General features: G+C 67.0%; 58 protein-coding genes (2 of these 58 running past the window's edge). 32 read left to right on the forward strand and 26 right to left on the reverse strand.

Translation table 11 applies throughout. The features are described from left to right. From whiA to BKA23_RS07340, 6 genes are all read left to right on the forward strand, one after another. Window positions 1–458 carry the final stretch of a DNA-binding protein WhiA gene (gene whiA, locus BKA23_RS07315; protein ID WP_145226834.1) on the forward strand. The gene continues 523 nt to the left of window position 1, outside the view, so 458 of the gene's 981 nt are visible here — the last part of the coding sequence; the start codon falls outside the window, past its left edge; it ends in the stop codon at window positions 456–458. A 190-nt stretch (window positions 459–648) separates the two neighbouring features. Beyond that, window positions 649–1,644, forward strand: coding sequence for a type I glyceraldehyde-3-phosphate dehydrogenase (gap, locus tag BKA23_RS07320; RefSeq protein WP_145226836.1), 996 nt, complete (start codon window positions 649–651; stop codon window positions 1,642–1,644). A 6-nt stretch (window positions 1,645–1,650) separates the two neighbouring features. Next, a complete protein-coding gene (locus tag BKA23_RS07325) occupies window positions 1,651–2,850 on the forward strand; it encodes a phosphoglycerate kinase (protein WP_145226838.1) in 1,200 nt (399 codons plus the stop codon). Beyond that, a complete protein-coding gene (gene tpiA / locus BKA23_RS07330) occupies window positions 2,850–3,671 on the forward strand; it encodes a triose-phosphate isomerase (protein WP_145226840.1) in 822 nt (273 codons plus the stop codon). The genes BKA23_RS07325 and tpiA overlap by 1 nt, the downstream gene beginning before the upstream one ends. Window positions 3,672–3,770: 99 nt before the next feature. Next, on the forward strand, window positions 3,771–4,013 hold the full coding sequence (gene secG, locus BKA23_RS07335; protein ID WP_145226842.1) for a preprotein translocase subunit SecG: 243 nt from the start codon (window positions 3,771–3,773) through the stop codon (window positions 4,011–4,013). 34 nt (window positions 4,014–4,047) lie between these two features. Continuing rightward, window positions 4,048–4,398 (forward strand): RNA polymerase-binding protein RbpA, encoded by a 351-nt coding sequence (locus tag BKA23_RS07340; protein ID WP_145226844.1) that lies wholly within the window; start codon window positions 4,048–4,050, stop codon window positions 4,396–4,398. Here BKA23_RS07340 and BKA23_RS17780 read toward each other — a convergent pair. The 4 genes from BKA23_RS17780 to BKA23_RS18120 are packed head-to-tail and all read right to left on the reverse strand — an operon-like array spanning window position 4,388 to window position 5,723. Further along, window positions 4,388–4,768 (reverse strand): aldo/keto reductase, encoded by a 381-nt coding sequence (locus BKA23_RS17780; RefSeq protein ID WP_246104507.1) that lies wholly within the window; start codon window positions 4,766–4,768, stop codon window positions 4,388–4,390. The genes BKA23_RS07340 and BKA23_RS17780 overlap by 11 nt on opposite strands. Before the next feature lie 45 nt (window positions 4,769–4,813). Further along, a complete protein-coding gene (locus BKA23_RS07350) occupies window positions 4,814–5,245 on the reverse strand; it encodes a cupin domain-containing protein (protein WP_145226846.1) in 432 nt (143 codons plus the stop codon). Beyond that, complete coding sequence (locus BKA23_RS07355; RefSeq protein ID WP_145226848.1) at window positions 5,242–5,592, reverse strand: carboxymuconolactone decarboxylase family protein; 351 nt, start codon at window positions 5,590–5,592, stop codon at window positions 5,242–5,244. The genes BKA23_RS07350 and BKA23_RS07355 overlap by 4 nt, the downstream gene beginning before the upstream one ends. After that, entirely contained in the window at window positions 5,589–5,723 is a 135-nt protein-coding gene (locus BKA23_RS18120; protein ID WP_281287539.1) for a hypothetical protein, read from the reverse strand. The genes BKA23_RS07355 and BKA23_RS18120 overlap by 4 nt, the downstream gene beginning before the upstream one ends. 292 nt (window positions 5,724–6,015) lie before the next feature. Here BKA23_RS18120 and BKA23_RS07360 point away from each other — a divergent pair, with 292 nt between their 5' ends. Continuing rightward, window positions 6,016–6,930, forward strand: coding sequence for a helix-turn-helix transcriptional regulator (locus tag BKA23_RS07360; protein WP_145226850.1), 915 nt, complete (start codon window positions 6,016–6,018; stop codon window positions 6,928–6,930). Here the strand turns inward: BKA23_RS07360 and BKA23_RS07365 are convergent. Then, window positions 6,905–7,393 (reverse strand): MarR family winged helix-turn-helix transcriptional regulator, encoded by a 489-nt coding sequence (locus BKA23_RS07365; RefSeq protein WP_145226852.1) that lies wholly within the window; start codon window positions 7,391–7,393, stop codon window positions 6,905–6,907. The genes BKA23_RS07360 and BKA23_RS07365 overlap by 26 nt on opposite strands. A gap of 101 nt (window positions 7,394–7,494) precedes the next feature. Here BKA23_RS07365 and BKA23_RS07370 point away from each other — a divergent pair, with 101 nt between their 5' ends. Then, window positions 7,495–7,713 (forward strand): hypothetical protein, encoded by a 219-nt coding sequence (locus BKA23_RS07370; protein WP_145226854.1) that lies wholly within the window; start codon window positions 7,495–7,497, stop codon window positions 7,711–7,713. Window positions 7,714–7,758: 45 nt separating this feature from the next. Here the strand turns inward: BKA23_RS07370 and pgl are convergent, their stop codons facing one another. From pgl to tkt, 6 genes are all read right to left on the reverse strand, one after another. Continuing rightward, window positions 7,759–8,475 carry a 6-phosphogluconolactonase gene (gene pgl, locus BKA23_RS07375; RefSeq protein WP_145226856.1) on the reverse strand — a complete coding sequence of 239 codons (717 nt, stop codon included), beginning with the start codon at window positions 8,473–8,475 and terminating at the stop codon, window positions 7,759–7,761. Further along, window positions 8,472–9,773, reverse strand: a complete 1,302-nt coding sequence (locus BKA23_RS07380) for a glucose-6-phosphate dehydrogenase assembly protein OpcA (RefSeq protein ID WP_145226858.1) — start codon at window positions 9,771–9,773, stop codon at window positions 8,472–8,474. The genes pgl and BKA23_RS07380 overlap by 4 nt, the downstream gene beginning before the upstream one ends. After that, window positions 9,770–11,314 (reverse strand): glucose-6-phosphate dehydrogenase, encoded by a 1,545-nt coding sequence (gene zwf, locus BKA23_RS07385; RefSeq protein ID WP_145226860.1) that lies wholly within the window; start codon window positions 11,312–11,314, stop codon window positions 9,770–9,772. The genes BKA23_RS07380 and zwf overlap by 4 nt, the downstream gene beginning before the upstream one ends. Then, the gene (locus BKA23_RS07390; RefSeq protein ID WP_145226862.1) at window positions 11,311–12,933 is read right to left on the reverse strand and encodes a glucose-6-phosphate isomerase; all 1,623 of its coding nucleotides are present in this window, start codon (window positions 12,931–12,933) and stop codon (window positions 11,311–11,313) included. The genes zwf and BKA23_RS07390 overlap by 4 nt, the downstream gene beginning before the upstream one ends. Next, window positions 12,930–14,045 (reverse strand): transaldolase, encoded by a 1,116-nt coding sequence (gene tal / locus BKA23_RS07395; RefSeq protein ID WP_145226864.1) that lies wholly within the window; start codon window positions 14,043–14,045, stop codon window positions 12,930–12,932. The genes BKA23_RS07390 and tal overlap by 4 nt, the downstream gene beginning before the upstream one ends. 87 nt (window positions 14,046–14,132) lie before the next feature. Then, window positions 14,133–16,295, reverse strand: coding sequence for a transketolase (tkt, locus tag BKA23_RS07400; protein ID WP_145226866.1), 2,163 nt, complete (start codon window positions 16,293–16,295; stop codon window positions 14,133–14,135). Window positions 16,296–16,455: 160 nt separating this feature from the next. Here tkt and BKA23_RS07405 point away from each other — a divergent pair, with 160 nt between their 5' ends. Then, window positions 16,456–17,421, forward strand: a complete 966-nt coding sequence (locus BKA23_RS07405; protein WP_145226868.1) for a heme o synthase — start codon at window positions 16,456–16,458, stop codon at window positions 17,419–17,421. 748 nt (window positions 17,422–18,169) lie between these two features. Here BKA23_RS07405 and BKA23_RS07410 read toward each other — a convergent pair. Genes BKA23_RS07410 through BKA23_RS07420 form a run of 3 tightly spaced genes read right to left on the reverse strand, consistent with a single transcriptional unit; the run spans window position 18,170 to window position 20,483 of the window. Next, window positions 18,170–19,093, reverse strand: a complete 924-nt coding sequence (locus BKA23_RS07410) for a COX15/CtaA family protein (RefSeq protein ID WP_145226870.1) — start codon at window positions 19,091–19,093, stop codon at window positions 18,170–18,172. Beyond that, entirely contained in the window at window positions 19,093–19,833 is a 741-nt protein-coding gene (locus tag BKA23_RS07415) for an ABC transporter permease (RefSeq protein WP_145226872.1), read from the reverse strand. Before BKA23_RS07415 ends, BKA23_RS07410 begins: the two co-directional genes overlap by 1 nt. Then, window positions 19,830–20,483, reverse strand: coding sequence for an ABC transporter ATP-binding protein (locus tag BKA23_RS07420; RefSeq protein ID WP_145228321.1), 654 nt, complete (start codon window positions 20,481–20,483; stop codon window positions 19,830–19,832). The genes BKA23_RS07415 and BKA23_RS07420 overlap by 4 nt, the downstream gene beginning before the upstream one ends. 186 nt (window positions 20,484–20,669) lie before the next feature. Between BKA23_RS07420 and BKA23_RS07425 the strand changes: the two genes are divergently transcribed. The 12 genes from BKA23_RS07425 to BKA23_RS07480 all read left to right on the forward strand — a co-directional run bounded on the left by BKA23_RS07425 (window position 20,670) and on the right by BKA23_RS07480 (window position 33,169). Beyond that, on the forward strand, window positions 20,670–21,887 hold the full coding sequence (locus BKA23_RS07425; RefSeq protein ID WP_145226874.1) for a glycoside hydrolase family 3 N-terminal domain-containing protein: 1,218 nt from the start codon (window positions 20,670–20,672) through the stop codon (window positions 21,885–21,887). A gap of 112 nt (window positions 21,888–21,999) precedes the next feature. Then, window positions 22,000–22,698, forward strand: coding sequence for a helix-turn-helix transcriptional regulator (locus BKA23_RS07430; protein WP_145226876.1), 699 nt, complete (start codon window positions 22,000–22,002; stop codon window positions 22,696–22,698). Beyond that, window positions 22,695–24,113 (forward strand): Fe-S cluster assembly protein SufB, encoded by a 1,419-nt coding sequence (sufB, locus tag BKA23_RS07435; protein WP_145226878.1) that lies wholly within the window; start codon window positions 22,695–22,697, stop codon window positions 24,111–24,113. Before BKA23_RS07430 ends, sufB begins: the two co-directional genes overlap by 4 nt. Then, window positions 24,113–25,303 (forward strand): Fe-S cluster assembly protein SufD, encoded by a 1,191-nt coding sequence (gene sufD, locus BKA23_RS07440; protein ID WP_145226880.1) that lies wholly within the window; start codon window positions 24,113–24,115, stop codon window positions 25,301–25,303. Before sufB ends, sufD begins: the two co-directional genes overlap by 1 nt. Continuing rightward, complete coding sequence (locus BKA23_RS07445) at window positions 25,300–25,638, forward strand: non-heme iron oxygenase ferredoxin subunit (protein WP_145226882.1); 339 nt, start codon at window positions 25,300–25,302, stop codon at window positions 25,636–25,638. Before sufD ends, BKA23_RS07445 begins: the two co-directional genes overlap by 4 nt. Before the next feature lie 17 nt (window positions 25,639–25,655). Then, window positions 25,656–26,420: a Fe-S cluster assembly ATPase SufC gene (gene sufC, locus BKA23_RS07450; RefSeq protein WP_145226884.1), complete on the forward strand. Its 765-nt coding sequence runs from the start codon at window positions 25,656–25,658 to the stop codon at window positions 26,418–26,420. A gap of 43 nt (window positions 26,421–26,463) precedes the next feature. Further along, on the forward strand, window positions 26,464–27,759 hold the full coding sequence (locus BKA23_RS07455) for an aminotransferase class V-fold PLP-dependent enzyme (RefSeq protein ID WP_145226886.1): 1,296 nt from the start codon (window positions 26,464–26,466) through the stop codon (window positions 27,757–27,759). Beyond that, entirely contained in the window at window positions 27,759–28,220 is a 462-nt protein-coding gene (gene sufU / locus BKA23_RS07460; protein ID WP_145226888.1) for a Fe-S cluster assembly sulfur transfer protein SufU, read from the forward strand. Before BKA23_RS07455 ends, sufU begins: the two co-directional genes overlap by 1 nt. Before the next feature lie 332 nt (window positions 28,221–28,552). Then, the gene (locus BKA23_RS17785) at window positions 28,553–28,852 is read left to right on the forward strand and encodes a metal-sulfur cluster assembly factor (RefSeq protein ID WP_281287557.1); all 300 of its coding nucleotides are present in this window, start codon (window positions 28,553–28,555) and stop codon (window positions 28,850–28,852) included. Between the two features lie 52 nt (window positions 28,853–28,904). Further along, window positions 28,905–30,503 (forward strand): ABC-F family ATP-binding cassette domain-containing protein, encoded by a 1,599-nt coding sequence (locus BKA23_RS07470; protein ID WP_145226890.1) that lies wholly within the window; start codon window positions 28,905–28,907, stop codon window positions 30,501–30,503. Window positions 30,504–30,527: 24 nt separating this feature from the next. Continuing rightward, window positions 30,528–32,408 (forward strand): ABC transporter ATP-binding protein, encoded by a 1,881-nt coding sequence (locus BKA23_RS07475; RefSeq protein WP_145226892.1) that lies wholly within the window; start codon window positions 30,528–30,530, stop codon window positions 32,406–32,408. A gap of 5 nt (window positions 32,409–32,413) precedes the next feature. Further along, complete coding sequence (locus BKA23_RS07480; protein WP_145226894.1) at window positions 32,414–33,169, forward strand: enoyl-CoA hydratase family protein; 756 nt, start codon at window positions 32,414–32,416, stop codon at window positions 33,167–33,169. A gap of 80 nt (window positions 33,170–33,249) precedes the next feature. Here BKA23_RS07480 and BKA23_RS07485 read toward each other — a convergent pair whose 3' ends face one another. Beyond that, window positions 33,250–34,050 (reverse strand): SURF1 family cytochrome oxidase biogenesis protein, encoded by an 801-nt coding sequence (locus BKA23_RS07485; RefSeq protein ID WP_145226896.1) that lies wholly within the window; start codon window positions 34,048–34,050, stop codon window positions 33,250–33,252. Between the two features lie 33 nt (window positions 34,051–34,083). On the opposite strand from BKA23_RS07485, the gene moaA reads away from it, so the two are divergent. After that, window positions 34,084–35,100 carry a GTP 3',8-cyclase MoaA gene (gene moaA / locus BKA23_RS07490; RefSeq protein WP_145226898.1) on the forward strand — a complete coding sequence of 339 codons (1,017 nt, stop codon included), beginning with the start codon at window positions 34,084–34,086 and terminating at the stop codon, window positions 35,098–35,100. 59 nt (window positions 35,101–35,159) lie between these two features. On the opposite strand, the gene BKA23_RS07495 is transcribed toward moaA, so the two are convergent. After that, window positions 35,160–35,375: a hypothetical protein gene (locus BKA23_RS07495; protein WP_145226900.1), complete on the reverse strand. Its 216-nt coding sequence runs from the start codon at window positions 35,373–35,375 to the stop codon at window positions 35,160–35,162. Next, window positions 35,372–35,698: a DUF3099 domain-containing protein gene (locus BKA23_RS07500; protein WP_145226901.1), complete on the reverse strand. Its 327-nt coding sequence runs from the start codon at window positions 35,696–35,698 to the stop codon at window positions 35,372–35,374. The genes BKA23_RS07495 and BKA23_RS07500 overlap by 4 nt, the downstream gene beginning before the upstream one ends. 208 nt (window positions 35,699–35,906) lie before the next feature. Between BKA23_RS07500 and fabG the strand changes: the two genes are divergently transcribed. From fabG to BKA23_RS07515, 3 genes are all read left to right on the forward strand, one after another. Continuing rightward, a complete protein-coding gene (fabG, locus tag BKA23_RS07505; RefSeq protein ID WP_145226903.1) occupies window positions 35,907–36,620 on the forward strand; it encodes a 3-oxoacyl-ACP reductase FabG in 714 nt (237 codons plus the stop codon). Between the two features lie 69 nt (window positions 36,621–36,689). Then, window positions 36,690–37,457, forward strand: a complete 768-nt coding sequence (gene fabI / locus BKA23_RS07510; RefSeq protein WP_145226905.1) for an enoyl-ACP reductase FabI — start codon at window positions 36,690–36,692, stop codon at window positions 37,455–37,457. A gap of 60 nt (window positions 37,458–37,517) precedes the next feature. Beyond that, window positions 37,518–39,710 (forward strand): tetratricopeptide repeat protein, encoded by a 2,193-nt coding sequence (locus BKA23_RS07515; RefSeq protein ID WP_145226907.1) that lies wholly within the window; start codon window positions 37,518–37,520, stop codon window positions 39,708–39,710. Window positions 39,711–40,231: 521 nt separating this feature from the next. On the opposite strand, the gene cphA is transcribed toward BKA23_RS07515, so the two are convergent. From cphA to glgC, 4 genes are read right to left on the reverse strand one after another with little or no spacing between them, the layout of a single operon-like run. Next, a complete protein-coding gene (cphA, locus tag BKA23_RS07520; RefSeq protein WP_145226909.1) occupies window positions 40,232–43,093 on the reverse strand; it encodes a cyanophycin synthetase in 2,862 nt (953 codons plus the stop codon). Window positions 43,094–43,144: 51 nt separating this feature from the next. Beyond that, window positions 43,145–44,026, reverse strand: coding sequence for a cyanophycinase (locus BKA23_RS07525; RefSeq protein WP_145226911.1), 882 nt, complete (start codon window positions 44,024–44,026; stop codon window positions 43,145–43,147). Then, window positions 44,019–45,275, reverse strand: coding sequence for a phosphoserine phosphatase SerB (gene serB / locus BKA23_RS07530; protein ID WP_246104508.1), 1,257 nt, complete (start codon window positions 45,273–45,275; stop codon window positions 44,019–44,021). Before serB ends, BKA23_RS07525 begins: the two co-directional genes overlap by 8 nt. Continuing rightward, window positions 45,272–46,525, reverse strand: coding sequence for a glucose-1-phosphate adenylyltransferase (gene glgC, locus BKA23_RS07535; protein ID WP_145226913.1), 1,254 nt, complete (start codon window positions 46,523–46,525; stop codon window positions 45,272–45,274). The genes serB and glgC overlap by 4 nt, the downstream gene beginning before the upstream one ends. A gap of 42 nt (window positions 46,526–46,567) precedes the next feature. Between glgC and glgA the strand changes: the two genes are divergently transcribed. Next, window positions 46,568–47,767: a glycogen synthase gene (gene glgA, locus BKA23_RS07540; protein WP_145226915.1), complete on the forward strand. Its 1,200-nt coding sequence runs from the start codon at window positions 46,568–46,570 to the stop codon at window positions 47,765–47,767. 6 nt (window positions 47,768–47,773) lie between these two features. On the opposite strand, the gene BKA23_RS07545 is transcribed toward glgA, so the two are convergent. Continuing rightward, a complete protein-coding gene (locus BKA23_RS07545) occupies window positions 47,774–48,541 on the reverse strand; it encodes a hypothetical protein (RefSeq protein WP_145226917.1) in 768 nt (255 codons plus the stop codon). A gap of 25 nt (window positions 48,542–48,566) precedes the next feature. Between BKA23_RS07545 and BKA23_RS07550 the strand changes: the two genes are divergently transcribed. Genes BKA23_RS07550 through BKA23_RS07575 form a run of 6 tightly spaced genes read left to right on the forward strand, consistent with a single transcriptional unit; the run spans window position 48,567 to window position 53,624 of the window. Continuing rightward, window positions 48,567–49,379, forward strand: a complete 813-nt coding sequence (locus BKA23_RS07550) for an ABC transporter ATP-binding protein (RefSeq protein WP_145226919.1) — start codon at window positions 48,567–48,569, stop codon at window positions 49,377–49,379. Window positions 49,380–49,406: 27 nt separating this feature from the next. Next, entirely contained in the window at window positions 49,407–50,228 is an 822-nt protein-coding gene (locus BKA23_RS07555; protein ID WP_145226921.1) for a sulfite exporter TauE/SafE family protein, read from the forward strand. Continuing rightward, window positions 50,225–50,956, forward strand: coding sequence for a sulfite exporter TauE/SafE family protein (locus BKA23_RS07560; protein WP_170226414.1), 732 nt, complete (start codon window positions 50,225–50,227; stop codon window positions 50,954–50,956). Before BKA23_RS07555 ends, BKA23_RS07560 begins: the two co-directional genes overlap by 4 nt. Before the next feature lie 38 nt (window positions 50,957–50,994). Then, window positions 50,995–51,756, forward strand: coding sequence for a restriction endonuclease (locus tag BKA23_RS07565; protein WP_170226415.1), 762 nt, complete (start codon window positions 50,995–50,997; stop codon window positions 51,754–51,756). A gap of 50 nt (window positions 51,757–51,806) precedes the next feature. Then, complete coding sequence (locus BKA23_RS07570) at window positions 51,807–52,655, forward strand: TrmH family RNA methyltransferase (protein WP_145226927.1); 849 nt, start codon at window positions 51,807–51,809, stop codon at window positions 52,653–52,655. A 48-nt stretch (window positions 52,656–52,703) separates the two neighbouring features. Further along, window positions 52,704–53,624: a hypothetical protein gene (locus BKA23_RS07575; protein WP_145226929.1), complete on the forward strand. Its 921-nt coding sequence runs from the start codon at window positions 52,704–52,706 to the stop codon at window positions 53,622–53,624. Window positions 53,625–53,697: 73 nt separating this feature from the next. On the opposite strand, the gene BKA23_RS07580 is transcribed toward BKA23_RS07575, so the two are convergent. The 4 genes in view from BKA23_RS07580 to BKA23_RS07595 are tightly spaced (at most 48 nt apart) and all read right to left on the reverse strand, a layout consistent with a single transcriptional unit that may run on beyond the window. Continuing rightward, the gene (locus BKA23_RS07580; RefSeq protein WP_145226931.1) at window positions 53,698–54,246 is read right to left on the reverse strand and encodes a YbhB/YbcL family Raf kinase inhibitor-like protein; all 549 of its coding nucleotides are present in this window, start codon (window positions 54,244–54,246) and stop codon (window positions 53,698–53,700) included. Between the two features lie 33 nt (window positions 54,247–54,279). Continuing rightward, window positions 54,280–54,663 (reverse strand): DUF3037 domain-containing protein, encoded by a 384-nt coding sequence (locus BKA23_RS07585; protein ID WP_145226933.1) that lies wholly within the window; start codon window positions 54,661–54,663, stop codon window positions 54,280–54,282. Continuing rightward, on the reverse strand, window positions 54,660–55,418 hold the full coding sequence (locus tag BKA23_RS07590; protein WP_145226935.1) for a HipA family kinase: 759 nt from the start codon (window positions 55,416–55,418) through the stop codon (window positions 54,660–54,662). The genes BKA23_RS07585 and BKA23_RS07590 overlap by 4 nt, the downstream gene beginning before the upstream one ends. 48 nt (window positions 55,419–55,466) lie before the next feature. After that, window positions 55,467–55,979, reverse strand: partial view of an LLM class flavin-dependent oxidoreductase gene (locus tag BKA23_RS07595; protein ID WP_211841621.1) — the end only. It continues 519 nt past the right edge of the window; 513 of the gene's 1,032 nt are visible here — the last part of the coding sequence; its start codon lies off the right edge, out of view; its stop codon occupies window positions 55,467–55,469.

Genomic DNA, 55,979 nt, shown 5'->3' on the forward strand with positions numbered 1-55,979 from the left:
CACGCGACGTCCGCGGGGTCGACCGGGTCGTCATACGTGACGGAGATGCCATCGGTGCCATGTTGACCCGTCTCGGCGCCACCGACGTCTTCCTGGCGTGGGAGGAGCGCCGGATCCGTCGCGAAGTACGCGCTACCGCCAACCGACTGGCCAACTTCGACGACGCGAATCTGCGGCGGTCCGTGCAGGCGGCCGTCGCGGCCGGTGCGCGTGTCGAGCGCGCCATGGAGATCCTCGGAGACGACGTCCCCGACCACCTGGCCCAGGCAGGCCGGCTGCGGCTGGACTTCAAGGAGGCCAGCCTCGAGGAGCTCGGCCAGAAGGCCGAGCCGCAGATGACCAAGGACGCCGTCGCGGGTCGCATCCGCCGGTTGCTGGCGATGGCCGACAAGAAGGCCGCCGAGCTCGGCATTCCCGGCACCGACGCCAACCTCACCCCGGAGATGCTCGACAGCTGAGCCATGGCGAAGGCCACCCGACATACGTCCGTATGACGGGCGTCACGTCCACTCCGTGGTCGGCTCGGCCGGCTGGTGCCGGTTACTGCTCAGTCATCCCATAAGGTCGGGGCGTCGAACGATCCGGCGCGTGTCGCGCCGTTCCCACGTGTCAGACACCCATCCGAGCAGGAAAGAGATGAGTCCACAGATGACCGTCCGTGTTGGAATCAATGGCTTTGGTCGCATCGGCCGCAACTTCTTCCGGGCCGTCGTGGCTTCCGGAGCCGACATCGAGATCGTCGGTGTCAACGACCTGACCGACAACAAGTCCTTGGCGTTGCTGCTGAAGTACGACTCGATCCTGGGCCGCTTCGACGGCGACGTCACCGCGACGGACACCGAGATCACCGCCGGCGGCAAGACCTTCAAAGCCTTCGCGGAGCGAGACCCCGCAAACCTGCCCTGGGGCGAACTCGGCGCGGACATCGTCGTGGAGTCCACCGGCATCTTCACCGATGCCGAGAAGGCCAAGGTGCACATCGCCGGTGGGGCGAAGAAGGTCATCATCTCGGCGCCGGCCAAGAACGAGGACATCACGATCGTGATGGGTGTCAACGACGGTCAGTACGATCCGGCGGCACACCACATCATCTCCAACGCGTCCTGCACCACCAACTGTCTCGGCCCGATGGCTAAGGCGCTGAACGACGAGTTCGGCATCGTCAAGGGCCTGATGACGACGATCCACGCCTACACCCAGGACCAGAACCTGCAGGACGGTCCGCACAAGGACCCCCGTCGTGCACGTGCCGCGGCACTCAACATCGTGCCGACCTCGACCGGTGCCGCCAAGGCGATCGGCCTGGTGCTGCCGGAGTTGAAGGGCAAGCTCGACGGCTACGCCCTGCGCGTGCCGACGCCCACCGGCTCGGCCACCGATCTGACCTTCGAGGCCGGTCGCGAGACCACTGTCGAAGAGGTCAACGCCGCGGTCGAAAAGGCCGCCGACGGCAAGTTCCTGCGCTACACCAGCGACCCGATCGTGTCCTCCGACATCGTCACCGACCCGGCGTCGTGCATCTTCGACTCCGGACTGACCAAGGTCATCGGCAACCAGGTCAAGGTTGTCGGCTGGTACGACAACGAGTGGGGTTACTCCAACCGCCTGGTCGACCTGGTCGGTCTCGTCGGCAAGGATCTCTGACCCCAGATGCGCACGATCTCCGATCTGGGCAACCTGCGCGGCAAGACCGTCCTGGTGCGCAGCGACCTGAACGTCCCGCTGGACTCGAGCGGCGCTATCACCGATGACGGCCGGGTCCGCGCATCCGTGCCGACGATCCGCTCACTGTCGCAGGCGGGCGCGCGCGTGGTCGTGTGCGCCCACCTGGGCCGGCCGAAGGGCGCTCCCGAGGAGAAGTACTCGCTGCGTCCAGTCGCCGACCGGTTGTCCGAACTGCTCGATTTTCCAGTGCTGTTCGCCACCGACACCGTCGGTGAGTCTGCCAATGGCACCGTCGACCGGCTCAATGACGGCGACGTGGCGTTGTTGGAGAACCTGCGGTTCAACCCGGGCGAGACCAGCAAGGACGACGCCGAGCGTGGTGCCTTCGCGGATCAGCTGTCACACCTGGCCGACGTCTTCGTCAGCGACGGCTTCGGTGTGGTCCACCGCAAGCAGGCCAGTGTCTACGACATCGCCGAGCGGCTGCCGCAGGCGGCCGGCGGCCTCGTCGAGACCGAGGTGGCCGTGCTGGAGCGACTGACCCGGCCCCGGCGGCCGTATGCCGTGGCTCTGGGCGGTGCGAAGGTCAGCGACAAACTCGGCGTGATCGAGAACCTGCTCAAGCAGGCCGACATGCTGCTCATCGGTGGCGGAATGGTGTTCACCTTCCTCGCGGCACAGGGCTATGAGGTTGGCACCAGCCTGCTCGAGGCCGACCAGGTTGCCCGGGTCCGCGGCTATCTCGTCGAGGCCGAGAACCGCGGCGTCGACATCGTTCTGCCGGTCGACATCGTTGCCGCAACGGCCTTCTCGGCCGATGCCGAGCACGAGGTCGTGCCGGCCGGCGCCATACCTGCCGACCGGATGGGCCTCGACATCGGTCCGGAGTCAGCGCAGTTGTTCGCGCGCAAGATCCGATCCGCCAAGACGGTCTTCTGGAACGGCCCGATGGGTGCCTTCGAGATGGCTCCGTATGCCGACGGCACCCGCGAGGTCGCGCAGGCTCTCGTCGATGCCACGGCCGCCGGGGCCACGACTGTCGTGGGCGGTGGCGACTCTGCAGCAGCAGTGCGCCAACTGGGCTTCGCCGACGACGCCTTCACCCACATCTCCACCGGCGGCGGCGCCAGTCTGGAGTTCCTCGAAGGCAAGACGCTGCCCGGTCTCAGCGTGCTGGACGACTGATGGCCGCAACGAAAGACGCCGCGCCCGCCGGTCGCGTGCCCCTGATCGCCGGCAACTGGAAGATGAACCTGGACCACCAGCAGGCGACGGTGCTGGTGCAGAAACTCGACTGGACGCTGCGCGACAAGAAGCACGACCACGCCGCCACCGAGGTCGCGGTGCTGCCCCCGTTCACCGACATACGGTCGGTCCAGACCCTCATCGACGGTGACCGGCTGCGGCTGAAGTTCGGTGCTCAGGATCTCTCCGAACACGACGCCGGCGCCTACACCGGTGAGGTGTCCGGTGCCTTTCTGGCCAAACTGGGCTGCACGTATGTCGTCGTGGGTCACAGCGAGCGGCGCGAGCACCACGCCGAGACCGACGAGGTCGTCGGCGCCAAGGTCACGGCGGCATACCGCCACGGACTCACCCCCATCCTGTGTGTCGGGGAGTCGCTGGAGGTGCGTCAGGCGGGCGAGCACGTGCCGTATGTCGTGGCTCAGTTGACCGCCGCTCTTCGGGGCCTGCCCGCCGAGCACGCTGCATCGATCGTGGTTGCATACGAGCCGGTGTGGGCCATCGGCACCGGTGAGGTCGCGACACCGGACGACGCGCAGGAGGTGTGCTCCGCGCTGCGCGACGCGCTGGCCGAGCTCTACTCCGGTGACCTGGCCGACGGAGTCCGCCTGCTGTACGGCGGGTCGGTGAAGTCCGGCAACGTCGCATCCATCATGGCCAAGGACGACGTCGACGGCGCACTGGTCGGCGGCGCATCCCTCGACCCGGCCGAGTTCGCCGCGATCTGCCGCTTCAAGGCGCACCAGGGTGTCGTGGCCTGAGCCTGGCACCAGTGACAGCGTGTAATCTTGTCCGAGGTCGCGACCCGGTTCAGGGCTCAGCGCCGTCATACATTTCGCCAACCGAAGGTGAGTCCCCGCGTGGATGCCCTGCGCATCGCTTTACAAGCTGTCGTCGTCGTCAGCGGTCTGTTCCTCGTGCTGTTGATCCTGTTGCACAAGGGCAAGGGCGGCGGCCTCTCGGACATGTTCGGTGGCGGCGTGAGCAGCAACCTGGGTGGGTCCTCCATCGCAGAGCGCAACCTCAATCGCCTGACGATCATCGCCAGCCTCATCTGGGTCGCTGCCGTCGTCGGACTCGGACTCATCGCCCGGTTCTCCTGACCGTCGCGTGACAACCATTCACTAAGGAGCAGAAGTGGCCGGTGGCAATGCAATCCGTGGCAGCCGCGTCGGTGCGGGACCGATGGGCGAAGCCGAACGTGGCGAGTCCGCGCCGCGTGTGGTCGTGTCGTACTGGTGCTCCAACGGGCACCACACCCGTCCGAGCTTCGCGCAGGAGCACGGCCTCGCCGTGCCCGAGACGTGGGACTGTCCGCGATGCGGCCTGCCCGCCGGCCAGGACCAGGACAACCCGCCGGCACCGCCGCGCGTCGAGCCCTACAAGACGCACCTGGCCTACGTGAAGGAACGTCGCAGCGACGAAGAAGGCGCCGTGATCCTCGACGAGGCACTGGACACCCTGCGTCAGCGGGGCCTCATTCGCTGACCGCCATACGGCACTTGCACAAAGCCCGGGACACCTGGTCGTCCCGGGCTTCGTGCATCTCTCGACGCATCGGCTCAGACGTCTGGTCTCGTCCGACAGTCCCGAAGGCGTGGTTCCATTTGCCGGTGTAGACGGGGAAGACGCTGGCCTGGCCGAAGTCCTTGATCTCCGCGGCCAGCTTCGTCGACACGAACAGGTCCTCGCGGGCGACACCGGAGGTGTGTACGCCCTCGCCGACGCCGCGCTCGTTGCCGTAGGCCTGCGCGGTGTCGATGTTGCGGTAGCCGATCTCGATCGCTGCTGTGACGGCGTCAGCTGCCTTCTCGTCGTCGATGAACCAGGTGCCCAGCCCCCAGCTTGGGGAGCTCAACGCCGCCGGTCAGGGTGTAGGTCTCGTTCAGGATGCTCATGATGGTCACCTTCCGTCGGTGGTGGGCAGCTGGCCGTACACCTCGTCGGTGACCGGCTCGAGCCATTCGTTGCTGACGCCCTCGCCGGAGGTGATGAAGGCCAGGTGGGAGAACCAGGAGTCGGCCTTCGCGCCGTGCCAGTGTTTGGTGCCGGCCGGGACGCGGATCGCGGTGCCCGGGACCATGCTGACCGGTTCTTCGCCGTCGGCCTGGTACCAGCCGGACCCGGCGGTGCAGATCAGGACCTGATCGCCTCCGCCGTCGGTGCCGTGGTGGATGTGCCAGTTGTTGCGGCACGCGGGCTCGAAGGTGATGTTGTTGACTGGGATGCTCCCGTAGACGACCGGGGCGTTGTAGCTCTGCCCGATGAAGTACTGTGCGAAGGCGTCGTTGGGCTTCCCGGTCGGGAAGATCTGCTCGAATGCGTTGTCACTCATGCTGTTTCCTTGGTATCGAAGATGTTCTTGGCGACGGTCATAGCGGACATGCCGTTGGGCCACCCGGTGTAGAACGCCAGGTGCAGGATTGCTTCTTTGAGCTCGTCCTCGGTGGCCCCGTTGGTGCGGGCGTAGTCAAGGTGAAAGGTCAGTTGTTCGGTCTTGCCGGTCGCGACGAGTGCGGCGACGGTGATCAGGCCGCGGTCCCGTTTGGACAGCCCCTTGCGTTCCCATACCTGGTCGAACAGCACCTTGTCGGTGTAGTGGACCAGCCCGGGGGCGAAATCGCCGAACGCTCGCTGCCCTCCGGTCCAACCGGTCGCTTGTGGTGTGTCGTGGTCGGTCATGGTGTGTGGTCTCCTTCTGTTGGTGAAGTGGCGTGGGCGGGGTCGGTTCGCTCGGTGGCGGCCATCTCCTCGGTGGGGGCGAAATGGGCAAGCTCGTCGGTGCTCCACGCAAGTGGCCTCTGATCGTTCATGCGGTCTCCTGCACGCCACCCAGGAGCGGCCCAGAAGACGAGGCGACCGCACCACCCATCGCCCACACCGCGATGGCCCGGCCACGTGTCCTGGCTTCGGACCCAGGCGCGGCCGTCGGCGGTCGCGGCAGGGACCGAGGCGATTGAGGCCTCCGGCGTAACCAGGGTGCTGGGGGCGGTAGGACTCGTCACGTCATCCAGTACATAAGGGTCTCGTCGCCGCAAACAGGTCGCGTTATCGGGGGTACCGGCACAACCTGGCTCCCAGGGACGACACGCCTACGGTGGAGGGGTGGACAACCGAGCAGAGATCCGGGACTTCCTGTCAACCCGGCGCGCGAAGATCACTCCTGACCAGGTGGGTCTACCCAGCAGCGGACGCCGCCGCGTGCCTGGACTACGCCGCGAAGAAGTCGCCGTGCTGGCCGGGGTGAGTCCCGAGTGGTACACCCGCCTCGAAAAGGGCCACATCACCGGAGTGTCCGACGAGGTCCTGCACGCCGTCGCCGCTGCGCTACGGCTGAATGACATCGAACGAGAGCACCTATTCAACCTCGCCCGCGCCGCCAAACCCGCCCGCACCCCTGGTCAGCGTCGCAAACCCCACGTGTCGGCCAGCATGCAACGAGTCCTGGACTCCATGACCGGCGCCGCCGCATTCGTGCGCACCGGCCGCCTCGATATCGTCGCCGCGAACACGCTCGGAGCCGCGCTGTACTCTCCGGTGCTGAGCAACCCGCACCATCGCGGCAACATCGCCCGATTCAACTTCCTCGATCCCCGCGCCGTCGACTACTACCCCGACTACGGCGGCGCCCTCTCGGTGGCCGTTGCGCTGCTACGAACCGAAGCCGGCCGCAACCCTCACGACCCCGCTCTCACCGAACTCATCGGCCAACTCGCCACCCAAAGCGAGGCATTCCGCACCCGCTGGGGAACCCATGACGTCCGCGCACACAAAGGCGGCATCAAAACGTTCAACCACCCCGAAGTCGGATACCTCGAACTCGCCTACGACTCCATGGAACTCATCGCCGCACCCGGCCTAATCCTGACCGCCTACACGGCCGAACCCGCTACCCCCTCAGCAGACAACCTCAACCTCCTCGCCAGCTGGGCCGCCACCGACCATCCCGCCGTGCACAGCCCCACGACCAAGACCCGAACTCGATCGGTGTATCTCACGGCACCGGATCGGCGCCGCTGAGCATGGCCAGTTGCGCGTCGGTCACCTCGGGCGCCGCGGCGCTGGCCGTGATCAGCAGATTCAGCAGGTCTCGCTGAGTTTCGACATCGGTCAGCTTCAGGCCGAGGCGTTCCATCATCACCAGCGGCACGGCGCGTGCGCGTTCGCGCAGCGCCAGTCCCTGGTCGGTCAGCTCGATGACGAGAGTCCGTTCGTCTGCGTCGTCGCGTCGTCGGGTGACATGCCCGAAAGACTCCAGTCTGCGCACCAACGGTGACAGCGTCGCCGGCTCCAGTGCCAGGGCGGTGCTGAGTTCCTTGAGCGACTGCCGTCGGCGTTCCCACATCGCGAGCATGACGAGGTACTGCGGATGCGTGAGGCCGAGCGGTTCGAGCACCGGGCGGTGGGCGCCGATGACGGCTCGGGAGGCTCGCGACAGCGCGAAGCACACCTGCTGCTCGAGGGCGAGCGGATCGTCGGTCATCTTGTCTCCGGGAGCGTGTCTGGGAAGGACGACTGGCAGATACTACCGGGATCCGCATATTATTAGTGCACTAAACATTAGTGTATGAAGGAGTTGCGACGATGGTTGAACGGATCCGGCCGGTGAAGACGCCCATCCCGAAGGACACCACGGGTCTGTCGTGGTGGTACCGCCTGACCTGGCGTTTGGAATACCTCGGGGTGTCGGTCACCGGGCCCGGCGAACAGCCGCTGGCACGCGACCCGCGAGAACGGCTGCGCCGGGAGCGGACCCAGCGGGTTGCCGACAACCTGGCGGCTGCCGGGCGTCGGGAACCCTGAGGCCGGAGACGACCGCCGGCCCCGCGGCAGAGTGAACGAGCAGGCTCAGAGGTGTGCTGCGGCGGTCGAGTCCAGCCACCAGATGGTCTGCTCGCGACCGCGGACACCGCTGGCGGGCACGTCCCATCGATCGGCATCGGGCGCCAGCGCAGAAGCCACCGCGTCTGCCTTTTCGGCGCCCGCCACCATCAACCAGACCTGGCGGCTGCGGCACAGGCACTCGTACGTCAGCGAGACCCGGGTCGGCGGCGGCTTGGGGGAGTCGTGCACCGCAACCGCGATCGCGTCCTCGATCCGCTGCGCCGGGTGATGCGGAAACAGCGATGCGACGTGACCATCCGGTCCCACGCCCAGCATCACGACGTCGAAGACCCCGTCACCCGCCTTGTCGCCTCGAATGGCCGACGAGTATGCCGCAGCACTCGCCTCGGCATCAGCCACCAGATCGGGGCCGGCCACCCGGTGCACGTTGGCTGCGGGCAGCGGCAGCGCGGACAGCGCCGCTTGGTCGGCCTCGGTGTCATTGCGCTCCGGGTCTCCGGCCGGCAGGAATCGCTCGTCGCCCCACCACAGATGCAGCGCAGTCCAGTCGATGCCCGATGCCTGCGGCAGAGCTTGCAGCGAGAGACCGCCCATCGACCCGCCGGTCAGCACGATGTGCGCAACACCGCGAGCCTGTTGAGCGGCGACGATCTCGGCGATCAGCCGCTCGGAAATCGCCCGGCCCAGTTCGTCCTTGGTGTCGCGCCTCTCGATCGTCATGACGCCGTCCCGCCGGCCGCAGCGGTCCTCTTGGCCGTCGCTGTGCGGGGCGTGGCCTTCGTGGCTGCGGTCCGCGTTGCGGTGGCCTTCTTCGTCGCCTTCTTGGCGGTCGTCTTCTTGGCGGTCGCCTTCTTCGCGGTCGCCTTCTTCGCGGTCGCCTTCTTCGCCGTCGCCTTCCCGGCCGCCGAACTGCTCGAACCACCCGACCCAGCGTCACGCGCCGCCTGTTTGTCGGCTTCGGATTCACCCGGTGCGCCCGCCGGCGGCGACATCTTCTCCAGCGTCCGCGCACTGACTCCGCGTTGCGCAGCCTTGGCCGCGGCACGCTTGGCTCTGCTCGGCGACGGTGCGCTGCCGTTCGCGACGGCCTCGGTGGCCGTCTTGCCGGAGTTGATCACCAGCGGCATACCGCGCACGAGCGCCTCGCGGTAGACCTCGTCCTTGTCCAACCGGCGCAACTCCTCGCTGAGTGACTCCGCTGTGCCGGGACGCGTGAGATCGAGCCGGCGGGTCGGCTGGCCGGGTTGGGTGAGCGTGGCGGACCCACCGGTGCGCACCAGGTCGATTGGACCGGAGGCGCGCTCCATGCGCACGCTGACCAAACCGACACCCGGCTTGGCCTTGGTGCGGCGCACCGGGCACTTCAGCCGGACCGCGAGCCAACCGGCGAGCAGGTCGGTGCTTGCCGAATCCGTGGCACCCGTCACGGTGACCGCGGTCACCGACTCGTAGGGCGGTTGGTCGAGCGCTGTCGCCAGCAAGGCACGCCATCGGGTGGTGCGTGCCCATGCCATGTCGGAGTCGCCGTTGGCGTACTCCTCGCGACGCTTGCGCAGCTCCTTGCGCGGGTCCTTCGACAGCGAGGCATCGGTGATCCGGCGGGTCGCGATCTTGCCGATGGCCGAACCGGCGACGTCATTCGCGTGCACCGGCCACCAGGCCACCACAGGGGAGTCCGCAGCCAGCAGCGGGGTCACGACACTCGCGCCGTGCGCGGCCAACTCGCCATACAGCCGCAGCACGACGATCTCGGCGACACCGGCGTCCCCGCCGATGCGCACCTGTGCGTCCATCCGGGTCGCGCCGCGGGCGTTGCTGCGTACGAGCGCGATGATCCGGCTGGGGTGCTGACGGCTGGCCTGGGTGGCGGCCTTCAATGCCTCCTCGGCGCCGGCCTCGTCGGTCACGATGATGAGAGTCATCACCCGGCCGAGGGTCATGGCGCCGACGTCATTGCGCATCCGCACCAGCGCCTTGCTGACGTCCTTGGTGGTCGTGTCGGGCAGGTCGATGATCATGGCATCCTCCACTGTCGCCCGTCGCGTTCCATCATCTTGTCTGCGCTCGACGGACCCCATGTGCCGGCCTCGTAGGCCTCGGGCCGCCCCTTGCGGGCCCAGAAGCGCTCGACCGGGTCGAGGATCTGCCAGGACAGCTCGACCTCTTCGTGCCGCGGGAACAACGGCGGGTCACCGAGCAGCACGTCCAGGATCAGCCGCTCGTAGGCCTCGGGGCTGGACTCGGTGAACGCAGCGCCATACCCGAAGTCCATCGTGACGTCGCGCACCTCCATGGAGTTCGCGCCGGGCACCTTGGAACCGAACCTGATCGTGGTGCCCTCGTCCGGCTGCACACGTATGACGATGGCGTTCTGGCCGAGCTCCTCGGTCGCGGTGTCCGCGAACGGCAGATGCGGCGCGCGTTTGAAGATGACCGCGATCTCGGTGAGCCGCTTGCCCAGGCGTTTGCCGGTGCGCAGATAAAACGGCACCCCCGCCCAGCGGCGGGTGTGGAACTCGAGCTTCATCGCGGCATACGTCTCGGTGGTGGAGGCCGGGTCGATGCCGTCCTCCTGTAGGTAGCCGATGACCTTCTCGCTGCCCTGCCAACCAGCGGAGTACTGGCCCCGGGCGGTGGCCGCAGCCAGGTCGTCGGGCAGTGCGACGGCCGCCAGGACCTTCTCCTTCTCGGTGCGAAGCGCGTTCGCCGCAAACGAGTTCGGCTGCTCCATCGCAGTCAGCGCGGCCAGCTGCAGCAGATGGTTCTGTATGACGTCGCGCGCCGCGCCGATGCCGTCGTAATAACCGGCACGGCCGGCGATACCGATGTCCTCGGCCATCGTGATCTGCACGTGATCGACGTAGTGCGAGTTCCACACCGGCTCGAACAGCTGGTTGGCGAAGCGCAACGCCAAGAGATTCTGGACAGTCTCCTTGCCCAGGTAGTGGTCGATGCGGAAGACCGAATCCGATGGGAACACCCGCTCCACCGTGTGGTTGAGGGCGCGTGCGCTGGCCAGGTCGTGACCGAAGGGCTTTTCGATGACAACGCGCCGCCACGAGTCGTCGGTCGGCTCGGACAAACCGCAGCGCTCGAGCTGGTTGCACACGGTCGAGAAGGCACTCGGCGGCACGGACAGATAGAACGCGACGTTGCCGCCGGCCCCCCGCTCCTCGTTGAGTTCGTGCACCTGACGGGTCAGCTCGTCGAAGGCGGCGTCGTCGTCGAAGGTGCCGGTCACGAAACGCAGGCCGTCGGCCAGGTGGCGCCACACCTCCTCACGGAAGGGAGTGCGGGCGCCGGCCCGGACCGCGTCATACACGATCTTGGAGAAGTCCTGGTCGTCCCAGTCGCGCCGGGCGAAACCCACGAGGCAGAAACCCGGCGGCAACAGGCCGCGGTTGCTCAGGTCGTAGATCGCGGGCAGCAACTTCTTGCGGGCCAGGTCTCCGGTGACACCGAACATCACCATGCAGCACGGACCCGCGATGCGGGGAAGCCGACGGTCGTCGGCCTCCCGCAGCGGGTTGTGACCGCGGGCTACACGCGCAGGACTCATGAAGCAGTGACCTGGGCGATCGCCTGCTGGATCTGAGCCAGACCGGCGTCGTGGTCGGTCAGGTGCAGCTGCAGCACCGGTCGACCGTGGTCGGCGAGCACCGAGGCGTCACCGGCCGACTGGGAGGCGATGAATTCGCCCAGGGTGAACTCGCGGCCCGGTATGGCGAGATCCTCGATCGGCGTGGTCGTGATCTGCAGGTAGATACCGTCCGCCGGACCACCCTTGTGGTACTGACCGGTCGAGTGCAGGAAGCGCGGACCGAAACCGAAGGTCACCGGGCGGTTGAGCTTGGTCGCCAGGGGCACGCGGACATCCGCCAGGGACTGGTCGGCGATGCGATCGACATACGCCATGACCGCGAGATAGCCGTGCTCGGGCAGCTGACCGAGCAGCGCCGAGATCGCGGCCGACACGGTGTCGGCACTGCCCAGGAAGTCCGGACCCATCGAGCGCACCTCGACGGCACCGTCGGTGAAGGCCGGTGCGGATGCCGAACCGGTGCCCTTGCCCAGCAGCTCGCGGGCGGCAGCCTTGGCGGACTCGACGTCCGGCTGGTCGAACGGGTTGATGCCGATCAGCCGGCCGGCAGCCGCGACGGCGACCTCCCACAGGAGCATCGCGGCGCCCAGCGAACCGCTGACCTGGACCGCCGTGTCACCGGGGTGGGCCGACTCGTCGTCGCCCGAGACCAGGTAGACCCAGAGTTCGTCCGCCAACAGCGGCCCGGTCGGAGCATCGCCCACCACGACCGGCAGCAGACCCTTGCCGTCCTTGCCGGTGCTCTCGGCGATGAGCTGCTCGGCCCAGTCGCCGAAGCCGACGTTGGCGGTGCCGGCGCTGATCAGCAGGATCTTGTCACGCAGCGGAGAGGTGCCACCGAGCGCGGCGCCGAGGCGCAGTGCCGGGTTGTCGACATCATCGGTGGCGAACAGGTCGCTGACGGCTTCGGCTTCGTCCAGCAGCCGGCCGATGTCCGCACCGGCCAGACCGCTGGGCACCAGGCCGAAGGCGGTCAGGGCGGAGTAGCGGCCGCCGACCCCGGCGTCGGCATTGATGACGGTGTAGCCGGTCTCGCGGGCGTCCTTGTCGAGCGGGCTGCCGGGGTCGGTCACGACCACGATGCGCTCGGTCGGGTCGATGCCCGCCTCGCGGAACGCCTGCTCGAACACCCTGCGCTGGGAGTCGGTTTCGACGGTCGAGCCGGACTTCGACGACACCACGACGACCGTGCGGTCGAGGCGATCGGCCACAGCGGCGCGCACCATGTCCGGCTGGGAGGAGTCGAGCACGGTGATCGGCACACCGTCGGTGGCGCAGATGACCTCGGGGGCAAGAGACGAGCCACCCATGCCGCACAACACGACGCGGTCGAGACCGGCGTCGGTGAACTGTGCGCGCAACTGGGTGATCTCTGCGACGAGTGGTCGCGAGGTCTCGGCGAGGCCGACCCAGTCGAGCCGTTTGGCGGCCTCGGACTCCGCTTCCTTGCCCCACAGGGTGGCGTCCTTGGCGAACAGGCGGCTGGCGAAGTTCTCCTTCACCAGCACCGGAACTGCCGATTCGATGGCGTCGGCGGCATCGCCGACAGCGACGATGCTCACGTCGGAGGTGGTCACTTGGCAGCACCTGCCTTGTCGAGCTCCGACTTCACCGAGTCCAGCAGCTCGTCCCAGGACTTGTCGAACTTCTCGACACCCTCACGTTCGAGGACGGCCACGACGTCGGCGTAGGAGATGCCCTGGCCTTCGAGAGTGTCGAGCACCGCGGCAGCCTCGTCATACCTGCCGGTCACCTGGTCGCCGTTGGGCTCGCCGTGGTCGGCCAGCGCTTCGAGCGTCTTGGGCGGCATCGTGTTGACGGTGTCGGACACCGCGAGGTCGACGACATACAACGTGTCGGGGTAGGCCGGGTCCTTCACGCCGGTGGAGGCCCACAACGGACGCTGCCGGTGGGCACCGTCCGCAGCGAGGGTCTGCCAGCGCGGGGTGGCGAAGACCTCTTCGAAGGCCTGGTAGGCCAGCCGCGCGTTGGCGACGCCGGCCTTGCCCTTGAGGGCCTTGGCGTCCTCGGAGCCGATGGCGTCCAGGCGCTTGTCGATCTCGGTGTCGACCCGCGACACGAAGAACGACGCCACCGAGCGGATCGAGGAGAGGTCCTTGCCGTTCTCGCGGGCCTGCTCGAGCCCGGCGAGGAAGGCGTTCATGACGCCGCGGTAGCGCTCCAGCGAGAAGATCAGCGTGACATTGACGCTGATCCCGTCGGCGAGGGCGGCGGTGATCGCGGGCAGGCCCTCGACGGTCGCCGGGATCTTGATCATGGCGTTGGGCTGGTCGACCTTGGCCCACAGTTTGCGGGCCATGGCGATGGTGCCGTCGGTGTCCTTGGCCAGGCGGGGGTCGACCTCGATCGACACGCGACCGTCCTGGCCGTCCGTGGCGTCGTACACCGGGCGCAGCACCTTTGCGGCGTTGTGCACGTCCTGCGTGGTGATCTCGAAGACAGCGTCGTCGACCGGCGTGCCGGCCGCGGCGAGCTGTGCCACCTGCTCGTTGTATGCCGATCCGTCGGACAGCGCGCCCGCGAAGATCGTCGGGTTGGTGGTCACACCGACGACGTTGCGGTCGTCGATGAGCTTTTGCAGATCACCGGATCCGATCAGCGTGCGGCTCAGGTCGTCCAACCAGATCGAGACGCCTATGTCGCTGAGTGCCTGAGTATTCGTTGTCATCTCACATGCCTCCTGAAAAACGTCGAGAGAGAGTTCCGCAGGTGCGCCGGGCCCACCGGCGCACCTGATGGTGCTGGGCGATCGTGCTCAGCCGGCTGCGACTGCGGCGATCGAGTCCTGTGCGGCGGTGACGACGGCCTCGACGGTGAAGCCGAACTTCTCCAGCAGCAGTTTGCCGTCGGCGCTGGCGCCGAAGTGGTCGATGCCGATGGCACGGCCCGCGTCGCCGACGATGTCGTGCCACCCGAAGGGTGTCGCGGCCTCGACGCTGACCCGGGCGCGCACCGAGGGCGGCAGCACCTCGTTGCGGTAATCCTCGGGCTGCTGCTCGAACCACTCACGGCACGGCATGGACACCACACGAGCAGCAACGCCGGACTCGGCCAGGGTCTTCCGCGCCTGAACGGCCAGGTCGACCTCGGACCCGGTCGCGATGAGGATCACGTCCGGCGTGCCATCGGTGTCGGCCAGCACGTAGGCGCCCTTGGCGACGCCGTCCGCAGAGGCGTATTCAGTGCGATCGAGGGTCGGCAGCGCCTGACGGGACAGCACCAGCGCGGCGGGACGGTCGAAGTGCTGCAGGATCGTGCGCCACGCGACCGCTGTCTCGTTGGCATCGCCCGGCCGGATGACGTCCAGGCCCGGCATCGCGCGCAAGGTGGCCAGGTGTTCGATCGGCTGGTGCGTCGGGCCGTCCTCGCCCAGACCCACCGAGTCGTGTGTCCACACGAAGGTCACCGGCAGCTTCTGTATGGCGGCGAGGCGCACGGCCGGGCGCATGTAGTCGGAGAAGACCAGGAAGGTTCCGCCATACACGCGGGTCAGGCCGGACAGCGCGATGCCGTTGAGTGCCATACCCATGGCGTTCTCGCGGATGCCGAAGTGCAGCACGCGGCCGTATGGCGAGCCGCTCCACGCTGTGGTCTGCCAGTTGTCCGGCACGAAGCTGGGCTGGCCTTCCATGGTCGTGTTGTTGGACTCGGCCAGGTCCGCCGAGCCGCCCCAGAGTTCCGGCATGACCGGACCGAGTGCGGTGAGGATCTTGCCGGAGGCGGCACGGGAGGCGATGCCCTTGGCGTCGGCCTCGAACGTCGGGAAGGCGTCCTCGAATCCGTCGGGCAGACCGTTGCCCAGCAGACGCTCAAGGAGTGTGTGGCCCTCCGGATTGGCGGACTTCCAGGAGTCGAAGGACGTCTGCCACTGTGCGTGCGCCTCGCGGCCGCGGTCGGCGACCTTGCGGGTGTGGGCGATCACGTCGTCCTCGACCTCGAAGGTCTTGTCGGGGTCGAAGCCGAGCAACTTCTTGGTGGCAGCGACCTCCTCGTCGCCGAGTGCGGAGCCGTGCGCCTTGCCGGTGCCCTGCTTGGTGGGTGCCGGCCACGCCAGCACGGTCTTCAGCGCGATCAGCGACGGCTTGTCGGTGACCTGCTTGGCTTCTTCGATGGCGGCCAGCAGCGCGTCGACGTCTTCGACATACGTGCCCTCGTCGCCCTTCGGGCTGGACCCGCGGCGCCAGTCGACCTCCTGCACGTGCCAGCCGTAGGCGCGGTAGCGGGCTGCGACGTCCTCGGTGAACGAGACGTTGGTGTCGTCCTCGATCGAGATCTGGTTCTGGTCGTAGAAGGCGATGAGGTTGCCGAGCTCCTGGTGACCGGCGAGCGAGCCGGCCTCGGCGGAGACGCCCTCCATCAGGTCACCGTCCGAGGCGATGACCCACACGCGGTGGTCGAAGGGGCTGGTGCCGGGGGCGGCGTCGGGGTCGAGCATGCCGCGCGTGCGGCGAGCAGCCATCGCCATACCGACGGACGAGGCGATGCCCGAGCCGAGCGGGCCGGTCGTGATGTCGACACCCTTGGTGTGGTGGACCTCGGGGTGACCCGGCGTGAGCGAACCCCAGGTGCGCAGCGCCTTGAGGTCGTCGAGTTCGAGGCCGTAGCCGCTGAAGTAGAGCTGGATGTACTGCGTCAGGCTCGAGTGGCCGCAGGAGAGGACGAAGCGGTCGCGGCCGATCCACTCAGGGTCGCTCGGGTCGATGCGCATCACCTGCTGATAGAGCAGGTAGGCAAGTGGCGCGAGGCTCATCGCTGTGCCGGGGTGGCCGTTGCCGACTTTCTGCACGGCGTCGGCGGCGAGCACCCGGACGGTGTCCACGGCACGCACGTCGATGTCCGACCATCCGGCGGCGTCTGCGACCGGGGTGGATAACGAGGCGTCCCGGTTGCCCAGGTGGTTTGCGGGGTTCTGGCTCACGACTGAGTGCTCCTAGAAAAAGTGGAGATCTTGAACTTCCGCAAACGAGCCTAGACCCGGGGACCTTTCATCGGTCACACAGTCTCGGCGGGCTAGACTGGACGCATTCGGGTTGCGAGCCATCCTGCCGCGACCGACGCGAAACCCCTTGAAGGACACTGTGACTGCGATCGAGCCGCGCCCGGCCGACGGCCGCGCTTCGACCGACCAACCGCAGATGACGCAACGGCCGCGTGGGCAGGTGATCCGCGACTACGTCTCGTTGACCAAGCCGCGCATCATCGAGTTGCTGCTGGTGACGACCTTTCCGGTGATGTTTCTCGCAGACCGGGGGATCCCGTCGGTCTGGCTCATCTTGGCCACGCTTGTCGGCGGCTCGTTGTCGGCCGGCTCGGCCAATGCGCTGAACTGCTATCTCGACCGCGACATCGACCGGTTGATGCATCGCACCGAGGGCCGCCCGATGGCGACGGGTGTGATCTCGCCGCGGGCCGGCCTGACCTTCGGACTCGTGCTGTGCGCCGTGTCGGCCCTGTGGCTCGGCCTGCTGGTCAACTGGCTGTCGGCCGCCCTGTCGCTCGCTGCCGTCGTCCTGTATGTCGGTTTCTACACGATCCTGCTCAAACGTCGTACCTCGCAGAACATCGTCTGGGGCGGAGTCGCGGGCTGTATGCCGGCGCTCATCGGCTGGTCGGCGGTGACCAACTCGCTGAGTTGGTCGGCGCTGGTGCTGTTTCTCATCGTGTTCTTCTGGACTCCGCCGCACTACTGGCCGTTGTCGATGCGGTTTCGCGACGACTACGCCGCTGCCGGGGTGCCGATGCTGCCCGTGGTGGCCGAGGACGTCGCGGTCGGCCGGCAGATCGTGATCTACAGCTGGGTCACGGTCGCCACGACCTTGGTGCTCGTTCCCGTGGCGGACATGGGCGTGATCTACACCGTCGTTGCTCTTGGCGCGGGTGGCTTGTTCCTGGTCGAGGCACACCGACTGCTGCAGCGCGCGAAGGCAGGTGCGCCATACAGCGTGCTGAAGCCGATGCGGCTGTTCCACTACTCCATCAGCTATCTGACGCTGGTCTTCATCGCCGTCGCGATCGATCCGCTGCTGCACATCACCCTGCACTGAGCAGGAGTTCGGGCGGAACTGAAGCAGCTGAATCAAGGCAGTGGTTCTCGCTGAGGTGAGGGGCCGCGACACTGATCGGCGTGGCCTCTTGGGCCAATATTCGACGCTGTGGCGGCAACTGGCGTCCTGTCGTCGAAGATGACTCGGGTGGTCCCTCGGAGATTCGACGGTATGGCGGCTAAGAGATCGCGCGGGTAGGTGTTCGGCGTGGCGTTGCCGTGGGGCGGGCACGGTGTCTGTTACCAGTGTGATTTGTGAGAAAAACGCTGATCATCAGGATGCACCGTGCCCGCCATCGCCCTCCGTACGTCGCCGAATCGGCGACGTACGGGTGCCCGGACTGCCCCGGCACAGCGAGTGCATGGTCGAGATGACGATTACTTCCCAGTATCGCGACCGCGACCGGAAGTAATCGTCTTTCCAACCACCCCAGCGTTGCTAGCGTGGCGTATGTGGCGGGTGGGACTCACCGCGCGTGTCTGTTACCAGTGGGATCTCCGCGTCCGCACCGAACGACGCACCCAGGTCATCAACGCGTTCATCGCCTCATCAACGCGTTCATCGCCCTGGCCAAGACAATCACCATCACCCGACTCCTCATCCGCACCGCCTGGACCACCCACCGCTGGAACCCAGACCCACACACCGGCCATGACCTACCCGCGCAATCTCTAAAGGCGAGGCGCCCCGGCGTCGAATATCGCAGGAGGCGGGGTCGGGCCTTGCTGGAGACCGGCGCGGACTCTGTTCAGTCGCGTCGACGCAGGCTGAGGACCCCCCAGGTGACCGCAACGACGAGCAACGTGGCGCCGAGCATGTGGAACTCCACCAGGGTCGCCGGCACGCCGAGGAAGTACTGGGTGTACCCGAGAGCGCCCTGCAAGATCGTGATGATGAGCACCAGGGTCCAGGCGCGCTTGGGCAGCGGTTCGGACGCGACGAGCACACAGCACAGCAGCATTGCCACGACCAGTCCGCAGAACAGCATCACCGAGTCCGCGTGCAGCCACGCGATCGTGCGCACGGCGATGTGCAGTCGTGCAGGCTCCTTGGCGTCGCCGGAATGCGGGCCGGCGCCGGTGGTCATGGTTCCGAGCACCAGCACCACTGCACAGGCAGCACTGGTCGCCAGAGCGAGCCAGCGGACCTCGTGGCGGATGATCGGTGTGGCCCGTCCATCGCCCTCGTAGGACCGCCATACCAACCAGGCGGATGCAGACACGAGCACCATCGAGGCCAGGAAGTGGGTGGCCACGATCACGGGGTTGAGCTTCATCAGCACCGAGATGCCGCCGACCACAGCCTGTACCGCGATACCCACGAGGATGAGCACGACGGGCTGCCACAGATGCTTTCGGCCGCTGCCGCGTCGCATATCCAGGATGATGCCCACGAGCAGTGCGACGGCGACGATACTCACGACACTGGTGAGCATGCGATTGCTGAATTCGACGTACTTGTGCCACGTCTGAGCCTGGTGTGCCACGGGCGTCAGTGACCCGCTGACGCACTCTGGCCAGTCGGGGCACCCGAGACCGCTGCCGCTGAGTCGCACCAGTCCGCCCGTGAGCACGATGCCGATCTCGACGATCAGGTTAAGCCAGAACAGCCGCCGCAACCAACGGGACCCGGCGTCGTCGAGCGGGGCGGATTCCGGCACCGGCAAACGCATCAGTCGCTCCACTTGAAGAACCGTGCGGTCAGCGCAGTCGCCAGACCACCCCAGACCACAAGCACCAGCAAGGGCACGGCCAAGCGCACATCGTGTCCGTTCAGCGCGTCGCGAAGCCCGTTCCCGAGGGCACCGGACGGCAGCAGACGTATGGCGGTGCCCAGCGTCGTCGGCATCCGGTCGGTCGGATAGATCAGTCCGCCGCCGGCAGCAAGAAGAATCCAAATGAGGTTGGCGACGGCGAGCACCGCCTCTGCCCGCAGGACCCCGGCGATCAGCAGAGCGATCGACACCCAGGTCCAGGTGCCGACGACCATCAGGATCGCGGCCACCACGACACCGCTGAGATGCGGATGCCAGCCCAGGCACACGCCGAGAACCGACAGCAAGACCGTCTGGAGCAGCACGACGACGAAGACGGCGATCGCCTTGCCTGCCAGTAGGCCGGTGCGACCCAGCGGGGTCACACCGAACAACCGCAGAACGCCATAACGTCGGTCGAAGCCGGTCGCGATGGCCTGACCGGTGAATGCGGTGGAGACGATCGCGAGAGCCAGGACGCCCGGCACCACCAGGTCGATACGCCGACCGTGCCCGAGATTCGGTGTCTTGGTGATCGCGAGACCGATGAGCACCAACGCCGGGATGATGAGGGAGACGAGCAGTTGTTCTCCGTTGGACAACAGGGTTCGCGTCTCAAAGGCCGCTTGTGCCCGTGCCCTCGATGCCGTCGTGCTCATCGTGCGGTGTCCTTGCTGCGGCGGGTGAGGTCGAAGTATGTCTGTTCGAGGCCGACGGTGCCGCTCACGGTCGCGACGTCGCCCTGTGCCACGACCGAGCCGCCGGCGACGATGATGACCTGGTCGGCGAGGCGCTCGGCCTCTTCGAACGAGTGGGTCGTCACCACGATCGTCGTGCCGCGGTCGCGGTGTTCTCGCACGAGATCCCAGACGTCGAGCCGAGCATGCGGATCGAGGCCGGCGCTCGGCTCGTCGAGGAATGCGACCTTCGGGCGGCCTACGAGTGCGGCAGCCAAGGCGACGCGCTGTCGCTGACCACCGGACAGGCGCCGCAGGTTGGTTCGCTGGAAGTCACCGATACCGAGCGCGTCGACGAGGGCCGGAAGAGCGTCCGGCTCGTCATACAGCGCGGCCAGATGCTTCAGCAGACGTAGTGGCCTGACAGAACCGGGCAGGCCGCCGTCCTGCAGCATCACGCCGACTCGGGCACGATGCTCCGCCGAGGCGTGCCACGGGTCGGTGTCCAGCACCCGGATGGTTCCGGAGTCGGGGCGACGCAGGCCCTCGGCCATCTCCATGATGCTGGTCTTGCCGGCGCCGTTGGGCCCGAGAACACAGGTGATTGCTGCGGCCGGAGCCGCCCAACTCATCCGGTCAAGTGCCTGTTTGCTGCCGTAATGGTGGGTGACCTGATCAACCACCACAGTTTCGGCTTCAGTCACAGGGATCGATTCTAGGTGGCTTGAAAGTACTGCGGTTTCGCAGGGTCGGGACCTGAGTGCTCGGCAGTAAACTTATGTGAATTCTCTGTCATCGCGGGTGTAGGGGTGGGATCGATGGGATTTCGACGAGGCCGTCTGGTCACAGCTGGTGTGGTGTCGACCGTCATGGCAGCGGGGGCGGTCGGCATTTCGGCACCGGCGCATGCAGCGCTGTCGGCTCACCAGGCTGCGCATCACCAGAGTGCGCATCACGAGTTCGCCAGCCGCCAGTTCGCAAGTGCGTGCAGCGTCGACACCTTGATGAGCCGTATGACGCTGCAGCAGCGCGTGGGTCAGTTGTTCATGGTCGGAACACCGGCGACCGGTGCCTCGAGTGCGCTGCTCGCCGACATCGGCAGCTATCACATCGGCAATGCGTTCCTGTCCGGTCGCAGCTACGACGGCAAAGCGGCGCCATCGGCCACGACTGCTGCCATCCGTGGCCGGATGACGAGTGCCGCGACGTATGCCGTACGGCCCTTCGTCGGCACCGACCAGGAGGGTGGCGAAGTCCAGGTGCTGCAAGGCCCGGGCTTTTCCGCGATGCCCACGGCTCTGGCGCAGGGGCGGTGGGACTGGCAGACCGAGCAGGCCAACGCCGCCGCGTGGGGTGCGCAACTGAAGTCCGTGGGGGTGAATGTCGACCTTGCTCCGGTGGGGGACACCGTCGGAAGTGCCGCCGGTGCTGCCGCCAACCCGCCGATCGGACAGTTCCAGCGCGAATACTCCTACAACACGTCGGTGGTGACCTCGGATGTCGGATCGGTGATCCGCGGCATGCGTCTCGCGGGCGTCGACACCGCGACGAAGCACTTCCCGGGGCTGGGGTACGTGCACCAGAACACCGACACCTCCTCCTGGGTGCACGACACCGTGACCACCAAGACGGGTTCGATGATCCAGCCCTACAAGGAGGCCATCTCGCAGGGCGGCGCGTTCATCATGGTGTCCTCGGCGATCTACAACCACATCGACGCGTCCCAGCCGGCGGTGTTCTCCGCATCCACCATCGGCTGGTTGCGCAACACGCTCGGCTTCACCGGCCTGGTCATCAGTGACGACCTCGGCGATGCAGTGGCCATGTCGCCGTACTCCTACGGCACGCGTGCCGTGAACTTCTTCAATGCATACGGCGACGTCCTGCTCACGGTCGATCCGGCGTCGGTGCCCGCGATGGTGAGCGCTGTCGTGTCGCTCGCGCAGAACAATCATGAGTTCGCGAACAAGATCTGGACGGCGTCCGAGCGGGTTCTGATCGCCAAGCAGCAACTGGGTCTCTTGCCGGCCTGCTGACGGTTGTCGATGTGACTGGTCCCGAGGCGAGAGGGTGGGGCTCCGGGCTGGATGCCGGAGGTTAGGTTTGCCTGTCTGGAGACGTGATTGGTAATTACGTCACACTTGTGTTGTGAATATCGGACCTGCATCCACGGACGTGCGTACGCGCGACCGGGTGCTGCGCACGATTTCCGAACGTGGGCCGGTCACCGCAGCTGCTCTCGCGGAGACCCTCGGCCTCACCTCCGCCGCTGTGCGCCGACACCTTGAAGGACTGGCGGCCGAGGGCTTCGTGGAAGATCGAGAGCTTCCCCGTGTCGGTGGGCGCAAGCGTGGCCGCCCGGCACGAGCGTTCGTGGTCAGTGACAAGGGCCATGCGAGTCTGCGCAGCGACTACGCGTCCCTGGCCGCGTCCTTGTTGAAATTCCTCGACGAGACCGGCGGCGAGGAGGCGGTGACGCAATTCGCTCGCGAGCGTGCCGAGGCGCTCGCCACACGTGTCCGTCCGCGGGTCGATGCGGCAGGTCCCGACATCGGTGACCGCACGGCCGCCCTTGCGAAGGCGCTCACCGACGAAGGATTTGCTGCGACCACCCGGCCGGTCGGTGACGGAACACCGTTGGCCGGCGTGCAGTTGTGCCAAGGGCACTGCCCCGTGCAACACGTTGCGGCCGACTTCCCGCAGTTCTGCGATCAGGAGGCGAAGGCCTTCTCTTCGACCCTCGGCGTACACGTGCAGCGGCTCGCGTCATTGGCCCGCGGCGATCATGTGTGCACCACTTTCGTACCAACCGCCCCATCCCATGCGACTGAAAGGCATTCGCGATGAGCACCATCGAAGAGCTCAACCCGGGACTGAAGGACATCGGTCGTTATGAGTACGGCTGGGCCGACAGCGACGTCGCCGGCGCCAGTGCGAAGCGCGGTCTGTCGCCCGAGGTCGTCGCCGACATCTCCGGCCGCAAGTCGGAGCCGGACTGGATGCTGCAGCGCCGGCTGAAGGCCCTGCAGCTGTTCGACAAGAAGCCCATGCCGTCGTGGGGTTCGGACCTCACCGGCATCGACTTCCAGAACATCAAGTACTTCGTGAAGTCCACCGAGAAGCAAGCCACGTCGTGGGAGGAACTGCCCGAGGACATCAAGGCGACCTACGACAAGCTCGGCATCCCGGAGGCGGAGAAGCAGCGGCTGGTCGCCGGTGTGGCGGCGCAGTACGAATCCGAGGTCGTCTACCACCAGATCCGCGAGGACCTGGAGGAAAAGGGCGTCATCTTCGTCGACACCGACTCGGGTCTGCGCGAGCACGAGGACCTGTTCCGCGAGTACTTCGGCTCGGTGATCCCCTCCGGCGACAACAAGTTCGCCGCGCTCAACACCGCCGTGTGGTCGGGCGGTTCGTTCATCTACGTGCCCAAGGGCGTCCACGTCGACATCCCGCTGCAGGCGTATTTCCGCATCAACACCGAGAACATGGGCCAGTTCGAGCGGACCCTGATCATCGCGGACGAGGACTCCTACGTGCACTACGTGGAGGGCTGCACCGCGCCGATCTACAAGTCGGACTCGCTGCACTCGGCCGTGGTCGAGATCGTGGTCAAGAAGGGCGCCCGCGTGCGCTACACGACGATCCAGAACTGGTCGAACAACGTCTACAACCTGGTGACCAAGCGCGCGACCTGCGAGGCCGGCGCCACCATGGAGTGGATCGACGGCAACATCGGCTCGAAGGTGACGATGAAGTACCCCGCGGTCTTCCTGCTCGGTGAGCACGCACGCGGTGAGACCCTCTCGATCGCTTTCGCCGGCGAAGGACAGCACCAGGACGCCGGCTCCAAGATGGTGCACGCCGCGCCCAACACCAGCTCGACCATCGTGTCGAAGTCGGTGGCACGCGGCGGTGGACGCACGTCATACCGCGGGCTCGTGCAGATCCTCGAAGGTGCTCACGGCTCGAAGTCCAGCGTCGTGTGCGACGCGCTGCTGGTCGACCAGATCAGCCGCTCCGACACCTACCCGTATGTCGACGTCCGCGAGGACGACGTGCAGATGGGCCACGAGGCCACCGTCTCCAAGGTCAGCGAGGACCAGATGTTCTATCTGATGTCCCGCGGCATGACCGAGGAAGAAGCCATGGCGATGATCGTCCGCGGCTTCGTCGAGCCGATCGCTCGCGAGTTGCCGATGGAGTACGCCCTCGAACTCAACCGCCTCATCGAACTGCAGATGGAAGGAGCCGTCGGCTGATGTCGTTGCTGACGCCCGAAGCACGAACCCACACCGACCCGGCCGCCCAGGCCAGTGGTCAGCCCATCCCGGACCAGTCGCGCGCCGAACGCCGTACGTCCTTCGAAGTCGCCGACTTCGCGGTGCCGCACGGTCGTGAGGAGGAATGGCGGTTCACCCCCGTCGACCGGCTCACGAACCTGCTGTCCGACGCAGCCACCGACGAGGGCGCGGTCGAGATCACGACGACCGGCACCGAGGGTGTCGAGCTCGGCTCGTTGGCCGCCGGTCAGGCTCCCCGGGGCACCGTGCTGGTCCCCGCTGACCGCGCCGCGGTCGTCGCCTCTGCCAACAGTGGTGAAGCACTGCACGTCCGGATCCCGGCCGAAGCGCAGCTGACCGAACCCGTCCGCGTCCACGTGCACGGTCGTGGCGCCGGTCGGCGCAGCAACGCCCACCATGTCGTCGAGGCTCAGCGTCACAGCAAGTCCGTTGTCGTGCTGGAGCACACGGGTGCTTCTGACCACACCGGCAACCTCGAAGTCGTCGTCGGCGACGGAGCCGACCTGACCGTGGTCACCGTTCAGCAGTGGGACGACAGCGCGATCCACCTCGCGCAGCACGACGCGCTGGTCGGTCGGGATGCGGCATACCGCCACATCGCGGTCACCCTCGGCGGTGGCATCGTCCGCATCAACACCAACGTCCGGTATGCCGGGCCTGGTGGTGACGCGACGCTGCTCGGTGTCTACTTCGCCGATGCGGGCCAGCACCTCGAGCACCGCTCGTTCGTCGACCACAACGCCCCGCGGTGCACCTCGTTGGTGACGTACAAGGGTGCCCTGCAAGGGGATTCGGCCCACACCGTCTGGGTGGGGGATGTGCTGATCCGCGCCGAGGCCGAAGGCATCGAGACCTACGAGCTGAACCGCAACCTGGTGTTGACCGACGGCGCGCGTGCCGACTCGGTGCCGAACCTGGAGATCGAGACCGGCGACATCGCCGGTGCCGGGCATGCCTCCTCGACCGGTCGCTTCGATGACGAGCAGTTGTTCTACCTGCAGTCGCGGGGCATCCCCGAGGGCGAGGCACGGCGTCTGGTGGTGCGCGGATTCTTCGCCGACATCGTCGGCAAGATCGGTGTGCCGGAGGTCGTCGACCCGCTGATGACGGCGATCGAGGCGGAACTCGCCGCCGGGGCGCACTCGTGACCGGTTCTGCCGAAGTCAGCGACTTCGTCAGGGTCTGCGCTCTGCAGGAACTGCCGACTGTCGGTGCCGCTCGCGCCGAGATCGACGGCGTCCCCGTGGCCATCGTGCGGGTCGAGGACGGCTCCGTGCATGCGGTGAGCGACACCTGCTCGCACGCGAACGTCTCGTTGTCCGAAGGCGATGTCGAGGGCTGCACCATCGAGTGCTGGCTGCACGGGTCGCGTTTCGACCTGATCACCGGCGCGCCGACCGGTCTGCCGGCCACGCGCCCCATTGCTGTGTATCCCGTGAAGATCGACGGCGACGACGTCTACGTCTCCGTCGCAAGAGTTTGAGAGAAGAGCGAAAAGATATGTCAACGTTGGAGATTCGCGACCTGCACGTCACGGTCGACACCGAGCAGGGCACCAAGGAGATCCTCAAGGGCGTCAACCTGACGGTGAAGTCGGGCGAGACGCACGCGATCATGGGCCCCAATGGTTCGGGCAAGTCGACGCTGGCCTACAGCATCGCCGGCCACCCGAAGTACACCATCACCCAGGGAACCGTTACCCTCGACGGCGAGGACGTGCTGTCGATGAGTGTCGACGAGCGCGCGCGGGCGGGCATCTTCCTGGCGATGCAGTACCCGGTCGAGGTTCCTGGCGTGACCGTCGCCAACTTCCTGCGCACCGCCAAGACCGCGATCGACGGCGAAGCGCCGAAGCTGCGCACCTGGATCAAGGACGTCAAGGGCGCCATGAATCAGCTGCGCATGGACCCCGAGTTCGCCGAGCGCAATGTCAACGAGGGCTTCTCCGGTGGTGAGAAGAAGCGCCACGAGATCCTGCAGATGGAGCTGCTGCAGCCGAAGGTCGCGATCCTGGACGAGACCGACTCCGGCCTCGATGTTGACGCGCTGCGCATCGTCTCCGAGGGCGTGAACCGCGCCAAGGACGCCACCGACCTGGGTGTCCTGCTGATCACGCACTACACGCGGATCCTGCGCTACATCAAGCCCGACTTCGTGCACGTCTTCGTCGACGGCAAGGTCGCCGAAGAAGGCGGCCCGGAGCTCGCCGACCGGCTCGAGGCCGAGGGGTACGACCGGTTCGTGACCGCCGGCGCGAATTCCTGAGCTGGGGAACGACATTCGGGCCACTCGGAAGGAGTGTGTGCTGATGACTGATTTCGACATACAGGCATTGCGAGCGGACTTCCCGATCTTGTCCCGGACCGTCCGTGACGGCCGACCGCTGACCTATCTGGACTCCGGGGCGACCTCGCAGAAACCGCGCCAGGTGCTGGATGCCGAGCGCGAGTTCTACGAGCGGCACAACGCTGCCGTGCACCGTGGTGCCCACCAGTTGGCCGAAGAGGCGACCGACGAGTTCGAGTCTGCTCGTGCGACGGTCGCTGCTTTCGTCGGCGCAACCGCTGACGAGATCGTGTTCACCCGCAACGCGACGGAGGCGATCAACCTCGTCGCGTATGCGTGCAGCAACGCGAGTGTGCCCGGTGATCTCGGTATCCCCGGTGCCGACCCGGCCGTCACCGAGCGATTCCGCCTGGGCCCGGGTGACGAGATCGTCACCACGGTCATGGAGCACCACGCCAACCTCGTGCCCTGGCAGGAATTGGCACGTCGCACGGGTGCGACGTTGCGCTGGCTGGATGTCACCGACGGCGGAGAGCTCGACCTTGCGGGTCTGAACGACGTGGTCACCGATCGCACGAAGATCGTTGCGTTCACTCATGTTTCGAATGTGGTGGCGACGATCAATCCGGTTGCGGCACTGGTGGCACGGGCCCGTGAGGTCGGTGCGCTCACTGTGCTCGATGCGTGCCAGTCGGTTCCGCACCTGCCGGTGAACTTCGCCGGACTCGGCGTGGACTTCCTGGCGTTCAGCGGCCACAAGATGTTCGGTCCGTTCGGCGTCGGAGTCCTGGTCGGTCGCCACGAGCTTCTCGCTGCGATGCCGCCGTTCATCACCGGCGGCTCGATGATCGAGTTGGTGACGATGGAGCGGACGACGTATGCCGCACCGCCGCAACGCTTCGAGGCGGGTGTGCCCAACGAGGCGCAGGCCGTCGGCCTCGGTGCGGCGTGCGACTACCTCTCCGGTGTCGGCATGGACGTCGTTGCCGCGCACGATCGCGTCATCACCCAGGCTGTCCTGGACGGTCTGGCCGAGCGCGAGTGGGTCCGGGTGCTCGGCCCACTTGACGTCGAAAAGCGAACGGGTGCAGTGGCATTCGTCGTCGATGGTGTGCATCCGCACGATGTGGGTCAGATCCTGGACGACTCCGGAGTCGCGGTCCGCACGGGCCATCACTGCGCGTGGCCACTGCACCGCGCACTGGGGATTCCCGCATCGACTCGGGTGAGTTTTTCGGCATACACCACGTTGGACGAGGTGGCGACCTTCCTCGCGGCGCTCGACCGGGTACCGGCGATCTTCGGGGTGAGCGTCTGATGGACCTCTATCAGGAGCTGATCCTCGACCACTCCAAGCACCCGCAGCATGCAGGTCTGCGTGACCCGTTCGACTCGCAGGTGCATCACGTCAACACCACGTGCGGCGACGAGGTGACCTTGCGGGTGCACGTCGACGGCGACGACCGGCAGGCCCGGGTGCAGGACGTGTCGTATGACGCGATGGGCTGTTCGATCTCGGTGGCTTCGGCATCGGTGCTCGCCGAGGAGGTCATCGGCCACACGGTGGACGAGAGCCTGCAGACCTTCGACGCCATGCGCGCGATGCTGACGTCCAAGGGTCAGGACCCCGGCGACGAGGACCTCATCGGCGACGGTGTCGCCTTCGCGGGTGTCGCTAAGTACCCGGCGCGGGTCAAATGCGCTCTGTTGCCGTGGACGGCATACACCGACGCGTTGATCCAGGCCGGCGTGAACATCATTGAAGAGCAAGCGAACTGAAGGAAGATTTCATGTCTGACACGGCCACACCGCCCAGCTCGGGCACGGCTACGTCGCCCGTCTCCTCCGCTGCGGATGCGGTCACGCCGGTGCCTGCTGCTGCCACGGAGCCGGCAACTCCGGTGACCGCCCCCAGCCCGGAGCCGGCAGCTCCGGAGACGTCGGCTGCTTCAGAGCCGGTGGCACCGGTCGCCGCTGCACCCGCCGACTCGGGCACGCCTATCGCCTCCGAAGCAGGTGCGTCATCCGTTCCTGCTCCCGCTGCTGCACCCTCGACGGACGGAGCGAAGCCGGCCGGTTCGGCTGGTCCGGGCGTTGGCACTCCGCCCAATGTGGCGGATCTCGAAGAAGCCATGCGCGATGTCGTCGACCCCGAACTCGGCATCAACGTCGTCGACCTGGGGCTCATCTACGGCATCACCGTCGACGCAGAGGCGCACGCGGTCATCGACATGACGCTGACGTCCGCCGCCTGCCCGCTGACCGACGTCATCGAGGACCAGACGGCCGGCGCACTGGAGGGTCTGGTGGCGTCACATCGGATCAACTGGGTGTGGATGCCGCCGTGGGGCCCGGACCAGATCACGCCGGACGGCCGCGAGATGCTGCGGTCGATGGGCTTCAACATCTGAATCGAGCCACCGTCATACGGCTCGTGGAACATCTTGCGAAGGGATTGTCGAAGTGATCACCGCACAGGGGGTCGAACTGCGTGTTGGATCACGAATCCTGTTGCAGAACGCCACGTTTCGAGTCGCACCGGGCGACCGGGTCGGACTCGTGGGCCGCAACGGCGCTGGTAAGACCACGCTGACCAAGGTGCTCGCCGGCCAGGGTGAGGCGGCGGCCGGACAGGTGACCTCGTCCGGCGAAGTGGGCTACTTGCCGCAGGACCCGCGCACCGGCGACCTGACGATCCTTGCGCGCGACCGGATCCTGTCCGCGCGTGGTCTGGACACGATCCTGCGCGACCTGCGCAAGGCCGAGACGGCGATGGCCGACGAGGACGACGAGCGTCGCGAAAGAGCGATGCGTCGGTATGCGCGGCTGGATGCGGAATTCCTCGGCAAGGGCGGGTACGCCGCGGAGTCCGAGGCGGCGTCGTTGGCGACCTCGCTGGGGCTGCCGGACCGGATCCTCGACCAGCCGTTGCAGACGCTGTCCGGTGGTCAGCGCCGCCGCGTCGAGCTCACCCGAATCCTGTTCTCCGGTGCCGAAACTCTGCTGCTCGACGAACCCACCAACCACCTGGATGCCGACTCGATCGCCTGGCTGCGCGACTACCTCAAGGCGTATGCCGGGGGATTGATCATCATCAGTCACGACGTGGAAATGCTGGAAACCGTCGTCACGCGGGTCTTCCACCTGGACGCCAACCGTGGCGAACTCGACCTCTACAACGTGGGCTGGAAGTCCTACCTGCAGCAACGCGAAACCGATGAACGTCGCCGCAAACGCGAGCGGCAGAACGCCGAGAAAAAGGCGTCGGCGTTGCTGGCTCAGGCCGAGAAGATGCGGTACAAAGCGACCAAGGCGACCGCTGCACAGAACATGATCCGGCGCGCGGAGCGCATGCTCGACTCCGCCGAAGGGGCGCGTCAGCAGGATCGCGTTGCCAAGCTGCGGTTCCCGACGCCGGCCGCCTGCGGCAAGACACCGCTCACCGCCGAAGGTCTGTCCCGGTCCTATGGATCACTGGAGATCTTCACCGATGTCGACCTGGCGATCGACCGCGGATCGCGTGTCGTGGTTCTCGGCCTGAATGGCGCCGGCAAGACCACGCTGTTGCGCATTCTGTCCGGAATGGATTCTCCTGACACGGGATCGGTGATTCCGGGTCACGGCCTCAAGCTGGGCTACTACGCGCAGGAGCACGAGAATCTCTCGCTCGATCGCTCGGTGCTCGACAACATGAAGTCCGCTGCCCCTGAACTGGGAGAGACCGAGACGCGCAAGGTGCTCGGCTCCTTCTTGTTCAGCGGTGACGACGTCGAAAAGCCTGCGGGTGTGCTGTCCGGTGGCGAGAAGACGCGACTGTCGCTGGCGCTGTTGGTCGTCTCCGCGGCGAACGTCCTGCTGCTCGATGAACCGACCAACAACCTCGACCCGGCATCGCGGGAGGAAATCCTTTCTGCGCTACGCGGATTCGAGGGTGCCGTCGTGCTCGTGACGCACGACGCGGGCGCGGTCGAGGCGTTGGAGCCCGAGCGTGTGCTGCTGCTCCCCGACGGCGTCGAGGACCTCTGGAACCGCGACTACGCGGACCTGATCGAACTCGCCTGACGGGCGCAAGGGAGTAGTTCGTAGATGGCGATGCACGGCGGCTGGATGATGATGCGTTCGCTGTCCCAGGACGATGCGGCGAAGCACGCCAAACTCAAGCCGGGTACGACCAAGCGCGTGCTGGGATATGCGGCGCCATACCGACGTTCGATCATCGTCTTCTTGGTGCTGGTGGTCTTCGACGCACTGCTGGTGGTCGCAACTCCGTTGATACTCAAGGAGATTGTCGACAGGGGAGTCGGGCACAAGGACACCCGCATCGTGGTGTGGCTCGCCGTGCTGGCCGGCATCGTGGCGATCGTGGACGCCGGTCTCGGCATCGTCGAACGCTGGATCTCGGCACGTCTGGGCGAAGGTCTGATCTACGACCTGCGTGGTGAAGTGTTCTCGCACGTGCAGCGCCAACCGATCGCCTTCTTCACCCGGGCGCAGACCGGCGCGTTGGTGACCCGGCTGAACTCGGACGTCATCGGTGCGCAGACCGCGTTCACCTCGGTGATGTCGAACGTCGTGTCCAATGTCGTCAGCGTCGCCGTCATCCTGGTCGCGATGGCGGCGCTGTCGTGGCAGATCACGCTTGCCTCGCTGCTGCTGGTGCCCTTCTTCCTCATCCCGACCCGCATCCTGGGTCGCAAGCTCGCCGGGCTGACTCGTGGCCAGATGGTCGAGAACGCCGATCTCGGCGCGCGGATGACCGAGCGCTTCAACGTCGCCGGCGCGCTGTTGGTGAAGCTGTTCGGCCGTCCCGACGAGGAAGACCGTGAGTATGCCGAACGTGCTGCGCGGGTACGGGATTTCGGCGTCAGCATCGCCGTGCAGCGAGCGGTCTTCCTGGTGGGTCTGACACTGCTCGCGACGCTCGCGACAGCGATCGTCTACGGCATGGGTGGCGTCATGGCGGTGCGCGGCGAACTGACCGTCGGCACCCTGCTGGCGTTGGCTGCGCTGCTTGGACGGCTCTACTCTCCACTGACCCAGTTGTCGAGCGTGCGCATCGACATCATGACCGCTCTGGTGTCCTTCGAGCGGGTCTTCGAGGTGCTGGATCTCAAGCCGCTGGTGCGCGAAATCGACCGTCCCACAAGGCTTCCCGAAGGACCGCTGGCGGTCGAGATGACCAATGTGTCGTTCCGCTACCCGATGGCGGACGAGATCTCGATCGCCTCGCTGGAAACCGTGCTCAGTCGAGACAAGGGTGACGGCGACACCGTGCTGAGGGGCGTGTCGTTCACTGCGGCTCCAGGGCAGATGGTCGCCCTCGTCGGTCCATCCGGCGCCGGCAAGACCACCACCGTCGGGCTTCTCTCGCGCCTCTACGACCCGACGTCGGGGGTTGTCCGCGTCGGTGGAGTCGACCTGCGCGAGGCGGCGCTGGAATCGGTGCGTGACCGTATCGGTGTGGTGACCCAGGAAGCCCACATGTTCCACGACACGATCCGCGCAAACCTGTTGTACGCACGTCCCGAGGCGACGGAGGCCGAGGTGGAGCAGGCATTGCGCGATGCGCAGGTGTGGGACCTGGTCAGCCGGCTGCCCTACGGTCTCGACACCCTGGTGGGCGACCGCGGTCACCGGCTCTCCGGTGGCGAGAAGCAGCGCCTGGCCATCGCGCGGCTGCTCTTGAAGGAACCATCGGTGATCGTCCTGGACGAGGCGACCGCCCACCTCGACAGCGAGTCGGAGGTTGCTGTGCAGCGCGCACTCGACACGGCTCTGCGTGGACGCACCTCGATCGTGATCGCCCACCGGTTGTCGACGGTGCGCGACGCTGACCAGATCCTCGTCGTCGACGGCGGGCGGATCGTCGAACGCGGCGGCCACGAGGAACTCCTCAGGGCGGGCGGCGTGTATGCCGAGTTGTACCGCACCCAGTTCCGTGAGGAGCCGTCGGCGGATCTACCGTGACGTCCATGACTACACCTCTGGTTCATCGTGGCGTCGAGGCCGGCGTCGCGACGCTGACGCTGGACAACCCGCGCAATCGCAACGCGCTCAGCCGTCAACTGGTCGCCGAGCTCTTGGACGGCCTGGCCGCCGCCGAAGCCGACGACTCGGTGCGGGTGGTCGTGCTGCGCGCGGAGGGCCCGAGCTTCTGCTCCGGAGCCGATCTCGCCGAAGCCAGCACGGACGGTATGGCGCAAGGCGCGCAACAGCTGATCGACATACAGCGCGCGATCGTGGCCGCAACCAAGCCGGTGGTCGTGCGGTTGCACGGTCCGGTGCGCGCGGGCGGGCTGGGCATTGTCGGTGCCGCGGACATCGTGATCTCTGCGGACACAGTGAGTTTCGCGTTCACCGAAGCGCTGCTCGGTCTGGCACCGGCGGCGATCTCCCTGACGACGCTGCCCCGACTGACCAGCCGCGCCGCTGCGCGCAGCTTCCTCACCGGTCAGACCTTCGACGCTGCCGCAGCCGTGCAGATGGGGCTCATCTCCGAGGCGGTGGCTCCGGACGTGCTGGACGCTGCGGTCGATGCCGTCGTCGCCGACCTGCTGCTGGCGAGCCCCCAGGGCCTGCGCGAGACCAAGGCGCTGCTCAGCGGGTCACTCATCGCCGACATCGACGCGCGTCGTGACGACGTGGCGGCGCAGTCTGCCCGACTGTTCGCATCGGACGAGGCACGCGCGGCCATGCAGGCCTTCCTGCAGCGGCGCAAGAAAGCCTGAAAGCGGGCGCAGGAAGGCTCGAAAGCCCAGCTGTCACAACGTTGTTGCCACGGCATCCGGCATACGTCGCCGGCTGTTTGTCAGGCGTCTTCTTCGTCCCAGATGCGGACCTTCTTGGGCCGCTTGGCCCGCGGACCGTTGACCATCTCGTCGTGCTCGCGTCGGCAACGCTCGAGCACGAAGATCACGCCGCCGATCATCGCCGCCCACCACTGCAGGGCGTAGCTGAAGTTGATACCGGCATAAGAGCCCGGGTCGGGCGCGGGGAGCGGGTCCGGCCGGGCGGGGGATGCACCCGAGGCGGTCGTCTCCGAGCGCATCAACACGTAGACCTGGGAGTACATCGTCTCGCCGGTGATCTGCTCGATCTCGGGAATGTTGATCGAGGCGACCTGACCGGGCACCGGCTTCTTCTCCTCGTTCGCCTCGCCCGGCTGCACCCAGCCGATGACGGTGACCGTGCCGGACGGTGTGGGCGGGATCGAGTTGGGGGCTGCAGCGGTGTTGCCGTTAGGGATCCAGCCGCGGTCGACCAGGACCGTCGATCCGTCGGTCTGCTCGAACGGTATGACGACCTCGTACCCGTAATACGTGTCGTTGGGCCGATTGCGCACCAGCAGCAGTTTCGAGCTGTCGTAGCTGCCGGTGAGTTTGACCTGGGTCCACTTGTCGCGTTTGTTCAGCGTGGACTGCTCGGTGGGCAGCACGACGCCGATCGGCTTGGGGGTGGCGTTGTAGTTGTCGGACACCTGGTGCTGCAACAGTGACTTCGACTCGTACCGCCCCCACTGCCACATGCCGAGGTAGTAACTGACGACTCCCGCCAGGATCGACAGCAGTAACCAGGTCATCCAACGACGAGTCAGGAGCAGGCGGAACACGCCCTTGACGCTACCGCCGTAGTCTGGGGACCTATGAGCAACCTCCGACCAGTGTCACCCGGGCTGCCGGACGGCTTCGGTCGTGTGGCGACCGACCTGCGTGTGTCGGTCACCGACCGCTGCAACCTGCGGTGCTCGTACTGCATGCCCGCGGAGGGCCTGGACTGGCTGCCGAAACCGGAGATGCTCACCGACGACGAACTTGTCCGGGTCATCAGCGTCTTCGTCCGGCTCGGCGTGACGTCCATCCGGTTCACCGGAGGTGAGCCGTTGCTGCGGCGGTCGCTGGTCGATGTCGTGCGTCGGGTCGGCGAACTCACCCCACGCCCACGTATGGCGATGACTTCCAACGCGATCGGTCTCGACCGGCTCGCGGCGCCGTTGGCCGAGGCGGGGCTCGATCGGATCAACATCTCCCTGGACACCTCGTCGCCCGAGCGCTTCGCCGAACTCACCCGGCGTGACCGGTTCCACGACGTGGAGCGGGGCATCAAGGCTGCCCAGGACGCCGGTCTTGCGCCGGTGAAGATCAACGCCGTCGCCATGCGCGACCCGAGTGGGCGCGACGACCCGGCGCAGTTGCTGCAGTGGTGCCTGGATCGCGGCCTCGACCTGCGCTTCATCGAGCAGATGCCGCTCGATGCCCAGCACGCCTGGGATCGTGAGTCGATGATGACGTCCGACGAGCTACGGGAGTTGCTCGAAGCGCGGTTCACCCTCACCCCGTTACCCGACGAGAGCCGTGGGAGCGCTCCTGCCCGGCTGTTCCTGGTCGACGGCGGTCCTGCGACCGTCGGAGTAATCGCGAGCGTCAGCGAGCCGTTCTGCGCCGCCTGTGACCGGGTCCGGCTGACCGCCGACGGTCAGGTGCGCAACTGCCTGTTCGCGCGCACCGAAGACGACCTGCGCGCACCGCTGCGGGAGGGCGCATCCGACGAGGAACTTGCCGCCTTAATACAGCGGACCATGATGCGCAAGGCACGCGGTCACGGGATAGGTGAGCCGACGTTCCGGCAGCCGGACCGGCCGATGTCCAGCATCGGCGGCTGACCCATTCGCACGGGTTGGTGCGGTCGGGCCGGGTCGGCCGGGGCTTGGGATGGTCGCGGTCAGTCGAGTTCGTCGACGCCGACCACGGTCAGCGGAAATCCGCGCATGCTGAGGAATTGCGACAGTGACTCACGATGCGCGTCGCACGCGAGCCAGATCTTGCGTCGATCATCGGTGTGGATCCGGGGATTGCGCCATACGAGCCCGTGGACGGCACGCTGACCGCAATCCTTTGCGCTGCAGACGAGTTCGCGGTCTGACGCTGCGCTGGTCACGACTTGGTGTGGCTGCTGTCCGTGGAGCGGCGCGGTGCGTTGATGTGACGCACCCAATCGACCGGGCTGCGTCGGCCCATGACCTGGACCCGCTTCTGGTTGGCCGCATTGGCGCCGATCACGGCGATCTCGGGCAGAATCACGGCCAGCACCACACAGACCCACCGGGCCGGCCCGTCGAGCAGGAACGCCAGGATGAAGGCCAGCGTCCGGATGCCCATCGCGATCAGGTAGTTGCGCATCCTGATGTTCTGGTCGTGTTTGCGAGCCAGCGGAAGGTTGGTCGCCGACGGCACCGGTGACGGTTCAGGGTGACGGGGCATTGGTCCACTTTAGGCGCCGTAACTGAGGTGGGTGCGCCTCGGAGGTGCTGCATCGTCATTTTCTTGCGCAAGCAGCGACGTCGTGGCGTCGGAATCGGCGTTGTCGGTGCCTCGCCGTGGTCCGGCCGCTTCCTGTTACCGGCCGGTAGTCATCTAGCCTGAACCGCTGGATCTGGTTTCGTCAGCCACGGCAGAGGGAAGGTAGCGAATGTCGCAGTCACGGGGAGTGCTCATCACGGGCGGGAACCGGGGGATCGGTCGGGCGATCGCGGAGGCCTTCATCGCAGCCGGCGATCGTGTCGTTGTGACCTCTCGTGGTGGCGACGGACCCGAGGGTGCGCACGTGGTCACGTGTGACGTGACCGACACCGCATCCGTGGACGCAGCCTTCACGGCGGCCGAGGAGTTCCTCGGTGGTCCCGTCGAGGTGGTCGTCGCCAACGCCGGCATCACCAAGGACACCCTGCTGATGCGGATGAGCGACGAGGATTTCGACGCCGTCATCGACACCAACCTGGCCGGCGCTTTTCGCTGCGCCCGGCGCGCATCGAAGGGGATGATCCGTCTCAAGCGCGGCCGAATCATCTTCATCTCCAGCGTGGTTGGGCTGTATGGCGGACCGGGTCAGGCCAACTACGCGTCGTCCAAAGCCGGCCTGGTCGGGCTGGCCCGATCGATCACCCGCGAGCTGGGCAAACGCTCGATCACCGCGAACGTCGTCTCGCCCGGCTTCATCGAGACCGACATGACCGGCGAACTGCCCGAAGCGCAGCGCGCGGCGTATGTCGAGGCAATCCCCGCCGGCCGGATGGCCCGCCCGGAGGAGGTCGCAGCGGTGGTGCGCTTCCTCGCATCCGACGACGCGGCATACATCTCCGGTGCGGTCATCCCCGTCGACGGTGGTCTCGGGATGGGCCATTGACCTGCGCCGACCCGGTGCACTGACTGAATTTCGAGTAATTCCACACCTTTACACACCAGGAGCGGACTCATGGCGGGCATCGTCGAGGGCAAGAAACTGCTGATCACCGGCATCACGATGGAGTCGTCGATCGCCTTCCACGTCGCGCGCATCGCGCAGGAGCAGGGCGCCGAAGTCGTCATCAGCTCGTTCGGGCGGGTCATGCGCATCACCCAGACGATCAGCAAGCGGCTGCCGGTGACGCCCGAACTGGTGCAGCTGGATGTCACCGACGACGACGACCTTTCATCGCTGGCGGACCGTCTGCGTGCCGTCGGTTTCGACTCGCTCGACGGTGTGCTGCACTCCATCGGCTTCGCTCCGCCCGGCGCCTTCAACTTCATGGAAGGCACGTGGGAGGACGCCTCGACCGCGCTGCACGCCTCGGCATACTCCCTGAAATCCCTTGCCACTGCGGCACTTCCGCTGATGACGAGCGGCTCGTCGCTGGTGGGTCTGACGTTCGACGCGAAGTTCGCCTGGCCGGTCTACGACTGGATGGGAGTGGCGAAGGCGGCCTTCGAGTCGACCAACCGCTATCTGGCGCGCGACCTCGGCGCCCACGGAATCCGGTCGAATCTCGTTGCGGCAGGCCCGATTCGGACCACCGCCGCGAAGTCGATCCCCGGCTTCGAGCAGTTCGAACGCGTGTGGGGTGACCGCGCGCCGCTCGGCTGGGACATCACCGATCCGACCCCGGCGGCACGGGCCTGCGTGGCGCTGATGTCCGGCTGGTTCCCGGCAACGACGGGCGAGATCGTGCACGTCGACGGCGGCGTCCACGCGATGGGCCAGTAGCTCGCAAGGCCGGCCACGCCACTGACCTGAGCGTGCTGTGAACCCCATACGATCGAACGTATGACGCACGACGGCGACAACGGCGCAACGGTCACCGAGATCAGGGTGCTCGAAGGGCCCAACCTCTATTTCAACCGGCCGGCCGCCAAGGTGACTCTGCACCTGCCGGGGTATCTCGCTGTCGGCACCGAGCAACTTCAGGCGCTCGGCCGCACTCTCGGGGTGCGGCGCAGTGAGGCCGGCGAACCGAACACCGAGGCGCGCCAACGTTTTGTGCTGCGCCTGGTCGAGCGAGTCGTGCGCCTGCTGGTGCGTGAGACCGGACTGACTCGTCTGGGCGTACGGGTGCGCCCCGGCACCCAACTCGACGAGGTCATCGTCGCCTTCGCGTTGAACAGTCGAGGTCGTGCCCAAGCCGTCGGTGACGCGCTCGAGCCGATGCTGCGCAGCCTGCTGACCCATGCCGGTCAGGGGCCGGCCCTGAGTGAGGCAGCCGAGGCGATCCGGCAGCAGCCGGTGGGGGAGAAGGTGCGGCCGATGCGGCCGAAGATCCCTGTCGTGTCGGTGACCGGCACCAACGGCAAGACCACGACAACCCGCCTGATCGCGCACTTGGGCATGACCGCGGGTCTGCGGACGGGGTGGAGTTCGACCGACGGCGTGCTGGTGCAGGGCGAGCTCATCGCATCGGGGGACTACTCCGGCCCAGGTGGGGCGCGCGCGGTGCTGCGGGCACCCGGTGTGCAGTTCGCGGTGCTGGAAACGGCCCGCGGGGGCATGCTGCAGAAGGGCCTCGGCACGGCATACAACGATGTGAGCGTCGTGACCAACGTGAGCGCAGATCACCTGGGGTTGCACGGAATCGAGACCGTCGACCAGTTGGCCGAGGTCAAGGCGATCATCACCAAGGTCACCAAGCCCGACGGGTGGGTCGTGCTCAACGGTGACGACCCACGTGTGTGGGCGATGCGGTCCAATGCCAGTGCCAAGCCGTGGTGTTTCTCGATCGACCCGGACTCGCCGTCGCTGCGCGAAGCCCTCGACGACCACGGGCGCGGCATCACGGTGATGGATGGCGACATCGTTTTGCTGCTGCCGGGCTCGTCGCCGGATCGCCTGCTCGCGATGCGCGACGTGCCGGTGACGCTTGCCGGGTTGTCCGAGCAGAACGTGCAGAACGTCCTGGCCGCGACCGCTGCGGCGCTCGGCGCAGGGCTGCCGCGGGAGGCGGTGGTCGAGGGTCTGCGCTCGTTCGCGCCCGACGCCAAGCACAACCCGGGCCGGATGAACATCTACACGCTGCCGCTCGGTGGTGGTGGCCGGGCGACGGTGATCCTCGACATGGCGCACAACGAAGCCGGCCTCGACGCGCTGCTGCGGGTGGCGGACGGTCTGCGGCCGCCGGGAGCGCAGCTGCAACTGGGGCTGGGCACCGGCGGCGACCGCACCGACGAGATCCTGGTCAACATGGGCGAGCAGGCGGGTCTGCACGCCGACCGGGTGCAGGTCGTGCACAAGGCGCACTACCTGCGTGGTCGCACCATGGAGAATCTCGAAGGCTTTCTGCGACAAGGGCTTTCGCGGGCCGGTATGACGCCGACGGCATCGTGGCGCAACGAGCTCGACGGACTGCACGGTCTCATCTCAGCGTGCCACGACGGCGACGTGCTGGCGTTGATGACACATTCGGACTGGCAGCAACTGCACACCTGGCTGCTCGCGCACGGTGCGACGAGTGACACCCCCGCGACCATCCGCCGCAAGGTGACGGTCGCGCGCGGTGAGCACGAGGCCGAGACCGAGCTGCAACAGCTGTGGCAGGACGACGATGCCGAGCGCCGAATCGTGACCGCGCAGGCATTGCGCACGCGGTTTCCGCGGGACGGTCGGGTGCTCTACGAACTCGCCGGCACACACGACTCTGCCGGCCACGAAGCCGAAGCCCTTGAGCTGTATGACGACGCCTTGCGTGCCGGTCTTCCCGAGCCGTACCACCACCGCGCGTTGATCCAGAAGGCGTCGACGCTGCGGCATCTCGCGCGACTCGACGAGTCGCTCGGCGTTCTGGATCAGTTGCTCGAGCAATACCCCGACAACGCCGCTGTGGTCACCTTCCGCGCGCTGACGTTGCACGACCTGGGTCGTGACGAGGAGGCCTTGCGCTCGACTGCTGGCTTCCTCGTCGCGACGAGCGCCGATGCAGACGTCGCGCGCTACCACCGGTCGTTGTCGCGGTTTACCGCAGCGATCTGAAGAATGCCGCCACGATCCGGCGACGACGAGGACCCTCGCGTGGTGCGGTGACTGCCACCCGTCACATACGACACATACGCCACATACGCCACGCTAGTAACGCTGGTGTGGTTGGAAAGACGATTACTTCCGGTCGTGGTCGCGATACTGGGAAGTAATCGTCATCTCGACCATGCACTCGCTGTGCCGGGGCCAGCCCGGGCACCCGTACGTCGCCGATTCGGCGACGTACGGAGTGCGATGGCGGATACGGTGGGCGCCACGCCGAGCACCTACCCGCGCAATCTCTTATGTCGCTGATGCGGCGAGAACGGGTGGTGCGACACGAGGCGCGACATACATAAATCGCCGATTCGGTCGATCTTGTCGCCTCACGCGCACCACTAGTCTCATTGGCTCCAGTGGTCACACATAAGTCGCCGACGCGGCGAGAACAAGTGGTGCGGGGCGGGACAGCATCCATCAGTCGCCGATCCGGCGAGTCACGTAGGCCGCAACAGCGATCAGCCGGGGCTTAGGAGCTAGGCCTGGGGACCCTCGAGCCCGTCCAACGCCTCACGGAGGGCGTCGTCGTCCGCGGCCGATGATTGAGCTGCTTCGGTCGTGAGCTCACGGGGGTCGAGGTCGGGATCACCCGGCTGCTCTTCGTCGGTGTGGGTGCCGGCGTTCGCCTGATGGGTGAAGCCTTCCAACTCGGCGAGCACCGCGGCGTGCTGGTCGACGCACAGCACCACGACGTCCCCCGGGTTGGCCCGGTGTACCGCGTGCCGGGTCGCGTCGAGCTCGTCGAGGACCGTCACCACCTGACGACACCGTGCCCCGGCTGCCATCTCGGCCTCGGCGCCTTCGACGATCAGTGCCGCGGACTCCCCGGGCGCCCGGCGGCGCAGGTTGTCATCCTCACGCACCACCACGACGTCGAAGTGGTGGGCGGCGATGGCTCCGAGTTCGCGGATGTCCTCGTCGCGGCGGTCACCGGCCGCGCCGATCATGCCGATACGTGAGATGCGATGGTCCGTGGCGCCTTGGCGACGCTCGACATACGACTCGACGAAGTCACCCAGCATCCGCATTCCCGGAGGGTTGTGGCAGTAGTCGACGAAGACCTCGGCGTGGTTGACCTCCATGCGGTTCAGACGGCCGGGCGACAGGTAGTACGACGTCGTGAACGTCCGCAGACCCTGACGTATGTCGTGCAACGGCGCGCCGGCGGCGAAGGCGGCTCCCGCCGCAGCCAGCGCATTGGCGACGTTCATCCGGGCGGCCCCATCGAAGGTCGACGGCAGCAGGTGGGTCCAGGCCAGTGGCATCGACCGGCGGCCCTGCTTGAGCACGATCATCTCGCCGCGGTCGGAGGTCTCGAGCACAACGGCGCGCGCCCCGCGGCGGCAGCGCTCGTCGATGAACTCCCGCACCGCCGAACCGGCCGGCTCCATCGAGAACCACACGATGGTGCCGCGGCACCGCTTGCGCATCCGTCGCACCAGCGGGTCGTCTGCGTTGAGCACGGCAAAGCCGTCGCGTGGAACCGCTTCAACCACAACGGCTTTGACATCCGCAAGCTGCTCCAGCGTCTCGACGCCGCGCATGCCGAGGTGGTCGGGCTGGATGTTGGTGACCACTGCGATGTCGTTGCGGTCGTAGCCCAGACCTTCACGCAGGATGCCGCCCCGCGCGACCTCCATCACCGCGAAGTCGACACGCGGGTTCTGCAAGACCATCCGTGCCGAACGCGGACCCGAGGCGTCGGCTTTGATGACCAGGCGCTCGTCGATGACGATGCCGTCGGTCGATGTCATGCCGACCTTGCGGCCGAGGCCCTTCATGATGTGGGCCAGCATGCGCGAGGTCGTGGTCTTGCCGTTGGTGCCGGTCACCGCGACGATCGGCACGCGGGAGGGGGAGCCGGGCGGGAACAGCAGGTCGACTACCGGCTTGGCGATGAATTGCGGTTCCCCGACAGTGGGATGCGTGTGCATCCGGAAGCCGGGGGCGGCGTTCACCTCGCAGATGGCGCCGCCGGTCTCGCGCACCGGGGCCGTGATGTCGGGGCAGATGAAGTCGATACCGGCGACGTCCAGGCCGATGAGCCGGGCGGCCTCCTCGGCGATCTCGACGTTGTCGGGGTGCGCGTCGAAGGTGCGATCGACCGAGATGCCGCCGGTCGACATGTTGCCGGTCAGCGCCAGCTTGACCATCTCGTCGACCGGTGGCACCGAATCCATCGAATACCCCTGCGCTGCAACGAGTTCGACGGCGGCATCATCGACGCGAATGCGGGTCAGCACCTTCTCGTGACCGACCCCACGGCGTGGGTCGGCGTTGGTGATGTCGACGAGTTGTGCCACGGTGTGCTGCCCGTCGCCGATCACATGCGCCGGGACCCGTTCGGCGATCGCCGCCATCCGGCCACCGATGATCAGGCAGCGGTAGTCCTTGCCGGTGATGAACGACTCGACCTGCACCACACCACGACGGCTCTGTGCCTCGGCGACGTCGAAGGCCGCCCGCACCTGGTCGTCGGTGCGCAGATCGAGGCAGACACCGCGCCCGTGGTTGCCGTCCAGCGGCTTGACCACCACGGGGTGCCCGACACGACGCGCGGCCGCGACTGCGCCGTCCGCCGTGCGCACGGTCTCCGCCTTCGGCACCGGCAGGCCGGCGGAGCCCAGCAGGGTGGTCGTGAGATTTTTGTCGCCGGCGATGTCGACCGCCAGCGCCGAGGTCAGTGAAGTCATCGTGGCGCGGATGCGCTGCGCGTGCACACCCTGGCCCAACTGCACCAGCGAGTGCTGGTTGAGGCGGGTCCACGGGATGTCACGGCTGACAGCCTCTTCGATGATCGCAGCCGTCGACGGCCCGAAGGCAGCCCGACCTGCTGCCAACAGAAACGTTTCACGCTCGCGCTCCACATCGAAGTCGTCGCCGGCGAGCACGAAATGGTTGACGAGTCGCACGGCCAACTCACCGGCTGCCCGTCCGACGCGCTCGTCGAAGAAGCCGAAGATCACGTTGTAGACGCCGGGTTCGCCCTTGACTCCGCGCGTCTTGCCGCGGCGCATGTCGTGCCCGGCCTCCTGCTGCAACTCCAGTGCCACATGCTCGGCGACGTGCCCGAGCCAGGTGCCCTCGCGCAACCGTTCGACGAAACCCCCGCGGTGACCGCGGGAGCAGGTGTGCTCCTCCAACCCTGGCAGCGCCGCCAACAGGCGATCGGTGAACCCCGGAATGGTGTTGGTGGGGAACTGCTCAAGTGGCCCGAGATCGACCACCAGATGGATCGCCTGCTCGTAGGACCACACATTGGGACCGCGATAGATACGCGTCTGCAGGATCTTCAGCTGACCGATGGGCTGGTCGGCGACGGGCTGATCTTCGGTCATGGGTGGCTCCTCGCTGGGCTGCTGCGCGGTTGGTATGGCGGTGCCGGGGGATCAGTGCCGCAGCGCTGCCGCCGTGGCGGTGTTGTGACGATCGCGACCGGCGGAGATGGCGATGTCGGCATACTTCTCGGTGAACTCGGTCAGGGTGGCGCTCCGCAGATCGAAGGTCGCGCCGAACGGCAGCGTGTGCACGACAGCTCCGCTGACCAGCATCGGTGCATCACGACGAGCCTCGTGCGCATCGGTGGTCGCAGCTCGTGCATCGACCACGAAGACGGCTCCGGAGCCCACAACCGTGAGTTCCTGCTCGTCGGTGATCTCGGCAGCGGTGTCCTCGTCGATACCCATGCCGAGCAGGTTCGGGGAGGTGGCGACGAGCGACAGCAGCCGGCCGTACCGTGCGCGCTGGTCGAAGTGCTGGTCCACGATCACTCCGGGCAGCAGGCCGAGGCCGGCCGTCAGCTGGCTCGAGCGTTGCCGCGGCGTGACGCCCTCCTCGCCCATCGAGATCATGAACTGGCTCATGATCGACGCCCCCGCCGACGTGCCGGCGATGACGGCGCCGCGTTCGTAGGCGCGCAGGATCGATTCGCCCAGCGGCGTGCCGACGATTAACTGGCTCAGCTTCAGCTGGTTGCCGCCGGAGAAGAAGATGCCGGTGGCGTCGTCGATGGCGTCCTGCAACTCCTGGTCCGAGCTGGCCGCGCGGTTGGCCGGGTTCACCGAGGTGACCGATGCGCACCCCAGCCGGGTGAAGACCGTGGAGTAGACGTGCACGACCTCGCCGGGCACCGAGGAAGCGGTGGGAATGATGACGATTCGCGACTTGCGGCCGCCCGAGAGCCGGGCGAACCGTCGCAGGATCGTGACCTTGCCGACCTTGTCCTCGGCACCGCCGATGATGAGCAGGGAGCGGCTGGGTGCGTCAGACATGGGGGGATTCTAGGCAGTCTGTGCCGGACACCGATGCGGCCTCCGCTGCGCGGTCGGCCTCCTCGATCTCGTCGCGTGAGATTCCGAGCATGAACAGCACCGCGTCCAGATAGGGCACGTTGACCGTGGCGTCGGCGTGCGAACGCACGACTGGCTTTGCATTGAAAGCGATGCCCAGACCCGCGGCGGCCAGCATGTCGAGGTCGTTCGCCCCGTCGCCGATGGCGACCGTGCGTGCCAGGGGCAGGCCCTCGCGATCAGCGAATCTACGCAGTGCGCGGGCTTTTTCGGCTCGGTCGACGATCTGCCCGGTGATTCGGCCGGTCAACGTGCCGTCGATGATCTCAAGCACGTTGGCCTGGGCGTAGTCGATGCCCAGATCGTGCGCCAACGGCTCGACAATCTGCTGGAATCCGCCGGACACGACCGCGACGGTGAAGCCGAGTCGCTTCACCGTGCGCACCAGCGTGCGGGCTCCAGGCGTGAGACGTATGTCGCTGCGCACCTGATCGAACACACTCTCCGGCAGCCCGGCAAGCACCGAGACCCGCTCGTGCAGACTCGTCGCGAAATCGATCTCGCCGCGCATGGCCCGCTCGGTGACAGCCGCGACCTGCGGCCCGCGCCCGGCATGGGCCGCGAGCAACTCGATGACCTCGTCCTGGATCAGCGTGCTGTCGACGTCCATGACCACCAGCCGGCGCCCGCGCCGAGCCAGTCCGCCGGGTGCGACGGCGATGTCGACACCGTGCGCGGCAGCTTCGAGCGTGAGATGCCGGCGCAGTTCGAACACATCGGCACCGGACACGTCGAGCTCGAGGGTGGTGACCGGGTCGCGTGCCAACCGGCGCACGCGGTCGATGTTGGCGCCGTGCTGGGCGATCCGCTCGGTGACGGCAGCCAGGCTGCGGGCAAGCAGCGGGGCACCGATCACCACGACGGAGGCGCGGCCGTCGCGCCGCCGCGCGTTGTCGCCACGGCCGGTGTCGATGGTCGCGCGCAGGTCGTGCTCGGCGGCCACCGCGCGGATGGCGTCACTCAACGCACCGGCCGAACCGGGCGACGGGCGCAGCAGGCCGCAGAGCAGCAGGTGGCCGCGCACGACGGACTGCTCGAGGTCGAGGACAGCTGCGTCATACCTGGCAGTCGCCCGCATGACCGCACCTGAGACGCCGGGCCTGTCAATGCCGGTGATGGTGAACAACAGCGAGTCGGATTCTGAATCGCGTGGAAGGTCAGGTGGATTCACGAAGGAATGACCGTGCCCTTGCCGATCACGACAAGTCCTGAGTCGGTCACGGTGAAACCTCGAGCGCGATCGTCATCGTGGTCGAGCCCGATGCTGACACCGGGTGGCACCGAGACGTCCTTGTCGATGATCGCCCGCTGGATGCGGCAGTGCCGACCGATCTGCACGTTGTCGAGCAGGACAGCATCATCGACCTGCGCGAACGAGTGGACGTGGACGTTCGGCGACAGCACCGAACCGTTGACCACCGAACCGCTGATGATGCAGCCGGGGGAGATCATCGAGCCCGTTGCCATGCCCTGTCGCGCAGATGCACCGTGGATGAACTTGGCCGGCGGGAAACTGGACGCGTTGGTCATGATCGGCCAGTCGTAGTTGTAGACGTTGAAGATCGGGTGGATCGAGACCAGGTCCATGTGCGCGTCGAAGAACGAGTCCAGCGTCCCGACGTCGCGCCAGTAACCGAAGTCACGATCGGTCGCGCCCGGGATCACGTTGTCCCGGAAGTCGTAGGCGTATGCCTCGCCACGTTCCACGAATGCCGGGATGATGTCGCCGCCCATGTCGTGCTTGCTGTCCTCGAGTTCGGCATCCGCGGTGACCGCCTCGATGAGGGCGTCGGTGTCGAAGACGTAGTTGCCCATCGATGCCAGCACCTCGTGTGGTGCATCCACCAATCCGACCGGATCAGAAGGCTTTTCGCGGAAGGCGGCGATCTTCTTCTGCGGGCTGCTCTGGTCGAGTTCGATGACGCCGAACTGGTTGGCCATCTCGATCGGCTGACGTATGGCGGCGACCGTCGCGCGGGCACCGGACTCGATGTGCTGCTCGACCATTTGGGCGAAATCCATGCGGTAGACGTGGTCTGCGCCGACCACGACCACGATGTCAGGGTGCTCGTCGTGGATCAGGTTGAGGCTCTGGTAGATCGCGTCGGCTGAGCCGGAGAACCACTGCTTGCCCCGCCGCTGCTGTGCAGGCACGGGAGCGACGTAGTTGCCCAGCATCGTCGACATCCGCCACGTCTTGGTGACGTGCCGGTCGAGACTGTGCGACTTGTACTGCGTGAGCACGACCATCTGCAGGAACCCGCTGTTGGCCAGATTCGACAGCGCGAAGTCGATGAGCCGGTAGATCCCGCCGAATGGCACCGCCGGTTTGGCCCGATCGGCGGTCAGCGGCATCAGCCGCTTGCCCTCGCCGCCGGCCAGGACGATCGCGAAAACCTTAGGACCACGTTGTCGAGCCATGTCCCTAACCTAGAGGCTCGTGACGGGATAGCGTCGTGTCTCGTGAGAGTCGATCTGCTGACCAAGGAATACCCGCCCAACATCTACGGCGGTGCGGGTGTGCATGTGAGCGAACTTGTGCGCGCACTGCGGGAATTGGGCGATCAGGTGTGTGTCCGAGCGTTCGGCGATCCTGTCCACGAGCCGGACACCGTCGGCTATCCGGACCTGCCCGAACTCGCCTCGGCGAATGCCGCGCTGCGGACGCTCGGGGTCGATCTGTCGATGGCGCAAGACTGCGCCGGCGCCGACCTGGTGCACTCACACACCTGGTACGCCAACATGGCAGGCCATGTGGCGAGCCTCTTGCACGGTATGCCGCATGTCATCACCGCGCACAGCCTCGAACCGATGCGTCCTTGGAAGGCCGAGCAGTTGGGCGGCGGGTACCGAGTGTCGTCCTACGTCGAGCGCACCGCATATGAGGCGGCTGCCGGTGTCATCGCGGTGAGTCACGGGATGCGCGCCGACGTCCTCGCCAGCTACCCGCAGCTGGATCCGGCTCGGGTGCACGTGGTGCACAACGGCATCGACTCCCAGTTGTGGCATCGCGACAGCTCTCCGGAGGCAGAAGCGGCGGCACGCCGACACGGTGTCGATCCAGAACGCCCCAGCGTCGTCTTCGTCGGTCGGATCACCCGGCAGAAGGGCCTGCCCTACCTGCTGCGTGCGGCCGCGGAGCTGCCGCCGGAGGTGCAGTTGGTGCTGTGTGCAGGGGCGCCGGACACCCCGGAGATTCTCGCGGAGGTCGAGGGGCTGGTGACCGGGTTGCAGCATCGCCGGACCGGCGTGGTGTGGATTCCCGACATGCTTCCCCGTGCAGAGGTGATTGCATTGCTCTCTGCCGCAACGGTTTTCGTGTGTCCATCCGTCTACGAACCGCTCGGCATCGTCAACCTCGAGGCGATGGCGTGCGAGGCCGCCGTGGTCGGGACGGCGACCGGCGGCATACCCGAGGTCGTCGACGACGACGTCACCGGCTGGCTGGTGCCGATCGATCAGGTCTCCGACGGCACCGGAACGCCCCGTGATCCGGACCTCTTCGTCGCCGATCTGGCGCGCGCCCTCACCGAGGCCACGAGTGACGCCGCCGAAGCTCGTCGCCGAGGGACCGCCGGTCGCGAGCGAGCGGTGCGTGAGTTCTCGTGGGCGACCATCGCCGAGCGCACCCAGCAGGTGTATGCCGCAGTCGTCGGCGGCTGATCGCTGTCAGTCGCCCCGGTCACCGGGGCGCAGACCGGCCAGCCCCAGGGCCGCGATCGTGGTGGCCTGAGCCATCGCGACGTCGGCCCCCGCCTGCAGATCGCGCAGCACTCGGTGGCGCGCTTCGTCCGTCGCGGAATCCACCGCGGGCGAGTGCTCCAACGCCAGATCCATTGCTGCGCCTACAGTTCCAGCGGTCTGCAGGATGCGCAGCGCCCGTCCCGGCAGTCCCGGTGGCAGTCCCCACTGGCGCAGTGCCACGCGGTCGTCGGCCATTGCCCGCAGCGGTGAGCCGGCCCACGGCTGCACGTCGAGGTCGAGCAGCAACTGGGTGGACTCGGCCAGGCGTTGCCGCAGCACGCGCTCGATCTGGGATTCGTGCAACTCCTCCAGACGGTGCGCCGGCGTCGGCGCGCAGTCGTACGCCGTCAGCCGGACGGCCGTGCCCTCGTCGCCGGCTGCGCCATACGTGGAGACCGTCGGCACCAGTGCGCCACCGAGAGCGGGCACGAAGACGCATTCACCCGCGTCGATCGCTGCAGCGGTGAGATCAGGGTTGCCGCGGGGCAGCCCGGTCACGTCACCGGCGCGAGGCAGCGCGCAGGCCAGCACACGTTCGCCGAGGTCCTGCCACGTCGCGAGCCGTTCGAGGTCACCGGAGACGTCGTCGATATCAGGCAGGGCGCGGCGTAGCGCCTCGTCGAGGTCGACGTGACCGGCCCAGGCGGAGGTGACCCAGAGGCTGAGGCGGACGGCGGCAGGCAGGGTGGACATCGACCACACACTAAGGTTTGGTGCCATGAGCGATGTCTTGGCACTCGCAGATGTCAGTGTGGTCCGCGGGGGTAAGCACCTGCTCGACGGCGTGACGTGGGAGATCGAAGAAGGCGAACGCTGGGTCGTCCTCGGTCCCAACGGCGCCGGAAAGACGACCCTGCTGTCGATCGCCGCGGGTCGCCTGCACCCGAGCAGCGGTGTGGCAGGTGTGCTTTCGGAGGTGCTCGGCGCGGTCGACGTCTTTGAACTCCGCCCGCGGATCGGACTGTCGTCGGCATCGATCGCCGAGCGCATCCCCGGTGGCGAACGCGTCGGTGACGTGGTTGTGACCGCGGCATACGGCATGGTCGGTCGATGGCGCGAGCGGTATGACGAGCTTGACCACCGACGCGCCGCCGACCTGCTCGACACCCTCGGTGCCGGCCACCTGATCGACCGGACCTTCGGCACTCTCAGCGAGGGTGAGCGCAAGCGAGTCCTCATCGCCCGTGCGCTGATGACCGACCCGGAGCTGATGTTGCTCGACGAGCCCGCCGCCGGTCTCGACCTCGGTGGTCGCGAGGACCTGGTCGCCCGGCTCGGCGAGATCGCCCTCGATGTCGAGGCGCCCGCGCTGGTCCTCGTGACCCACCATGTCGAGGAGATCCCGCCCGGCTTCACCGACGTGCTCATGCTGCGGGCCGGCAAGGTCGTGGCAGCCGGGCCGATCGAACTGACCCTCACCGCGGAGAACCTCTCGGCGACCTTCGACACGCCCCTGACGCTGGATCGGCATGGCGACCGGTGGGCGGCACGGGCCGTGCAGCGACCAGCCGGCAGACACACTGCAAGCTGACCTAGTCGTTCTCGCTACGGTCTCGGGGTGTCCCTCACTCATGCGTTGCTGATCATGCTGGCCGGCATGGCAGCCGGTGGCATCAACACTGTTGTCGGCTCCGGCACACTGGTGACCTTTCCCACCCTGCTCGCGCTCGGATATCCCGCGGTCGCAGCCAACGTGTCCAACACCCTCGGCCTGGTCGCAGGCGGACTGTCGGGTTCATGGGGGTACCGCAAAGAGGTCTCGCAGAGCCGCGACCAACTGCGGCGTCTGGCGCCGATGTCGCTGGTGGGGGCGGTCGTCGGAGCGCTGCTGCTGATCTGGTTGCCGGCCTCGGCATTCAAAGCGATCGTTCCGATCTTGATCCTCATCGGCATCCTGCTGGTCCTCACCGGACCGGCGCTGCAGCGTCGCGCGTCCGCGCGCGCCTCGGCGGAGCCGACCGCCATGGAGCCTGCGGCAGCCGTCTCTGGCAACGGCCCCGCGACGTCCGAGCACCCGTCGGCAACCCGCCAGGTGCTGCTGGCCGTCGGTGTGTTCGGCGCCGGCATGTATGGCGGCTACTTCGGCGCCGCACAGGGCGTCCTGCTCATGGGGCTGTTGAGCGCCCTGCTCAGTGCACCGCTGCAGCGGCTCAACGGGATCAAGAACGTCCTGGGCACCGTCGTCAACGGGGTGGCAGCGGTGACCTTCCTGGTGGTCGCGATCCACCAGGTGCGCTGGGAGGTCGCGGCGCTCATCGCGGTCGGCTCACTGATCGGTGGCGTGATCGGGGCCAAGGTGGGTCGCCGCCTGCCGCCATGGGCATTGCGCGGTTTCATCGTGCTCATCGGTGTCATCGCGATCGTGCAACTGCTGCGGTGATCGGACACCTGCCTCTCGCGGTCTTCCTCACCCTCGGCATGGTGGTGGCACTGGGCGCCTGCGTTCAATCGGTCGTCGGGTTCGGGCTGGCGGTGGTCGCAGCGCCGTTCGTCGTCGTGCTCGAGCCGCACCTGATGCCCGCGGCACTGCTGGTGACCAGCCTGGCGTTGCCATCATGGGAGTTGCTGACCGGCGACCGCGACATCGCCTGGCGACCGTGGTGCTTCGCCATCGGGGGCCGGGTATTGCTCATGCCGGTCGGCGTGTGGTTGGTGACGTGGGCACCCACGTCGCTCATCGCAGTCATCGTCGGGGCCATGGTGCTGGTGGCGGTGGCCGCCTCGATTTCTCGCATCGACGTCCGGCCCACTCCCGCTTCATCAGCGCTCGCCGGGGTGATCACGGGCGTGTCGGGGACGGCAGCGTCCATCGGCGGTCCCTTCTTCGCGCTGGTCCTGCAGCACGAGCGACCGAGTCGGATCCGCTCCACCCTCGCGCTGTTCTTCGTCGTGGGCGCTTCCAGCGCGCTCACCGGCCTCGCGGTGGCAGGCCACGTGGACGCCACCCAACTGAAGGTCGGGCTGGCATGGATTCCGTTCGTGCTGCTGGGGACTGCGATCGCGCGCCCGTTGCGGTCGCGGGTGGATGCTGCGCGAATGCGGCGTCTGGTGCTGGCCCTCGCAACGGTGGCCGGCGTAGGAGTCATCCTCCTCACAGTCGTGTCCTAGCCTGCTCGACACCTGCCTGGGCTACCCTCCTGCTTGTCATGTGTCCAAGATCCGCCCACGTCCGCGACGTCGTGTCCTATCTGCCCGCTCCTGTTGCGAGCCCTGATCGTGTGCAGGTGACTGATCAGGGCTCGGTCTTCGCTGCGCTGGTACGCGCGCACGGTCTGCCGGACTGGGTCTTTGAGCCGGTGCCGCGCACGCCGGCCAATGGTCTGGCCACGGCGTCCGTCGGATCCTGGTCGTCGCCCGCACCGGAGGCGCCGCAACGCACGGTGGCTACGCCGGTCGAGCGGCATACATCGCCGGCGCCGTCCACGTCGGTCGATCAGTCATTGGTGCTGGGTGTCCGCACGCGCCTGGCACATGCTGCGCCGCACGCCTTCGCCTCGGTCGTAGAGCAATTGCTGACCTGCCTGGGTTATCGCATGCCGACAGGTATGACGAGCGGTGGCGAGGCAGCCAGGCCGTTCGTCGAGGTCGCGGTCGTGCGTGATCCGCTCGGACTGGACCGTGCGCTGTTGCGCGCGGTGCAGCTTCCCGTTGGATGGTCGATCGACCGCGGCGCAGTGCGCGATCTGCTGACCACCGTCCGGGCCGGTCAGGTGAGGCGGACGGTCATGCTGACGACCGGTGTCTTCTCCGAGGACGCCCGTGACGCCGCGGCGGAGGCGGACCGGGATGTGGTGCTGATCGACGGCACCGAGCTCGCGACCTTGATGGTAGGCCAGGGGCTCGGGGTGCGGAATGCGGCCACGCCGACCGTGCAACTGGTGGACGACAGCTTCTTCACCTCCGACTGATCCAACCGCGTGCATCAGTCGGAGTCGGCGCGAATCTAAGCTTGCTGACCGTGCCCGTCATCGAGATCACCGACCCGCGCGACGTGCGGGTCCGCGACTACTTCGACCTGACCGACGTCGCGCTCCGCCGCCGGTTGGAACCCGAGGGTGGGCTATATCTGGCCGAGAGCGAGAAGGTGATCCGGCGGGCACTTGGGGCCGGGCATCGGCCGCGCTCCTACCTGATGGGCCGGCGCTGGCTGACCGACCTGTCGGACGTGGTCGCCGCGGCCGACCGCGACGGTGTCCCGGTGTATGTCGCAGAGGCATCCGTCATCGAGGCGATGACCGGATTCCACCTGCACCGAGGGGCGCTCGCCTCGATGCACCGCCCGGCGCTGCCGTCATACCTCGACCTGGTCGAGCATGCGCGCCGGGTGCTGGTGTTGGAGGACATCGTCGATCACACGAACGTGGGTGCGATCTTCCGTTCGGCGGCGGCGTTGGGCGCGGACGCCGTTCTGGTGACGCCGCGATGCGCGGATCCGCTCTACCGGCGCAGCGTTCGTGTGTCGATGGGGACGGTCTTCCAGGTGCCATGGACCAGAATCGAACCGTGGCCAGCTGCCGCGGAAAGCCTTCGGCAGCAAGGTTTTTCGGTCGCGTCGCTGGCACTGTCCGCAGACGCGGTCAGCCTGGACGAATTGGTCGCCCATCCGGTCGAGCGGCTTGCAATGGTGCTCGGAACCGAAGGTGACGGGTTGTCCCGCCGCACCCTGGAGGCCAGTGACCTGGTCGTCAAGATCCCGATGGCAGGCGGCGTCGACTCCCTCAACGTCGCAGCGGCGACTGCTCTGGTGCTGTGGGCAACACGCCCGGTGACCCCGCCGGGTGGGGTCGATTCCCCTGCACTGCACTAGTTTCGAGGTGTCCGGCCGCAGCGGGTGGCCGTGGCGGAAGGATGAGTCATGGATACCAGCACGTGGTGGATCATCATCGGCATCGTCGTGGTCGTCGTCGTCCTTGCCGTGATCGGTGTCGCGATGCGCAAGCGCAGCGACAACTACCGTCGAACCGCAGCTCACGACCTGCGCGAGCGGGCCAAGGCGGGCGAGCAGACCGTAGCCACGACTCAGTCGCAGGCGCAGGACGCCGCTGCGGCTGCTGAACAGGCCCGGATCGCCGCTGAACAGCAACGCCAGCAGGCAGAGGCACTGGCCGCCGACGCGGAGCAGAAACGGCAGACCGCCGAGGCCGTCCAGCGCGACCACGACGAGACGCTGCGCAAGGCGGATGCGCTCGACCCCGATGTGCCGACCGACCGCGACGGCAATCGAGTGGTGGGCTCCGGGTCGGGTCGTGGTGGCGACAGCGTCGCGGATCCGATCACCGGCGTGCCGGTGGAGGACGCCGTGCGTGAACCAGTCGTGGCTCATCACGACGATGTCGCGACGCAGCACGAGGCCCCGACGCAGAACGTTGCCCCACAGGAAACTGCCTCCCCTGCAGTCGCGGCGCCGATCGCCCACGACGCGCACGCCCACCCGGATGAAGTCTCCGAAGGCGCCGCGTCCGGTGGTGGTTACCGCACCGGCCAGGACGAAGGTGAACTTCGCCGGGACGAGGGTGACGCGGGAGCGCGGACCAGCATGGATCAGGGCGAGTTCCGCCGGGGCCTGCACGAGGAGGGCGATGCTCGCACCGGGATGGACCAGGGTGAGTTCTACCGCGAACAAATGGGGGTCACCGCACCGGTCACCGGCATGGATCAGGGCCAGTTCCACCGCGACGAGGAGACCGCCGACGACGAAGCACCCGCTGCCGATGCGCCGAACGGCGATGAGTCAGGACACACCCGCCGCAGCTGGCGGAACCGGTCCCAGGACTGATCCGCGGAGGCGCACTGCGGCTCCGACTCGCTCCACGTGTGAGTCGGAGCCGCAGTGCCGTCCAGTGGCCCGGTCAGCTCGCCTGGTACGTCGCGACGATCACGCCACGCGCCAGGAGTTGCCCGAGCGCATTGAAGCTGAGGAAGGTCGGCGTCGCGGAGGCGTCGACCGCCAGCGGGTCGCCACCGATGGCGTGCACCGCGAAGTAGTAACGGTGGGCGCGATCGCCGGGCGGGGGAGCAGCACCGTCATACCCGGCGTTGCCGAAGTCGTTGCGGACGCACACCGCTCCCTCTGGAAGACCTGCACCGTCCGCCGTGCCGGCGCCCGCGGGCAGGTTGGTGACCGATGCCGGGATGTTGCCGATCGCCCAGTGCCAGAAGCCGGCCGGGGTCGGGGCATCCGGGTCGAAACACGTCACGACGTATGACGTGGTGCCCTCCGGAGCGCCGGACCACGACAGCTGCGGGGAGGTGTTGCCGCCGTTGTAGGGCTCCCCGTCGAAGACCTGCGCGTCGGGCAGTGTGCTGCCGTCTGTGAACGAGTCGCTGGTCACCGTCATCGACGGTGTCGCGGGAAGAAGCGAGTAGGGGTCGGGAGCCATCGGGCGGTCAAGATCCATGACAGCCAACCTATCCCCGCGACAGGTCTTCGCTCAGCGTGACGTGACCATCGTCGCGAGCAGCCGTCGCAACTCCCGGGCCGGATCGTCGGTGACACCACCGTGGATCGGGCCGGGCTGAAGGACGGTCGAGCGTGGGGCGCTCAGCCAGCCGAAACGTTGCCGCAGTGTCGGCAGATCCGGTCGTCCAGGCGCAGCCTCGCCCCGGCACACCGCATCGACACCGGTCAGGCAGGATGCAAGGCCCGCGAGATCGATACCGGGCGAAAAGGCTTGCAAAAGTAGCGGATTCACGTCGTGTTCGGCCGCCAGGAAGTCGCCCATCTGGCTGTAGAGCACGACGCCGACGTTGAGGTACTCCTCGCGCTCGACTGCCGGAACGCAGCGCAGCACGACGTACTGATAACCAAGGCTCATCGCGGTGACCACGCCTCCGGATTCGCCAGGCGGGCAACGAGATTCGCGATGTATGCCGCACGCACCGACTCCGCGTCCGGCAGGTCGGCAGTGGGCTCCAACCATGCGTCGGGCACTTGGGCGACGACCTCTGTCAGCAAGCCGGTGGTGACCAGCGTGCTGAGTCGGTCGTGCGCCGAAGGCAGATCGGTCACAACGCCGCGCATGATGTGCGTAGAACTGTCGAACGGCTGCGCCGCGAAACGCTCCGGATGCGACCCACGCGACGGCCACGAATGATGGAAGTACAGCGCCGCACCGTGGTCGATGCACCACGTGTCACCGTGCCAACGCAGCAGATTCGGATTCGCCGGCGTGCGGTCCACATTGGCTGTGAACGCGTCGAGCCACATGATCGTGGCGGCTTCGTCGGCACTCGGCGGATGCTCGCCGTCATACCCGAAGGCACCGGGCAGGAAGTCGACCGCGAGGTTGAGCCCGACACTGGCGGTGAGCAGGTCCTGGACTTCTTCGTCGGCCTCGTAGCGCGCGATCTGCTCGGGCACCTCGATGACCTTCAGCTGCGGCACCTTCAGGCCGAGCGCACGGGCGAGTTCACCGACGATGACCTCGGCCACCAACACCTTCAGGCCCTGGCCCGCGCCGCGGAACTTCACCACCCACGTGCCGAAGTCGTCGCCCTCCATGACGCCCGGCAGAGACCCGCCCTCGCGCAGCGGGGTGACGAACCGGATCGCCTCAATGGTCTCAAGCACGTGCCGACCCTAGTAGCTGGCGACGTGGACTGTGGTCACCGCTGGTGGTCACTGCTCGTGGGCACGCAACTGGTTCATCAGCAGGGTGTAGGACAACTGACGCTCGACGGCATCGTGGATGTTCGTGGTCACCATCAGTTCGTCGGCACCGCACGCCTCAGCGCGTGCGGTGACACCAGCAGCGACGCGTTCCGGCGTGCCGATGGTGGTGAATCGCGCGAAGCTCGACGCCATCGATTCCTCGAGGTCGGACCACTCGTGCGCGGCGGCCTCCTGCGGCGAAGGCAGCGGGCCAGGACGGTTCTGCCGCAGCCGCACCATCGACAGCGCGGCGGCACGCCCGAGTTCGGCTGTATGCTCTTGGGTTTCGGCGGTGATGGCGGCAACGGCGAGCATGCTGTGCGGTTCTTCCAGGCTGCCGGGACGGCCGTTGGGGCGGAAGTTGCTGCGGTAGGCGTCGAAGGCCTCCGCGGGGTCGGCGTCACCGAAGTGGCCGGCGAAGGCAAAGGCCGTGCCGAGAAGGCCGGCGGCTTGTGCGCCATACAGACTCGAACCGAGAAT

Source organism: Rudaeicoccus suwonensis (genome assembly GCF_007829035.1).
Lineage (GTDB): Bacteria > Actinomycetota > Actinomycetes > Actinomycetales > Dermatophilaceae > Rudaeicoccus > Rudaeicoccus suwonensis.

What these genes read in the sequence shown, in the direction of transcription:
- gap (WP_145226836.1), top strand. Translation starts at nt 649, where the DNA reads ATGACCGTCCGTGTTGGAATCAATGGCTTTGGTCGCATCGGCCGCAAC.
- BKA23_RS07325 (WP_145226838.1), top strand. Translation starts at nt 1,651, where the DNA reads ATGCGCACGATCTCCGATCTGGGCAACCTGCGCGGCAAGACCGTCCTG.
- tpiA (WP_145226840.1), top strand. Translation starts at nt 2,850, where the DNA reads ATGGCCGCAACGAAAGACGCCGCGCCCGCCGGTCGCGTGCCCCTGATC.
- BKA23_RS07350 (WP_145226846.1), bottom strand. Translation starts at nt 5,245, where the DNA reads ATGAGTGACAACGCATTCGAGCAGATCTTCCCGACCGGGAAGCCCAAC.
- BKA23_RS07355 (WP_145226848.1), bottom strand. Translation starts at nt 5,592, where the DNA reads ATGACCGACCACGACACACCACAAGCGACCGGTTGGACCGGAGGGCAG.
- BKA23_RS18120 (WP_281287539.1), bottom strand. Translation starts at nt 5,723, where the DNA reads ATGAACGATCAGAGGCCACTTGCGTGGAGCACCGACGAGCTTGCCCAT.
- BKA23_RS07365 (WP_145226852.1), bottom strand. Translation starts at nt 7,393, where the DNA reads ATGACCGACGATCCGCTCGCCCTCGAGCAGCAGGTGTGCTTCGCGCTG.
- BKA23_RS07370 (WP_145226854.1), top strand. Translation starts at nt 7,495, where the DNA reads ATGGTTGAACGGATCCGGCCGGTGAAGACGCCCATCCCGAAGGACACC.
- pgl (WP_145226856.1), bottom strand. Translation starts at nt 8,475, where the DNA reads ATGACGATCGAGAGGCGCGACACCAAGGACGAACTGGGCCGGGCGATT.
- BKA23_RS07380 (WP_145226858.1), bottom strand. Translation starts at nt 9,773, where the DNA reads ATGATCATCGACCTGCCCGACACGACCACCAAGGACGTCAGCAAGGCG.
- zwf (WP_145226860.1), bottom strand. Translation starts at nt 11,314, where the DNA reads ATGAGTCCTGCGCGTGTAGCCCGCGGTCACAACCCGCTGCGGGAGGCC.
- tal (WP_145226864.1), bottom strand. Translation starts at nt 14,045, where the DNA reads ATGACAACGAATACTCAGGCACTCAGCGACATAGGCGTCTCGATCTGG.
- BKA23_RS07410 (WP_145226870.1), bottom strand. Translation starts at nt 19,093, where the DNA reads ATGCGTTTGCCGGTGCCGGAATCCGCCCCGCTCGACGACGCCGGGTCC.
- BKA23_RS07415 (WP_145226872.1), bottom strand. Translation starts at nt 19,833, where the DNA reads ATGAGCACGACGGCATCGAGGGCACGGGCACAAGCGGCCTTTGAGACG.
- BKA23_RS07420 (WP_145228321.1), bottom strand. Translation starts at nt 20,483, where the DNA reads ATGAGTTGGGCGGCTCCGGCCGCAGCAATCACCTGTGTTCTCGGGCCC.
- BKA23_RS07425 (WP_145226874.1), top strand. Translation starts at nt 20,670, where the DNA reads ATGGGATTTCGACGAGGCCGTCTGGTCACAGCTGGTGTGGTGTCGACC.
- sufB (WP_145226878.1), top strand. Translation starts at nt 22,695, where the DNA reads ATGAGCACCATCGAAGAGCTCAACCCGGGACTGAAGGACATCGGTCGT.
- sufD (WP_145226880.1), top strand. Translation starts at nt 24,113, where the DNA reads ATGTCGTTGCTGACGCCCGAAGCACGAACCCACACCGACCCGGCCGCC.
- sufC (WP_145226884.1), top strand. Translation starts at nt 25,656, where the DNA reads ATGTCAACGTTGGAGATTCGCGACCTGCACGTCACGGTCGACACCGAG.
- BKA23_RS07455 (WP_145226886.1), top strand. Translation starts at nt 26,464, where the DNA reads ATGACTGATTTCGACATACAGGCATTGCGAGCGGACTTCCCGATCTTG.
- sufU (WP_145226888.1), top strand. Translation starts at nt 27,759, where the DNA reads ATGGACCTCTATCAGGAGCTGATCCTCGACCACTCCAAGCACCCGCAG.
- BKA23_RS07475 (WP_145226892.1), top strand. Translation starts at nt 30,528, where the DNA reads ATGGCGATGCACGGCGGCTGGATGATGATGCGTTCGCTGTCCCAGGAC.
- BKA23_RS07480 (WP_145226894.1), top strand. Translation starts at nt 32,414, where the DNA reads ATGACTACACCTCTGGTTCATCGTGGCGTCGAGGCCGGCGTCGCGACG.
- moaA (WP_145226898.1), top strand. Translation starts at nt 34,084, where the DNA reads ATGAGCAACCTCCGACCAGTGTCACCCGGGCTGCCGGACGGCTTCGGT.
- BKA23_RS07500 (WP_145226901.1), bottom strand. Translation starts at nt 35,698, where the DNA reads ATGCCCCGTCACCCTGAACCGTCACCGGTGCCGTCGGCGACCAACCTT.
- fabG (WP_145226903.1), top strand. Translation starts at nt 35,907, where the DNA reads ATGTCGCAGTCACGGGGAGTGCTCATCACGGGCGGGAACCGGGGGATC.
- fabI (WP_145226905.1), top strand. Translation starts at nt 36,690, where the DNA reads ATGGCGGGCATCGTCGAGGGCAAGAAACTGCTGATCACCGGCATCACG.
- BKA23_RS07515 (WP_145226907.1), top strand. Translation starts at nt 37,518, where the DNA reads ATGACGCACGACGGCGACAACGGCGCAACGGTCACCGAGATCAGGGTG.
- cphA (WP_145226909.1), bottom strand. Translation starts at nt 43,093, where the DNA reads ATGACCGAAGATCAGCCCGTCGCCGACCAGCCCATCGGTCAGCTGAAG.
- BKA23_RS07525 (WP_145226911.1), bottom strand. Translation starts at nt 44,026, where the DNA reads ATGTCTGACGCACCCAGCCGCTCCCTGCTCATCATCGGCGGTGCCGAG.
- glgC (WP_145226913.1), bottom strand. Translation starts at nt 46,525, where the DNA reads ATGGCTCGACAACGTGGTCCTAAGGTTTTCGCGATCGTCCTGGCCGGC.
- BKA23_RS07545 (WP_145226917.1), bottom strand. Translation starts at nt 48,541, where the DNA reads ATGTCCACCCTGCCTGCCGCCGTCCGCCTCAGCCTCTGGGTCACCTCC.
- BKA23_RS07550 (WP_145226919.1), top strand. Translation starts at nt 48,567, where the DNA reads ATGAGCGATGTCTTGGCACTCGCAGATGTCAGTGTGGTCCGCGGGGGT.
- BKA23_RS07565 (WP_170226415.1), top strand. Translation starts at nt 50,995, where the DNA reads ATGTGTCCAAGATCCGCCCACGTCCGCGACGTCGTGTCCTATCTGCCC.
- BKA23_RS07575 (WP_145226929.1), top strand. Translation starts at nt 52,704, where the DNA reads ATGGATACCAGCACGTGGTGGATCATCATCGGCATCGTCGTGGTCGTC.
- BKA23_RS07580 (WP_145226931.1), bottom strand. Translation starts at nt 54,246, where the DNA reads ATGGATCTTGACCGCCCGATGGCTCCCGACCCCTACTCGCTTCTTCCC.
- BKA23_RS07585 (WP_145226933.1), bottom strand. Translation starts at nt 54,663, where the DNA reads ATGAGCCTTGGTTATCAGTACGTCGTGCTGCGCTGCGTTCCGGCAGTC.